This window comes from Halegenticoccus tardaugens, assembly GCF_004116405.1.
GTDB classification, from domain to species: Archaea; Halobacteriota; Halobacteria; order Halobacteriales; family Haloferacaceae; genus Halegenticoccus; species Halegenticoccus tardaugens.
Genome location: NZ_SDIC01000006.1, coordinates 1 through 57,671 on the forward strand (window position 1 = coordinate 1; position 57,671 = coordinate 57,671).

Annotated in this window: 43 protein-coding genes and 2 tRNA genes (1 of these 45 running past the window's edge); 30 read left to right on the forward strand and 15 right to left on the reverse strand. The window is 68.1% G+C overall.

All coding sequences use genetic code 11. The features are described 5' to 3' along the window. Positions 1-547 precede the first annotated feature (547 nt). A complete protein-coding gene (locus C3L37_RS15955) occupies positions 548-1,108 on the forward strand; it encodes a TATA-box-binding protein (protein WP_129115599.1) in 561 nt (186 codons plus the stop codon). Between the two features lie 201 nt (positions 1,109-1,309). Continuing rightward, positions 1,310-2,095, forward strand: coding sequence for a helix-turn-helix transcriptional regulator (locus C3L37_RS15960; protein WP_129115600.1), 786 nt, complete (start codon positions 1,310-1,312; stop codon positions 2,093-2,095). 372 nt (positions 2,096-2,467) lie between these two features. Here the strand turns inward: C3L37_RS15960 and C3L37_RS15965 are convergent, their stop codons facing one another. Continuing rightward, a complete protein-coding gene (locus C3L37_RS15965) occupies positions 2,468-3,664 on the reverse strand; it encodes a Cdc6/Cdc18 family protein (RefSeq protein ID WP_129115866.1) in 1,197 nt (398 codons plus the stop codon). Between the two features lie 1,609 nt (positions 3,665-5,273). Between C3L37_RS15965 and C3L37_RS15970 the strand changes: the two genes are divergently transcribed. The 3 genes from C3L37_RS15970 to C3L37_RS15980 all read left to right on the forward strand — a co-directional run bounded on the left by C3L37_RS15970 (position 5,274) and on the right by C3L37_RS15980 (position 8,942). Further along, positions 5,274-5,870 carry a hypothetical protein gene (locus C3L37_RS15970; RefSeq protein ID WP_228546285.1) on the forward strand — a complete coding sequence of 199 codons (597 nt, stop codon included), beginning with the start codon at positions 5,274-5,276 and terminating at the stop codon, positions 5,868-5,870. Between the two features lie 377 nt (positions 5,871-6,247). After that, on the forward strand, positions 6,248-6,805 hold the full coding sequence (locus C3L37_RS15975) for a hypothetical protein (RefSeq protein ID WP_228546286.1): 558 nt from the start codon (positions 6,248-6,250) through the stop codon (positions 6,803-6,805). Between the two features lie 136 nt (positions 6,806-6,941). Beyond that, complete coding sequence (locus tag C3L37_RS15980; protein ID WP_129115601.1) at positions 6,942-8,942, forward strand: DEAD/DEAH box helicase family protein; 2,001 nt, start codon at positions 6,942-6,944, stop codon at positions 8,940-8,942. 143 nt (positions 8,943-9,085) lie between these two features. Here the strand turns inward: C3L37_RS15980 and C3L37_RS15985 are convergent, their stop codons facing one another. Then, positions 9,086-10,156 (reverse strand): pyridoxal-phosphate-dependent aminotransferase family protein, encoded by a 1,071-nt coding sequence (locus C3L37_RS15985; RefSeq protein ID WP_129115602.1) that lies wholly within the window; start codon positions 10,154-10,156, stop codon positions 9,086-9,088. Between the two features lie 186 nt (positions 10,157-10,342). Here C3L37_RS15985 and C3L37_RS15990 point away from each other — a divergent pair, with 186 nt between their 5' ends. Beyond that, complete coding sequence (locus tag C3L37_RS15990; protein ID WP_129115603.1) at positions 10,343-11,401, forward strand: AIR synthase family protein; 1,059 nt, start codon at positions 10,343-10,345, stop codon at positions 11,399-11,401. 31 nt (positions 11,402-11,432) lie between these two features. Here C3L37_RS15990 and C3L37_RS15995 read toward each other — a convergent pair whose 3' ends face one another. Continuing rightward, a complete protein-coding gene (locus C3L37_RS15995) occupies positions 11,433-12,206 on the reverse strand; it encodes a hypothetical protein (protein ID WP_129115604.1) in 774 nt (257 codons plus the stop codon). Positions 12,207-12,335: 129 nt separating this feature from the next. Here C3L37_RS15995 and C3L37_RS16000 point away from each other — a divergent pair. From C3L37_RS16000 to C3L37_RS16035, 8 genes are all read left to right on the forward strand, one after another. Next, positions 12,336-12,409: transfer RNA gene (locus tag C3L37_RS16000), tRNA-Tyr, on the forward strand. A gap of 117 nt (positions 12,410-12,526) precedes the next feature. Beyond that, complete coding sequence (locus C3L37_RS16005) at positions 12,527-12,946, forward strand: acyl-CoA thioesterase (RefSeq protein ID WP_129115605.1); 420 nt, start codon at positions 12,527-12,529, stop codon at positions 12,944-12,946. Between the two features lie 86 nt (positions 12,947-13,032). Beyond that, positions 13,033-13,494 (forward strand): 6-pyruvoyl trahydropterin synthase family protein, encoded by a 462-nt coding sequence (locus C3L37_RS16010; RefSeq protein ID WP_129115606.1) that lies wholly within the window; start codon positions 13,033-13,035, stop codon positions 13,492-13,494. Positions 13,495-13,507: 13 nt separating this feature from the next. Beyond that, on the forward strand, positions 13,508-14,281 hold the full coding sequence (locus C3L37_RS16015) for a 7-carboxy-7-deazaguanine synthase QueE (protein WP_129115607.1): 774 nt from the start codon (positions 13,508-13,510) through the stop codon (positions 14,279-14,281). A gap of 82 nt (positions 14,282-14,363) precedes the next feature. Then, positions 14,364-15,113 carry a 7-cyano-7-deazaguanine synthase QueC gene (queC, locus tag C3L37_RS16020; RefSeq protein ID WP_129115608.1) on the forward strand — a complete coding sequence of 250 codons (750 nt, stop codon included), beginning with the start codon at positions 14,364-14,366 and terminating at the stop codon, positions 15,111-15,113. Then, positions 15,110-15,874, forward strand: coding sequence for a class I SAM-dependent methyltransferase (locus tag C3L37_RS16025; protein WP_129115609.1), 765 nt, complete (start codon positions 15,110-15,112; stop codon positions 15,872-15,874). The genes queC and C3L37_RS16025 overlap by 4 nt, the downstream gene beginning before the upstream one ends. 123 nt (positions 15,875-15,997) lie before the next feature. Then, entirely contained in the window at positions 15,998-16,552 is a 555-nt protein-coding gene (locus C3L37_RS16030) for an NAD(P)/FAD-dependent oxidoreductase (protein WP_129115610.1), read from the forward strand. Positions 16,553-16,618: 66 nt separating this feature from the next. Then, positions 16,619-17,554: a DMT family transporter gene (locus C3L37_RS16035; RefSeq protein ID WP_129115611.1), complete on the forward strand. Its 936-nt coding sequence runs from the start codon at positions 16,619-16,621 to the stop codon at positions 17,552-17,554. 50 nt (positions 17,555-17,604) lie between these two features. Here C3L37_RS16035 and C3L37_RS16040 read toward each other — a convergent pair whose 3' ends face one another. From C3L37_RS16040 to C3L37_RS16050, 3 genes are all read right to left on the reverse strand, one after another. After that, positions 17,605-18,018 carry a VOC family protein gene (locus C3L37_RS16040; RefSeq protein WP_129115612.1) on the reverse strand — a complete coding sequence of 138 codons (414 nt, stop codon included), beginning with the start codon at positions 18,016-18,018 and terminating at the stop codon, positions 17,605-17,607. 50 nt (positions 18,019-18,068) lie between these two features. Then, entirely contained in the window at positions 18,069-18,557 is a 489-nt protein-coding gene (locus tag C3L37_RS16045) for an SRPBCC family protein (protein WP_129115613.1), read from the reverse strand. An 86-nt stretch (positions 18,558-18,643) separates the two neighbouring features. Then, a complete protein-coding gene (locus C3L37_RS16050; RefSeq protein ID WP_129115614.1) occupies positions 18,644-23,179 on the reverse strand; it encodes a glycoside hydrolase family 15 protein in 4,536 nt (1,511 codons plus the stop codon). Between the two features lie 225 nt (positions 23,180-23,404). Between C3L37_RS16050 and malA the strand changes: the two genes are divergently transcribed. Both malA and gghA read left to right on the forward strand, forming a co-directional pair. Continuing rightward, positions 23,405-25,408, forward strand: a complete 2,004-nt coding sequence (gene malA, locus C3L37_RS16055; protein WP_129115615.1) for an alpha-amylase MalA — start codon at positions 23,405-23,407, stop codon at positions 25,406-25,408. Beyond that, complete coding sequence (gghA, locus tag C3L37_RS16060; RefSeq protein WP_129115616.1) at positions 25,405-27,837, forward strand: glucosylglycerol hydrolase; 2,433 nt, start codon at positions 25,405-25,407, stop codon at positions 27,835-27,837. The genes malA and gghA overlap by 4 nt, the downstream gene beginning before the upstream one ends. 122 nt (positions 27,838-27,959) lie before the next feature. Here the strand turns inward: gghA and C3L37_RS24435 are convergent, their stop codons facing one another. Together C3L37_RS24435 and C3L37_RS16065 are read right to left on the reverse strand one after the other, a co-directional pair. Continuing rightward, on the reverse strand, positions 27,960-28,115 hold the full coding sequence (locus tag C3L37_RS24435; protein WP_164974775.1) for a DUF7563 family protein: 156 nt from the start codon (positions 28,113-28,115) through the stop codon (positions 27,960-27,962). Between the two features lie 103 nt (positions 28,116-28,218). Next, positions 28,219-30,567, reverse strand: a complete 2,349-nt coding sequence (locus C3L37_RS16065; protein ID WP_129115617.1) for a DEAD/DEAH box helicase — start codon at positions 30,565-30,567, stop codon at positions 28,219-28,221. 31 nt (positions 30,568-30,598) lie between these two features. Here C3L37_RS16065 and C3L37_RS16070 point away from each other — a divergent pair, with 31 nt between their 5' ends. The 5 genes from C3L37_RS16070 to C3L37_RS16090 all read left to right on the forward strand — a co-directional run bounded on the left by C3L37_RS16070 (position 30,599) and on the right by C3L37_RS16090 (position 33,595). Then, positions 30,599-30,892: a hypothetical protein gene (locus C3L37_RS16070; RefSeq protein WP_228546287.1), complete on the forward strand. Its 294-nt coding sequence runs from the start codon at positions 30,599-30,601 to the stop codon at positions 30,890-30,892. A 104-nt stretch (positions 30,893-30,996) separates the two neighbouring features. Next, positions 30,997-31,623: a DNA protection during starvation protein gene (gene dps / locus C3L37_RS16075; RefSeq protein ID WP_129115618.1), complete on the forward strand. Its 627-nt coding sequence runs from the start codon at positions 30,997-30,999 to the stop codon at positions 31,621-31,623. Positions 31,624-31,723: 100 nt separating this feature from the next. After that, the gene (locus C3L37_RS16080; protein ID WP_228546288.1) at positions 31,724-32,083 is read left to right on the forward strand and encodes a 2Fe-2S iron-sulfur cluster-binding protein; all 360 of its coding nucleotides are present in this window, start codon (positions 31,724-31,726) and stop codon (positions 32,081-32,083) included. A gap of 3 nt (positions 32,084-32,086) precedes the next feature. Next, on the forward strand, positions 32,087-32,509 hold the full coding sequence (locus tag C3L37_RS16085; protein ID WP_129115620.1) for a GIY-YIG nuclease family protein: 423 nt from the start codon (positions 32,087-32,089) through the stop codon (positions 32,507-32,509). A 297-nt stretch (positions 32,510-32,806) separates the two neighbouring features. Continuing rightward, positions 32,807-33,595, forward strand: coding sequence for a helix-turn-helix transcriptional regulator (locus tag C3L37_RS16090; protein ID WP_129115621.1), 789 nt, complete (start codon positions 32,807-32,809; stop codon positions 33,593-33,595). A gap of 55 nt (positions 33,596-33,650) precedes the next feature. Here C3L37_RS16090 and C3L37_RS16095 read toward each other — a convergent pair whose 3' ends face one another. Then, complete coding sequence (locus tag C3L37_RS16095) at positions 33,651-36,935, reverse strand: FAD-binding and (Fe-S)-binding domain-containing protein (RefSeq protein WP_129115622.1); 3,285 nt, start codon at positions 36,933-36,935, stop codon at positions 33,651-33,653. A 95-nt stretch (positions 36,936-37,030) separates the two neighbouring features. Next, on the reverse strand, positions 37,031-38,740 hold the full coding sequence (locus C3L37_RS16100; protein WP_129115623.1) for an L-lactate permease: 1,710 nt from the start codon (positions 38,738-38,740) through the stop codon (positions 37,031-37,033). 427 nt (positions 38,741-39,167) lie between these two features. Between C3L37_RS16100 and C3L37_RS16105 the strand changes: the two genes are divergently transcribed. The 6 genes from C3L37_RS16105 (at position 39,168) to C3L37_RS24440 (ending at position 45,194) form a co-directional block, all read left to right on the forward strand. Beyond that, positions 39,168-39,740, forward strand: coding sequence for a helix-turn-helix domain-containing protein (locus C3L37_RS16105; RefSeq protein ID WP_129115624.1), 573 nt, complete (start codon positions 39,168-39,170; stop codon positions 39,738-39,740). A 111-nt stretch (positions 39,741-39,851) separates the two neighbouring features. Then, positions 39,852-41,657 (forward strand): Nramp family divalent metal transporter, encoded by a 1,806-nt coding sequence (locus C3L37_RS16110; protein ID WP_129115625.1) that lies wholly within the window; start codon positions 39,852-39,854, stop codon positions 41,655-41,657. Between the two features lie 105 nt (positions 41,658-41,762). Further along, positions 41,763-42,344, forward strand: coding sequence for a LutC/YkgG family protein (locus C3L37_RS16115; protein ID WP_129115626.1), 582 nt, complete (start codon positions 41,763-41,765; stop codon positions 42,342-42,344). Beyond that, positions 42,337-44,571, forward strand: a complete 2,235-nt coding sequence (locus C3L37_RS16120) for an LUD domain-containing protein (RefSeq protein WP_129115627.1) — start codon at positions 42,337-42,339, stop codon at positions 44,569-44,571. The genes C3L37_RS16115 and C3L37_RS16120 overlap by 8 nt, the downstream gene beginning before the upstream one ends. Before the next feature lie 57 nt (positions 44,572-44,628). Beyond that, positions 44,629-44,919: a PRC-barrel domain-containing protein gene (locus C3L37_RS16125; RefSeq protein WP_129115628.1), complete on the forward strand. Its 291-nt coding sequence runs from the start codon at positions 44,629-44,631 to the stop codon at positions 44,917-44,919. Between the two features lie 122 nt (positions 44,920-45,041). Continuing rightward, a complete protein-coding gene (locus C3L37_RS24440; protein ID WP_164974776.1) occupies positions 45,042-45,194 on the forward strand; it encodes a hypothetical protein in 153 nt (50 codons plus the stop codon). Between the two features lie 37 nt (positions 45,195-45,231). Here C3L37_RS24440 and C3L37_RS16130 read toward each other — a convergent pair whose 3' ends face one another. Continuing rightward, a complete protein-coding gene (locus C3L37_RS16130; RefSeq protein ID WP_129115629.1) occupies positions 45,232-46,686 on the reverse strand; it encodes a DHH family phosphoesterase in 1,455 nt (484 codons plus the stop codon). Positions 46,687-47,155: 469 nt separating this feature from the next. On the opposite strand from C3L37_RS16130, the gene C3L37_RS16135 reads away from it, so the two are divergent. Next, a tRNA-Lys gene (locus C3L37_RS16135) sits at positions 47,156-47,229 on the forward strand. 583 nt (positions 47,230-47,812) lie between these two features. On the opposite strand, the gene C3L37_RS16140 is transcribed toward C3L37_RS16135, so the two are convergent. Both C3L37_RS16140 and C3L37_RS16145 read right to left on the reverse strand, forming a co-directional pair. Continuing rightward, on the reverse strand, positions 47,813-49,000 hold the full coding sequence (locus tag C3L37_RS16140) for a pyridoxal-phosphate-dependent aminotransferase family protein (protein ID WP_129115630.1): 1,188 nt from the start codon (positions 48,998-49,000) through the stop codon (positions 47,813-47,815). Positions 49,001-49,086: 86 nt separating this feature from the next. Further along, complete coding sequence (locus C3L37_RS16145; protein ID WP_129115631.1) at positions 49,087-52,149, reverse strand: FAD-binding and (Fe-S)-binding domain-containing protein; 3,063 nt, start codon at positions 52,147-52,149, stop codon at positions 49,087-49,089. A gap of 201 nt (positions 52,150-52,350) precedes the next feature. On the opposite strand from C3L37_RS16145, the gene C3L37_RS16150 reads away from it, so the two are divergent. Further along, positions 52,351-53,781: an alpha/beta hydrolase gene (locus C3L37_RS16150; RefSeq protein ID WP_129115632.1), complete on the forward strand. Its 1,431-nt coding sequence runs from the start codon at positions 52,351-52,353 to the stop codon at positions 53,779-53,781. A 63-nt stretch (positions 53,782-53,844) separates the two neighbouring features. Here C3L37_RS16150 and thrS read toward each other — a convergent pair whose 3' ends face one another. After that, positions 53,845-55,773 carry a threonine--tRNA ligase gene (thrS, locus tag C3L37_RS16155; protein WP_129115633.1) on the reverse strand — a complete coding sequence of 643 codons (1,929 nt, stop codon included), beginning with the start codon at positions 55,771-55,773 and terminating at the stop codon, positions 53,845-53,847. A gap of 205 nt (positions 55,774-55,978) precedes the next feature. On the opposite strand from thrS, the gene malQ reads away from it, so the two are divergent. After that, a complete protein-coding gene (gene malQ, locus C3L37_RS16160; RefSeq protein ID WP_129115634.1) occupies positions 55,979-57,472 on the forward strand; it encodes a 4-alpha-glucanotransferase in 1,494 nt (497 codons plus the stop codon). 89 nt (positions 57,473-57,561) lie between these two features. Here malQ and C3L37_RS16165 read toward each other — a convergent pair whose 3' ends face one another. After that, positions 57,562-57,671 carry the 3' end of a hypothetical protein gene (locus C3L37_RS16165; RefSeq protein ID WP_129115635.1) on the reverse strand. 412 nt of this gene lie beyond the right edge of the window, so 110 of the gene's 522 nt are visible here — the last part of the coding sequence; its start codon lies off the right edge, out of view; it ends in the stop codon at positions 57,562-57,564.

Here is a 57,671-nt window from a genome sequence, read left to right on the forward strand (position 1 = left end):
GTGGAATCCTCATATCTTCGGACTTCTTCGTAGGCCGTTCGGGGTCTTAAACCCGTCGAAGCCCGGCGGAGTGATCCGCCGGGCGCGCGGCCCGAGTCCGAGCGTGGACCGCGTCGAACGGCCCACAGTCACGCTGTGTCTTACGCATTACTATCGAGTGCTCGGGAGTACTTAACGGCACTGATATCGTGCTAACGTCTAAAAATCATTGAGAATTTCGACATACGTATTGGGAACCTCTATCACGACGAAAGATAAATTGAAGAATTCAATTTCAATTCTCGGTGACACCTGTTTGGGTACGGGTCGCTCGGGTGTTCGCACGGAACGAAAAGGACGTGGAGTGTCTGGTCGGATGGAGTATTCGGTCGGATGGGGTGTTTGGCCTGACATCGAAATCTGCGAGCGGTGCCGACCGAGTGTCCGTCCGAGCCGCCGCGATCGGAACCGCGCCGGTGGTAGATGACTCGATCCACGCGGTCGCCCGGCCACGTCACTTTATACCGTGTCGGTTTATAAGCCAAGGGTGAGGAGTCCAGAGCATACAATGACGTCGCCGGTAGACTCTATCGAGATCCAAAACGTGGTCGCATCGACCGGAATCGGTCAGGAGCTGGACCTGGAAGCCCTCGCGGACGATCTTCCGGGGGCCGATTTCAACCCGGACAATTTCCCCGGACTGGTGTACCGAACGCAGAGCCCGAAGGCGGCGGCGCTCATCTTTCGATCCGGCAAGATCGTCTGCACGGGGGCGAAGAGCATCGACGACGTCCACGAGGCGCTCGGGATCATCTTCGGCAAACTTCGAAGCTTGAGCATCCCCGTCGAGGACGACCCCGAGATCACGGTGCAGAACATCGTTTCCAGCGCTGACCTCGGCCACAACCTCAACCTCAACGCCTTGGCGATCGGGCTGGGTCTGGAAGACGTCGAGTACGAACCGGAGCAGTTCCCCGGTCTCGTTTACCGGATGGACGACCCCGAGGTCGTGATCCTGTTGTTCGGCTCCGGAAAGATCGTCATCACCGGCGGCAAGCGAACCGACGACGCGACCATGGCGGTCGAACGGATCGTCGAGCGCATCGACAATCTCGGACTACTCGGATAGAATCGGCGGTCGTGAGCGATTCGAACGAGTCAACCGATCTTGCCCGCCGGTTTTGCGGCTCCTCGGTGTTCGTCGACGGCAGGCCGACAGTTCATCGGTAGTTCGTCGACGGTCGTTAGGTTCACAGGGGGCACCGCGGGTCCCAGACGGGGTCCGTGCGAGTCCAAAACGGTGATGTACCGGCGTTTGAAATCGGATGCAATGAGCGCGCGAGAGGATATCGCATTCCTCGTCGGATCGAGTATTCGGGAGGAGATACTCCGCGAACTGAGCGAGTCGAACATGCGACCGACGGAACTCGCAGCGGAGTGTTCGTGTGCCAGAGAAACCGCCCAGCGAACGCTCGCCGGATTCGTCGACCGCGGCTGGGTCACAAAGGAGGACGGTCGCTACCGTATCACACCCGCCGGCGACCTCGTCCTCGAACAGTACGAGCGACTGGCGTCGACCGTGACCGGCGCGCACCGTCTTCGGCCGTTTCTCGCCAACGCCGGCCTGGTCGCACAGAGGCTGCTTCCGGACGCTCTCGGCTGCTTTACCGTCACAACCGCGACCAGCGACAACCCGCACGCGCCGATCGACCGCTACCTCTCCGTGCTCGGCGACGAGCCGGTATCGTCGTTTCGCGGTATCACGCCGATCGTGAGTCGAGTGTTCAACGAGGCTACCGAGGCGGTCATCGGTCCGGAAACGGAGATGGAACTCGTCATCGACGAATCGGTGTTGGACGCATCCAGGACGGATTACCCGGACGCTCTCCGACGAGCGTTCGAACTCGACCAGTTCGATCTCTTTTTGGCGTCCGAAACCATCGACTTCGGCTTGGCGCTCGTCGACGGACACGCGTACGTCGGCGCATACGACGAGGATGGAAACCTCGTCGCCAGCATCGACGGCACCGACGAGACGCTACGGGAGCTCGCGAGCGACCTGTACGTTGAGTACCGGTCCCGTTCGAACTTGCTCGAACCGGACCGGACGGAGTGACCCGAAGAACGGCGCACACGACGCTACTTCGGTCTGTCCCGGTCCGCCTCGCGTTGTCCCGGTCCGACTCGCGTTGTCCCGGTCCGACTCGCGTCTTCGATTCGTTCCAGTTCGTCTCGCGTCTTCGGTCCGCTCCGATTCGCCTCGCGTCTTCGGTCCGTTCCGGTTCGTCTCGTGTCTTCGGTCCGCTCCAATTTGCCTCGTGTGATCGGTCCAATCACGTGTTAGCTAACTCGTCACACGTGATCGTTTCGATCACGTCAGACAGTGAAAAAATATAAGTCAACTCTACGTATCGGATCAGTTGCAGCACGGCGGAAACGAACGTTTCGGTCCCATCTGCTTCGGCCCTCTCTTTCCGTCAGTCGGTTGTCACGGGCTCTCCGTGAGAACTTCTTTGACGACTTCTGGATCTTCGAGCAGTTGGTGTTTCGTGTAACTACCTTCGGCGCTTCCGCCGCTGTGTTTCGACTGTTCGATGATGTCGAGGAAGGCGTGTTCTTTGAGCAGGTCGCGGACGCGGCGGAGCGAGAGGCTGTCGGAGCCCTCCTGTCGGCAGATACTTTCGTAGATCTCGTACACGCGGCTCGTCCGAAATCCGTCCTTTCGGCGGTTCGAGAGCGAGAGAAGGGCGAGCGCTTGAAGGACGTACCGCGAGTGGGGGGTCGAACCGCGGATGAGTTCGCGAAAGCGATCGGTCTCCGCGCGCTCGCGCGCCTGCGTGACGAACACTTCCTTCACTTTGGGCGCCCCCTTCGACTGAGCGATCTCGCCGGCGTACCGGAGGATGTCGATCGCCTTGCGGGCGTCGCCGTGTTCCCGCGCCGCGAGGGCGGCCGCCCGCGGGATGGTAGACGGATCGAGGACGTCGTCGCGAAACGCGTCGCTTCGGGCCTCCATGATGTCTCGAAGCTGATTGGCGTCGTACGGAGGAAAGACGAATTCGCGCTCGCAGAGGCTGCTTTTGACGCGCTCGTCCATCCGATCTTTGTACTGGATCTTGTTGCTGATCCCGATGACGCCGAGTTTGCACCCCGAGATCTTTCCCGCCTCGCCGGCGCGCGAGAGCTGCATCAGAATGTCGTCGTCGTCGAGTTTGTCGATCTCGTCGAGGAGGATGAGGACGACGTCGTAGCGGGCGTCGAGGATCCGCCAGAGCCGTTTGTAGTAAGTCGAGGTGCTGAGGCCCTTGTCGGGGACTTTAATCCCGGTCTCGTCGGCGTCGTTGACGCCGTCTGCGATCGTCTGGACCGCCTGTGTTTCGGTCGTGTCCTGCGCGCAATCGACGTAGGCGAACGTCGCGTTGACTCCCTCTTCGCCCGCGGTCTCGACGAGACGCTGGGAGACGTATTTCGCGCAGAGAGATTTTCCAGTTCCCGTCTTCCCGTATATAAGTACGTTGCTCGGACTCTGACCGAAGATCGCGGGGTTGACGGCGTTCGCGAGCGCCGAGATCTCGTCGTCGCGGCCGACGATTCGTCCCTCCCCGGGAAGGTGGCTGATTTCGAGAAGCTCCTTGTTCGCGAAGATCGGATCGTCACGAGTGAAAAGATCGTCCCCTGTGTCCAACATACCATGGGACACCACGTTTCCGGTGAAATGGTTTGTCTTTTCGTGTGGACAGACACACCGGGTTTCCGGTGAAAGGGGGAGAAGGTGGGAGAAAGTCCAGGAGAAACGGAGGTTTCGTTTCACCGGAAATGCGGTGTCTTCCCGCACGACACACAACGTACGATGCACAACGTACGACGTACGACGTGCGACGCGCGACGCACAACGCACACCACACAACGCAAGACGCGCGACGGTTCGCGTTTCGTGGACGGCCTTCCCGTCGGTAGTGGGCAAATGAGCTTCCCGTCGATAGCGGGCAAATGCAAGGTGACATCAGCGGGTGACGTCAGCGGCTGACGTCACGGGTGAGAGACACTGAAGCGCGACTTTCGCGAAAACGCCCGAGAAAGCGTTTCCGGTGGACCCGTCAGCGAAGCCCACATTCGTATTTTCGCGAAGTACTTGTTGAGATATTCTCCGTGACTCTATTTAATAGCTCTGAAAATTCATCGGGCGTTTCGCTCACACCTCCTGTAGAATCTTGGTTACGTTCCTCCCGTGTCCTGATGACACCCTTCTCGTGTCTTGATCGCGTCCACCTAGCGTCTCGGTCGCATCCACCTAGCGTCTCGATCATCCACCTGGCGTCTTGATCTCTACCCAAACGAGTTTCCGTCATCACCGTCGACATTTCCACCGGAAACGCGGTGTGACCCCGTAGTGTTCGATATTCGCCCGTCGTTCTCCCGCTCCGTCCCACGTTTCTCATTTCACCGGAAACACGGTGTGTCTACGCCCCACACGCGCGCTGATCAAAAATCGGTTTTCCGCGGCAGATCCTTCGCAATCCGCGCCGACGGTTCATTCTCATCCACGTCACGTTCACGTCAACGTGCGCCCCTTCGTCCGCGCCTCCTATTTCACCGGAAACGTGGTGTCTCTTGCGTCGTCGTCAAATCGTCAAAAACCGCGTTCGATGGCGGATTCGACGCTGTTCTCGTGGTATCGCCGTCGGTAGCTTCGCCTGCGGTGTGCCCCATATCCGTCGCGGACAGCGTCTGCCAGCGCGTCGGCTTTCACCGGAAATTCGGTGTACGACCACGGTCCGGTATCGTCCCTCTGCCCTCCTGTCCGCCTACCCCTTTTGTCCGCCTATACTCCTGCTCTCCCGTCCTCTTGCCCTCGTTCATCCTCTCTCGGGCTCTCCGTGTCGGTCTCACCGTCACCCTTCGTTCAGCGGTTTCGGTTCACCGGAAATACGGTGCGTTCCACACTCTCCCTCCTCTATTCTCTTCGTACTCTCCCTATCCCTTTCCACTCCCTTTTCACTCCCTTTTCATCTCTTTCCACTCTCTTTTTACCCCTTTCCACTCTCTTTTTACCCCTTTCCACTCTCTTTTCACCCCTTTACTCACCTTACGCACCCTCTATCTTCCTCTCGATCTCTCTTCGGCACCGATCTGGTACCGACCGAGAGCCAGCAGCGCCTTTCACCGGAAATCCGGTGTGTGTTTCAAAACCCTCCCGATTTCGCGACGTCGCTCGATCCCGCGCGGTTGATCTCGTCGCTTCGCTACTCTCACCGCCGCAAACGGCATAATCCCCGAGATCGTACGCTCGTCCAGTGGCAGCAAAACACGGGAAGCAGTCCGAGGAAGGATCGTCCGCCCCTTCGCGCCGAACCCCGTGTGATCCGCCGGTTCGCGAACCGGGCGCGTACGCGCTGACCGACCATTTTCGGCAGCGCCTCCGACAGCAGGGGAGGTACGTCTCGCTTCCCGTCGTCAGCGAGACGATCGTTCGCGGCCAACTTCGGTGGAACAGCACCGCAGGCTGGCGGTTCTCCCTCGTCGACGACGGGATTCGGTTCACGGTCGTCGTCGGCGACACGGAAACCCCCTCACCGGTCGTCGTCACCGGCTGGACGGAAGTCGAATCGTGGTCGGCGGCGATGGGATCTCCGCGCTGGACGGCGAACGACGTTCACACGATCCAGCTGCGGGCCGACCTGAGCGCGAACCGCAACGAGCGGATTCCGTCGCTCATCAGACCGCGCGACGTCGATCGCCCGTTCGAAGTGGGCGGTCACCGGATCGCGACCGACGCGGGCGCAGGATACGTCGAGTGCGTCGACTGCGGTCGGCGATTTCGGTCGAAAGCCGCGCTCTGCGGTCGACGGTGCTACGGCGCGGTGTCACCGACGGAGCCGGTCAGCGATTGAACGGCAGAACGGCCGACCGGACTGGACTTTTCGGCTGAGTCCGATCGTCCTCGTGTCTGACCATCCTCGTGTCTGACCGCCCTCGTATCCGACTGTCTCGTGTCCGACCGTCCTCGTCGCCAATGTCGCACCTTTGATCGGTACGCTGTCAATTCATCCTGGAAATTCCAAAATAATCCACGTAGGAACTGTCTCGTTTGATAATACAATATATCGAAGGCTGAACTATAACTCGGTCCGGCGCGTACTCCAGTACACGCTCGGATGCCCGCGCCGCGAGCGACCAAGCTCGTCTCGAACAAGCGTCCCACAACCGCAGCGAATCACCCCCACAGAGGCGAACCCGCCGTGAAAGGAGACACGACAGGAGATCATCCATGAGAACGCCAGCTTTCGGTCGCGCCTGGACACGCATTCGTCGAAGCGCCGTCGAGATGGCGTCGCACGTTAGCACCGCCCTCCGAACGAGCTTCGACCGCCTGACGACCCCGTTTCGAACCCGACCGACGGCCCGGGCGTGGAATCGAGCGTGGCTCGTGCGCGGAGAAGTACGCTGGCAACGGGGATCGGAATCGGTCGAATGCTTCCGGTTCGCCGATGGGTACGTCGCGACCGTCGCGTACGCCGACCGCGACGTCACGTGGCAGTTGACCGCGGGGCCGTCGACGCTCGCCGGTGCGCTCTTCACCGCCGGGCTGTACATGCAACACGGCGTCACGCCGCAGATCGATCCCGACGGACGCATGTTCGTCGCGATCGGAGACGACGGACCGACGCAAGTGTTCGAAGAGACCGCGTCGATTCCGGTCGAATACGTCTACATCGACGCCTTCCGGACGATCGAAGAACTCCCTGACTGCGTCGACGTAGACGAACTCGACCCCGCCTACCGGAGGCTTTCGCAGGATCGTCCCCGCGAACTCCCGCCGGGCTGACGGCTCTCGACCCACCGTTTTCGGCGTCGATCACCCTCGACCGCGTCCCGCTGGCACGACGCTCGATCCACTCGTCGCGTTATATTTTGTTCGCCGCGTCGCAAGCCGTTTCCCACCCCCGGCACTACTACGACCGATGACTGACGATGGAAGGCGACCCCCGGACGATCGTACCGCAGACGATCATGTCGCGGACGGCTCCGACGAGGAAAACGCAGCGACTTCCGGTGAAGCGGGCTCCGGGACACCCTCGACGGCGCTCACGCTTGACTCGTTTTACGACGCCGTCGAGGCGGAGGGGCGGCCCGTCCTGACGGCACAGCAGGTCGCCCGGAGACTCGGCAGATCGCACGCCGTGGCGACGGAAGCGCTCGAACGGTTCGCTCGTGAGGGGTCCGTCGAGCGCGTCGACGTCGAAACGGATCCCGTGGTCTGGTACCCGAAGGAGTGGAACGAGATCGCAGACCGAGAGCGGGTGATCCTCTTTTCCGAACGCCGAGAGATCGTCGTCGACCGACCGACGCAGTACACCCGGGCACAGCTGTCGCAGTTCGCCCACCTCGTCGACTCCAGCGGAACGCCGGGCGCTGGCACGCGGACGAACGGCGCGGGTGGCTACCTCTACAGGATCCGTCGAGAGGACATCTGGGCGTCGCCGTTCGACGACCTCGGCGGACTTCTCGCCAGCGTACGCGCCGTCCTCCCCCGGCGATCGCCCCACCTCGAAGCGTGGATCGAAGACCAGTGGAAGCGCGCGAACCAGTTCGTCCTCTACACGCACGACGACGGCTACACCGTTTTGAAGGCCGCGAGCGAGAGCCTCATGGGGAACGTCGCCCGGCAGAAACTCGGCCCAGAACACCTCCACGCGCCGATCTCCGACGCCGAAAGCTGGGCGGTCGACGGCTCCGAGGCCGCGATCAAACGCGTCCTCTACGGGGCGGGCTACCCCGTCCGTGACGAGCGCGACCTCGACGCCGGCGACCCGCTCGACGTCGACCTCCGGGTCGAACTCCGCGACTACCAGCGCGACTGGGTGGAACGGTTTCTGGAACGAAAGTCGGGCGTCCTCGTCGGGCCGCCCGGCGCGGGAAAGACCGTCGCCGGCCTCGGCGTGCTCGCCGCCGTCGGCGGCGAGACGTTGATCCTCGTTCCGAGCCGCCAACTCGCCGGCCAGTGGCGGGAGGAGCTCCTCGCGAACACCACCCTCGAACCCGACCAGGTCGGCGAGTACCACGGCGGTCAAAAGGAGATTCGGCCGGTCACCGTCGCAACCTACCAGACCGCCGGGATGGACCGCCACCGGTCGCTGTTCGACTCCCGTCGCTGGGGCCTCGTCGTCCTCGACGAGGCGCACCACATCCCCGCCCCTGTGTTCCGCCGCGCGGCCGACCTGCAGTCGAAACACCGCCTCGGCCTGTCGGCGACGCCGGTCCGAGAATCGGACGACGAGGAGGACATCTTCACCCTCATCGGTCCGCCGATCGGCACGGACTGGTCCAAGCTGTTCGAGGCGGGGTTCGTCCAGGAACCCGAGGTCGAGATCCAGTACGTCCCGTGGCGGGACGAGACGGCCAGAAACGAATTCCTGAGCGCCGACGGACGCGAACGCCACCGACTCGCCGCCGAAAACCCCGCGAAGGCCGACGAGGCGCGCGGCATCCTCGCCGACCACCCCGACGCGAAGGCACTCGTCTTCGTCGAGTACCTCGACCAGGGCCGCGCGCTGTCCGAGGCGCTCGGAATCCCGTTCATCAGCGGCGAGATGCGACACGCCCGCAGGGGGCGGCTGTTCGAGGAATTTCGGCGGGGGGATCGGCGGACGCTGATCGTCTCGCGCGTCGGCGACGAGGGGATCGACCTGCCGAACGCGGAACTCGCCGTCGTCGCCTCCGGGCTCGGGGGCTCGCGTCGGCAGGGTTCCCAGCGGGCCGGCCGGACGATGCGCCCGTCCGGAAGCGCGCTCGTGTACGTCCTCGCGACCTACGGCACCATTGAGGAGGACTTCGCCCAGCGACAGATGCGCCACCTCGCGGAGAAGGGCGTGCGGGTGAGGGAGCGGACCGCGGACGAGGAGCAGATCACGGACGACGATCCACCGGCGATCGATGACGAGAACACAGACGAAGGAGCGTAGCGCAGGGCGGTCGTTCCCGTCTCATCTCCTCTCTTCGTTCCCGTCTCACCTCCTCTCTTCGCTCCCGATCTCGTCTCGTCTCATCTCTCGTCTCGTCTCATCTCTCGTCTCGTCTCATCTCGTCCCCTCTCTTCGCTCCCGACTCACGCCGCGTCGAGAACCGCGCCGAGCGCGTCCATCGTCCGCTCGACCCTCTCCACGTCGGCGTTGAAGCCCATGTGACCCACTCGGAGGATGTCGTCCGCGAGCTCGCCGAGGCCTGTCGCGACGACCACGTCGTGGTCCTCGTCGAGCCGCCGCTGCAGTTCGGTCGCCCGCCCCGGCACGTGAAACGCCGTGACCGTCGGTGAACTCCGCTCGCGGTCGGGGTAGAGCACGAGGCCGAGCGCCCGGCCGCGCTCGCGACACCGCTCCGCGGCCGCTTCGTGGCGCGCGTAGGCCGCGTCCAGCCCCTCCTCGAGCAGCAGATCGAGCGCGGCGTCGAGCGCGGCGACGTTCGCCGAGAGGTGCGTGTAGGGGAACCCGTCGCTCACGTCCCGCCACGGCAGGAGATTCGTGTACAACGTCTCGGGGTCGCGCGCCTCGACGGCGTCCCACACCGCGTCGCTGACGGAGACCGTCGAGAGTCCCGGCGGCGCGCTGAAACACTTCTGGGACGCCCCGAGACAGACGTCGACGTGCGCCGTCGGAACCGGCGCGCCGCCGAGCGACGACACGGCGTCGATGATCGTGAGCACGCCCCGATCCTGGAGCAGTTCGAGCACATCTCCGATCTCGTTCAACGTTCCGGTCGGCGTCTCGCAGTGGACCATCGTGGCCGCCTCGAATTCGCTCCCGTCCGCGTCGGCCTCGTCGAGCGCCTCCTCGACGCGCTCGACGTCGAGCGGATCGGCGTACTCGGATCCGACGAGCGTCGCCTCGCCGCCGTAGCTCTCGACGAAGTCGGCGAAGCCGTCGCCGTACAGCCCGTTCGAGAGGCAGAGCACGCGGTCGCCCGGTTCGACGATCGAGGCGACGGCCGCCTCCAGTCCGAGGATGCCCTCGCCGCCGAGGACGACGAGGTCGTCGTCCGTACCGTACACCGTCGCGAGCTTCCGGGTCACGTCCTCGTACCGCTCCGCGAACGCCTCCTCGACGTCCGGGTTCGGCATCGCCTCGCTCATCGCCTCTCTGACCCGCCGCGGGACCGCGGTCGGCCCGGGTGTCATTAGCATACTCGGACCTAGCGCACCGGGGATCTACTTAGTAGCGATTGCGTCCGGGCGGCGGCCCCGGCGGTCGCAGGCGTGGACGGGCGCGAACGGGCGCGGACGAGTGCGGACGAGTGCAGAACGAGCGCGGACGAGCGCGGACAGACACGGACGGGAAGGCAGAAGACCGGGGGCACGCATACCTCGGTCATGACCGGCAAACTCAGTCCGGCGGACCTCGATCGGTACGTCTTCTCCCGGACGGGCGCGCCCACCGACGACCTGCTCGTCGGCCCCGCCTACGGCGAGGACGCCGCCGCCGTGCGCGTCGGCGACGAGACGGTCGTCGTGAGCACCGATCCGATCTCGCTCGCCGCGGAGCGCATCGGCACGCTCGGCGTCGCCATCGTCTCGAACGACGTGGCGGCCTCCGGGGGCGTCCCCGAGTGGCTCGTGAGCACGATCGTCCTGCCCGAACGCGACCTCGACCTCCTCGACACGATCACCGCGCAGCTTCACGAGGAGGCGACCCGGCTCGGAATCACGATCGTCGGCGGGCACACCGAAGCCGTGGGGGCGCTCTCACGGCCGCTCCTCTCTCTGACCTGTCTGGGTCCGACGGACCGCTACGTGTCCACGTCCGGAGCGGAGCCGGGCGACGGCGTCGTTCTCACCAAGGGGGCGGGCGTCGAGGGAACGGCGGTTCTCGCGACCGACTTTCGCGGCGACCTCGAATCGAAGGGCGTCGATCCGGAGACGATCGACGCCGCGGCCGGCTTCTTCGACGACGTCAGCGTCCTGCCGGAGGCGCTGACGCTCGGCGGAGTCGCGACGGCGATGCACGATCCGACCGAGGGCGGCGTTCTCGGGGCGCTCGTCGAACTCGCTCGCGCCTCCGACGTTTCGATCGCCGTCGAGCGCGACTCGATTCCGATCCGCGCGGAGACGCGGACGCTCTGCGACGCGATGGGGGTCGACCCCCTCCGGATCCTCGGGTCGGGGGCGCTCCTCGCCGCCGTCCCGGAAGGCGACACCGCCGCCGCCCTCTCGGCGCTCGACGCGGCCGACGTCGAGGCGACGGTCGTCGGCCGCGTCCTCGACGCGGCCGAATCCCCGTCGGACGAGCCGATGTCCGAGCCCGAATCGACGGAGTCGGATTCGACGGACCCGGGCGCGGCGGAATCCGGCGGAACGAAACCCGGGGTGACGATCGACGGCGAGCACTACACCGATCCCGTGCGAGACGACATGTACGACCTCTGGGAGTAATCGTACAGCCTCTGGGAGCGATCCGCTCGTCTCACCGGTCGCCGAGGTCGTCCGGCTCCTCCCACCGCGCGTCGGGGTCGACCGGCGAGAGGGCGTGGTCGATCTCGGCCTCCGAGTACTCGATCTCGTCGAGCACCATGCTCAATCGCTGCCACCGCGCGCTGTGTTCCGGTTCGCCCTCGGGACCGACGCGCGCGCCGTGACGCTTGAAGAACTTCTTCCCCCTCCCGAGGCGGCTCCCCTCGCCCGTGTGCCCGTCGAAGATCACGTCGTACCGACCGCCGGGTTCGAGGTCGCCGACGGGGAAATCGTGCGCCGGCGGCTCGCCACGTTCGCGGGCCTCGGCTCGAATCTCGGCGACCGTCCCGAAGTACTCGTCGGCGTTGGCGGCCTCGCGCGAAGCCGCCGCCCGAGCGACCGTCAGCGCGGCCTGCACGGCGCACAGCCGACCTTTCCACGAGTCCATCGACCACCGCTCGGTCGCCAGCTCCTCGTAGCGTTCCACGAGCAGCGCGGCGTCCTGTCCCGCCCGGAGGTCCTCGACGACGTAGAGGTTCAGCCGATCCCAGAGGTTCCAGCCGAACCCCGAACGGGCGAGTTCCCACGCGGCCCACGCGGCGACCTCCTCGTCGCCGCGCCGGACGGCCTTCTGGAGCAGGCTCGACACCGCGTAGCGGTTGTACCCCCCGTCCGTCTCGTCGTCGCCCTTCTCCTCGCCGAAGTCGTTGGCTCCGGTCGCGTCCGGCGGCACGTCGCGTTTCACCGTTCCGTCGCTGCCGAACGTGGCCTGTCTGTCGTCCCCCATACCCCGGCCGACGATCGGCGCGCACAACGGCCTTTCGGATGGGTCCGAAGTTTTCGAGCGCGGTTTCCCCGGCGTCGGCGACGACGAATGGGAATTCTTAAGTCTCGATCGCGGTGTAGTGTTCCCCGACCGCTCTTAGCTCAGCCTGGCAGAGCAGCCGACTGTAGATCGGCTTGTCCCCCGTTCAAATCGGGGAGAGTGGATTCGTTTACAAATCCGGCCGACCCGTTTTGAGCAGAAAAGTCGCAGCCCGCACAGCGTCGACGACGCGAACGGCCCGAACCGGTGGCGTTTAGCGCTCGCGGCGTCTCGATCGGACGATGCCCGACTACCGGTACGAGGTTCCGATCCGGGTCCGCTTTCGCGACCTCGACCCGATGGGACACGTGAACAACGCGGTGTACGCGAGCTACTGCGAGCAGGCCCGAATCTCCTACTTCTCGGACGTGCTGGATCTCGACCCCGCGACGCCCGGCATGGTGCTCGCCCACCTCGAACTCGACTACGAGCGCGCCGTCACCTTCGACGAGGACCTCGCGGTCTCGGTCCGCGTCCCCCGCCTCGGCACGTCGAGCTTTCCGACGGAGCACGAGGTCCGCGTCGGCGACGAACTCGCCGCGACCGCCGAGACGACGCAGGTGGTCGTCGACGACGAGGGCGCGCCCCGGCCCATCCCGGACGAGTGGCGCGAGCGCATCGCCGACTTCGAAGAGTTCGAGGTCGCCACCGGCGGCGAGTGATCTCTCCACTCTCCGCGCCGACGACCGGTGGCTTCCGCACCCTCCGACGGGCGGAGTTTTATACCCGCGGCCAATAATCTCCGGGTATGACTCGGGGAATATTCGAGGACGGACGCGACGCTCCGCTCGCGGACGCGGGCGAGCGGGTCCTGCACATCGGCCGAGACAGGCCGATCCGCATCAGCGCGGGGCACCGCCTGCTCCACCACGACGGCAAGTGCAGCCGTCCGCACGGCCACAACTACGAGGTGTCGGTCCGCGTCGTCGGCGAACTCACGGCGGAGGGGTGGGTCGTCGACAAGGGGACCGTGACCGACGTGATAGCGGAGTGGGACCACATGTTCCTCCTCGAGCGCGGCGACCCCCTCGTCGAGGCGTTCGAGGCGGCCGGCGACGCCGACGCGACGGTCGTCCTCGACGCCCCGCCGACCGCCGAGGTGATGAGCGTCGTGCTGGAGCGGAAGCTCCTCGACGCGCTCTCGGGGAACGTCACCGACGTGTCCGTCGAGGTCAGCGAGACCAGCGAACTCTGCGGCGGCGGGGTGTGAGGGACGGCCGACGATGCCCGTCACGTCGACCGTCGACCGACCCGACGGCGCGCCGGAGGGCGACGCGCTCCCGATCAACGAGCTGTTCGTCTCCCTGCAGGGGGAGGGAACGCTCGCGGGCGTGCCGAGCGTGTTCGTCCGGACGAGCGGCTGCAACCTGCGCTGTTGGTTCTGCGACTCCTATCACACCTCGTGGGAGCCGACGCACGCGTGGATGAGCGTCGACGACGTCGTCGACGAGGTTCGGGGGTACGACGCGGACCACGTCGTCCTCACCGGCGGCGAACCGCTCGTCCACGACGCCTCCGAGACGCTGCTCCGCCGGCTCGCCGACCTCGGGTACCACACCACGGTCGAGACGAACGGCACGATCCTCCCCGAGTCGGACGTTCCGATCTCCCTCGCGAGCGTCAGCCCGAAGCTCGCGAGCAGCACGCCGACGGCCGAACTGGACCCCAAGGGCGACGGCGAGTGGGCGGAGCGACACGAGTCGCGTCGGGTCGACCTCGACGCGCTCGCGACGCTCGTCGAACGCTACGACCGCCAGCTGAAGTTCGTCGTCACCGGCCCCGAGGACATGTCCGAAATCGAGGCGCTCGTCGCCGACGTTCGGAAGGCGGCCCACGCCCCGCTCCCCGACGAGGACGTGCTCTTGATGCCCGAGGGGCAGACGCGCGAGGCGCTGGCCGAGACCCGCACCGTCGTCGCCGACCTCGCGATCGAACACGGCTACCGCTACACCCCCAGACTGCACGTGGACCTGTGGAACGACGCCCCGGAAACCTGATGACTCCCGACCAACCGACCTGATGACTTCCGACCAACCGATTTGACGACTCCCGACCAACCGAAGACCGACACCAGACGCCATGACCGAACACACCGACGAACCCCCCGCAGAACCCTCCGCAGAATCGACCGACAAACGCGCCGTCGTCCTCCTCTCCGGCGGCATGGACAGCGCGACGGCCGCCTACGAGGCGAACGCGCGCGGCTACGACCTCTCCTGTCTGCACACCTCCTACGGCCAGAAGACGGAGACGAAGGAGTACGAGTGCGCCCGAACGCTGGCCGACGAACTCGGCGCCGAGGACTTCCTCCACATCGAGACCGACCACCTGAAGCGGATCGGCGCGTCGAGCCTCACCGACGCGGAGTTGGACGTCGCCGACGCGGACCTGGACGGCTCGGAGGTCCCTACCTCGTACGTCCCCTTCCGCAACGCGAACCTGCTCGCGATGGCCGTCTCCTACGCCGAGGCGAGCGGGTGCGACGCCGTCTTCGTCGGCGCGCACAGCGAGGATTACGCCGGCTACCCGGACTGCCGCCCCGAGTTCTTCGAGGCGTTCGCGGCGCTGGTCGACGTCGGCACGAAACCCGAAACCGACGTCGCGATCGAGGTGCCGTTCGTCGAGAACTCGAAGACCGACATCGTCGCGCGCGGCGTCGAACTCGGCGTCCCGTTCGAGCACACGTGGAGCTGTTACCGCGCGACTGAGCCGGCCTGCGGCACCTGCGACTCCTGCGCGTACCGCCTCCAGGCGTTCCAGACCGTCGGCGTCGAGGACCCGATCGACTACGGAACGCGACCGCGGTACGCGGAGCGAACTGAAAAATGAAAGACCACGACGCGCGCAAGCGCGCGACCGCCGACTCCTTCGGTCGGGCCGCCGACGCGTACTTCGAGAGCGCCGTCCACCGCGCGGGTGACGATCTCGACGTCCTCGCGTCGTGGTGCGCCGGGGCGGACCGGGCGCTCGACGTCGCCACCGGCGCGGGCCACACGGCGGGCGCGGTCGCGGCGGCCGGCGCGCCGACCGTCGTCGCGGCGGACCTCTCCCCGGAGATGGTCGGGACGGCCGTCTCCGCGTACGACGCGTCGGGCGTCGTCGCCGACGCCGAGCGACTTCCCTTCCCAGACGAAGCGTTCGACGCGGTGACGTGCCGACTCGGGGCGCACCACTTTCCCGACCCGGCGGCGTTCGTCGCCGAGGTCGCTCGGGTGCTCGACCCCGGCGGCGTCTTCGCCTTCGAGGACAACGTCGTCCCCGACGACGACGAACTCGCGGCGTTTCTGAACGGCGTCGAACGCCTCCGGGATCCGACGCACGAACGGCTCTCCCCCGAATCGTGGTGGCGCGAGCGACTGGACGAGGTCGGCCTCGCCGTGCGCGACTCGTCGGTCGCGAACCTCCCGCTCGAATACGGTCCGTGGGTCGAGCGGACGGACGTGCCGCCCGAGCGTCGCCGGGAACTCGAATCGCGCTTCCGGGGCGCACCGGACCGAGCGATCGATCGCTACGACGTCGAGTTCGACGACGACGGCGTCCGCTCGTTCGCCATCCCGAAGCTGTTGCTCCGGGCGACGGCGACGCGGTGAAGCGACCGAGTCGCCGCTCACTCGTCGGGGTCGGCGACGATGCCGAACGTCGAGGACGTGGCCGAGTGGCTCGACGCGCCCGACCGACGAGCCCTTATATCGTGGCGCGCCGTCTGGTGTGTCATGGCACACGTCGCGATCGTCGGCGGCGGACCCGCCGGCCTGAGTACGGCGCTCTTCGCCGCCAAGAACGGCCTCGAAACGACCGTCTTCGACACGGACGAGACGGCGATGCACTACGCGCACCTGTTCAACTACCCCGCCGTCGAGTCGATCGGCGGCGACGAGTTCGTCGAGCGGGCGCGAGCGCAGATCGAAGAGTACGGCGCGGAGCGCCGCGAGGAGGAGGTGACGGCGATCGAAACGAACGGCTCGGGGTTCGTCGTGAAGACGGACGACGGCGGGATCGCCGCGGACTACGTCGTCCTCGCGTCGGGCCAGTCGCGCGGGCTCGCCGACGGCCTCGGCTGCGATCGGAACGACGACGGGACGGTGCGCGTCGACGTGAACATGCGAACCGGCGTCGACGGCGTCTACGCCGCCGGGTGGGTCGCCCGCAAGGACAAGGTGCAGGCCGCCATCTCGGTCGGCGACGGCGCGGCCGCGGCGCTCGATATCCTCTCGGCGGAGAAGGGTAAACCGTTCCACGACTTCGACACCCCCGAGAGCGTCGAGTAGGCGCGCGCCCGATCCCCTCTCTGCCGCCTCCACAATCGGTTTCCCCCTCCCGACGCTCTCTCGCCTGTGAGACCCGCGCACGGAGATCGCCTCCCGACGCTTGCCGCCCTCGCCTTCGCCGTGCTGGCGCTGAGCACCAGCGCGATCCTCGTCAGGTGGAGCGACGCGCCGAGCCTCGTGAAGGCGCTCTACCGGGTGGTCTTCACCACCGCGCTGCTCGCGCCCGTCGCGGTCGCCCGCCACCGTGAGGACTTCCGTCGACTCGGCCGACGGGACGTCGCCGTCGCGGCCGTCGCTGGAGCGGCCCTCGCGGTCCACTTCGCCTCGTGGTTCGAGAGCCTCGACTGGACGACCGTCACCGCGAGCGTCACGCTCGTCCAGTCCCAGCCGCTCTTCGTCGCCGTCGGCGCGTGGGCGCTCCTCGACGAGCGCGTCACCCGGCGGACCGTCCTCGGAATCCTCGTCGCCGTCGTCGGCATGGCCGCGATGTCGTTCGGGGACCTCCTCTCCGGCGGCGCGATCGCGGGCGATCGACCGCTCTACGGAAACGGGCTCGCGGTCGTCGGCGCGGTGATGGCCGCCGCCTACGTCCTCGTCGGCCGGTCGCTCAGACAGCGGATCGCCCTCCTCCCGTACGTCACGGTCGTCTACGGCGTCTGCGCGCTCGTCCTCCTCGCGCTCGCGATCCGCCGGGGCGACGCGCTCGTCGGCTACCCGCCCCGCGAGTGGCTGCTCTTCTTCGCGATGGCCGTCGGTCCCGGCGTCTTCGGTCACACGGTGGTCAACTGGGCGCTCGCGCACCTCGAATCGAGCGTCGTGAGCGTCTCGCTGCTCGGCGAACCGGTCGGCAGCACGATCCTCGCGCTCTTCCTGCTCGGGGAGGTGCCGACGCCCGCGACCGTCGTCGGCGGGGCGATCGTCCTCGCGGGCATCTACGTCACCGCCTCGGCCCGCCGCGAGGACGGGCCCGCCGGCGACCTCGACGCGCTCGGCGAGGCGTGACGCGATCCGCGCAGCCCGAAGCCCCCGCCTCGGTGGCCCTCGAATCCGTCTCAGTGGAGCTTGAGTTCGACCCGCCGGCCGTCGGGATCGCGGACGTAGGCGGCCCAGTCGCGGCCGTACGCCCCGTAGCGCTCGTGCGGCTCCCCGTCCTCGACCTCGACGCCGGCCTCGCGGAGGTCCGAGAGCAGCCTTTCGATCTCCTCCTCGGTCTCCATCTCGCTCGACCGCAGGAGCAGACAGACGTGCTCGCCGGCGACGTCGATCGACGCCTCGTCCGTCGGCACGAGGTGGAGGTGCCGACCGCCGGCGACCACGGCGACGTACGGCACCTCGCCGTTCTCGTAGCGCTCGCGGTCGCGGACCTCCATCCCGAGCAGGTCGCGGTAGAACGAGAGCGCGCGGTCGATATCCGTCACGCGGATCGTGACGTGGTCGAGGTCGACGACGTCGATGTCGGGGCTCATGTCGCGCGATTCGGCTCCGCGAGATATAACGGTAGTCGATTCGGGTCGACTCACACCGCGTCTTCGAGCAGCTCCTTCGTCCTCCGGTGCCGATAGCGGAACATCGGCTCGAAGCCGACGCGGGCGAACGGGCCCAGCGCCGCGCCGACGTCGCCGCCGGGGAGTTCGTACTCGACGGTGTCGTCGACGATCGTCCCGTCGCCGTCGGCGGCGAACTCGTGGGTGTGAACCCACCGCCGGAAGGGTCCACCGACCATGTCGTCCCTGAAGACCGCCCGTTCCGCGTTCCGCTCGCGCTCGACGATGCGCGACACCCAGCTTTGCTTCGGTCCGACGCCGAACGGTCGAAGCGACATCTCGACCCGCGAGCCGACGTCGAGCACGTCGGGGTTCTCCTCGCCGTCGGCACCGCGAACCCGCTCGACCGAAAGCCCCATCCAGCCGGGCGTCAGCGCCTCCAGTCCCGTGATCCGCGAGTGAAAGTCCCAGACCGATTCGAGCGGCGCTGCGACGCGCGTCCGACGGTGGTACGTGGGCATACCGGTCGGTAGGGGCGTCGAACGCAAAAGACCACGGACTCGCCCTCCTGGCTACGTCTGCGAACGGCGACGGATCGGGACCGCCGTCAGAGCGTGAACCGCTCGACCGTGGTCCCGGCGACGGTCAGGTCCTCGCCCGTGGCCGCGACGACGACGATCTGGTTCTCGCCGTGACCGATGTCGAGCATCGTCTCGAACCGTCCGTCTTCCGGTTCGAGGAACGCCGTCTCGGCCGGCGTCCGCACGGCGACGACCGCGCCGTCGGTCTCGCCGGAGACTTCCAGCCTGTCGCCCTCGAACCGGGTGTCGACGCGCACCGACGGTCCCGCCGGTCGGTCGGTGTCGAGGTACCGCTCGCGGACGAACGCCGGCGTCTCGACCGGTTCGCCGGCGTCGACGCCGTGCGCGAGGCGGACGAACTGCGCCATGCTCCACGCGAGCGGCGTCGCCGCCCCGGTCCCCTCGCCGAACTCCCAGTTGAACTCGGTCTCGTGTTCGCGATCCCACACCTGCTCCGCGAGCATCCGACCGCTGTTGGCGAACCCCTCCATCGTCCGCAGGAGGTTCTCCGGCGCGAGCGGCCCCTCCTCGGTGCCAGCGAGGAGCTCGTACTCGCCGCGCTCGCCCGTGAAGATGGGCCACAGCCGACCCCGCCCCTTCGCTTCGATGGACCACGGCGCGCCCTCCTCGTCGAGGTCGCGCTCCCCGTAGCCGTCGCCGTTGTATCGGTACCACGCGGGGCCGTGCGGCGTGTCGACGCGGATCGTCTCGTCGGCCTCGGCGACCGAGTTCCTGATCGCTTCGTCGTCCCACGGTTTGATCCCGAGGCGCACGAGTTCGAGGAAGCCCCCGTCGATGATCTCGCGCTCGTCGAGCGTCGGGCCGTTGTTGGCGAGCGTCCGCAGGTGGCCGGCCTCGGGGTCGCCGTCCCGCGTGACCCGGACGTAGTACGGCGTGCGAGTGTGGAGGTCGGTACCCGTCTCCGTCGCGGTCCACGCCTCGACGTTCGCCGCCCAGTCGTCCGCGAGCGCGAGCCAGACGAGCGCGTCCGCCTCGTGGCCCTCGTCGAGGGCGATGGCGGCCGCGCAGACCAACCCCGCGACCTCCGCCGCGATGGACGAGGGCGAGTACCCCGCCTCTTCTTCCCACCGTTCCTGCGCGGTCGGCGGGCCGTTGCGCGAGACGTAGTCCGCGGAGCGCTTCACGTTCTCGTAGCCGTACGGTACCTCCTCGAAGTCGACGCCGCGCTCCCGGAGGGAGTAGGCCATCACCTGCGGGAAGGAGATGTTGTCCATCTGCTCGCCGCCCCAGCGCGTCCGGCCGTTGAGGTAGGTGTTCTGCGGGATGAACCCACGCTCGTCCTGTTGGTACTCGTAGATGTAGGCGAGCGCGTCCGTCGCCGTCTTCAGGTCGCCGACCGCCTCGAACACCGTGAACACCTGGTAGAGGTCGCGCGCCCAGACGAAGTTGTAGCCGTACCCCTTCGACTCCTCGGCCGCGACCGCCTCGCCCCACGGCACCGAGGGGCTGGCGATCCCCGCCCCGAGGAACGTCTTGTCCTCGACGGCCCGCAACCCCATCAGCGACGCCTTGTACTGGTTTTCGAGCGCCGGATCGCTCCGCACGCTCTCGGGTAGCGGCTTGTCCAAGAGGAAGTCCGCCCAGGAGTCGACGTACGCCTCGCGGACGGTCTCGTAGCCACGCGTGAGCGCCCCGACCGCCTCGCCGAGCGCCGCCGCCGTGTCCGCCTGCTCGGCGAAGCCGAGCGCGAGCGTCTCGTCGAGCGTCGAACCGGTCCCGATTCGGCCGACGAGCACGACGTTCTCGTTGTCGATCCGCTCCCACGACTCGGGTAACTCCCCGTCGGTGAACAGCCCGCTCAGGTGCTCCGAGCCGGCGACGCCCACGGTCGCCCACTCGAACCTGTTCGCGGCGGTGAGCGCGACGGCGACGCTGTACTCCTCGCCGTTTTCGTCGATGAGGAGCGGTTCGCTCGCCCGTCCGGTGTCGTACGCGCTGGAATCGCGAGCGACGAGGTGGTAGCCGCCGGAGCGCCCGAGCCTGAGCCCTCGGTCCTCGGTTCCGGTGTTCGTCAGCGCGGCGTCGGCGATCGCGTACACCTCGTACTCCTTTCCGTCCTCCGCGTCGAATCGCATCTCGGAGAGGAGCGCGTCGTGCGTCGGGTCGGTCGCGTACTCGACGGTGAGCGTCCAGCGGTGACCGCGACCGTCGCCCCCCTCGGAGATCGTGTGCCGGAACGCGAGCGCGTCGTCCTCGACGATCTCCGCCCGGCGTTCGACGGTGTCGGCCGCGTCGTCGATCCGCGTCTCGTTGTGGGTCCGCGCCGTGTACGTCGACTCGGGGTCCGCGTCGACGACGAGGAAATCGAGCGTCCGGAGGTTCATCAGGTCGACGCGCGGGAACCTGACCTCGGTCAGCGCGCCCTCCGTGAGCGTGAACCACACCCGCGAGGGATCGGGGTCGCCGTGGTCGGCGACGGTGCCGACGCCGTACTTCTCGCCGGTCGTCCACCGCGGCCGGTCGCCGGGTCCGGACGGGGCCGGCTTCGCCGCCGGAAGCGCGTCGCGCTCGCGCAGGAAGGCGGTCGTGTGCAGCCTGAGCGCGTGCGACCAGCCGAGCGGCGTCGCGCTGTCCGGCGTCCCGTCGTCGAACACCTGCTCTGTCAGGTAGCCCGCCTCGGTGCAGAGCGGTCCGCCGGGTTCGAGAAGCTCGTACAGGTCGGCCGCCCGATCGAGGAACGTCTCGCCGTCCCGGCCGTACCCTTCGAGGAGATCCCCGAGTTTGGCGGCGGCGCTCGCGCCCCACGCGGTCGAGACCGACCAGATCTTCTCCCCGTCCTGTTCGGCGCTGCGCCACCGGTCGGCCTCGAATCGGACGAGTCCGGCGACGGCCCCCTCCGCGGGGTCGCGGTACAGCCCGTCGAGGGTGGCCGACACGTGCGAGTCGAGGCGGTCGAGATCCGTCTCGCTCAGGTCCTCGATCGCCTCGTACTCCTCGAACGCGGAGACGAGCGCGAGCGTGCTCGAATCGAGTCGGGGGTCCGGTTCCCCCCGATCGAGCCGCAGGGCGTAGTGTCCGCTCGACTCGTCCCAGAGCGCGTCCAGTCCGTCGTGAACCTCGCGGGCGCGTCGGGCGGCGCGCTCGCGGAGGTCGTCGCCGAGCGGCGCGCGGGCGACGGCGGCGTACGCTCCGAGGAACGTCGCCGCCGTGTGGGTAAAGCGCCCGCTCATGTTCTCCCAGGCGTTCTGACAGCGTATCGGCAGTCCGTCGTCGCCCAGCGTGGCGTCCAGTCCGTCGACGGCGTCTCGGACGGTTCCGCGGATCTCCCCCGCCACGTCGTGCGGCAGTTCGGTCCCGCGCCGACGGAGCAGGGTCGCGAGGAACGCGGCCACGCTCGCGGTCTGGTCGGCCTGGTACTCGTCGCCCTCCGCACCCTCCACGCGGCCGTGCGCCCACCCGGGCGCGACGGTGCCGTCGACGGCCCACACGCGGTGGGGCCACGTGCCGTCGGGGCGCTGCGTTTCGCAGTAAAAGCGGGCGCTCGTCTCCAGCCGCTCGCCGAGACCGAGATCGAGGAGGTCGTCGACGTCGAGCAGGTACTTCGATATCTCGGCGTCGTCGCGGAACCACGCGTAGCCGTAGCCGCCCGAGTGCGCGTAGAACGGGTCGAACTCGGGCGCGGCGATCCGAGCGCCCGTCGGCGCGGTCAGAAGCGAGAGCACCCGGAGGTCTTCCCGAACGACGTTCGACCGGGGGGCGTTCTCCGGAACCGTCACCTCGGCCCGCGCGCGGCCGGCCTCGCGGAGATCCTCCGCGGTGGCGTGGTGCGTCGCGCAGTGGCGGAGGTCGGCGAGCGCCTCCTCGCGGGTCATCTCCGCGTGGTTCGAAAGCTGCGTGACGAGCGTCGTCCGCGCTGCCCGGCCCTCCCGTTCGAGCGGTGCGCTCACCACGATGTCGCCGCTGAGGTGCGTGTCCTCGTAGCTTTCGAGGACCGCCTCGCGGGGGAACTCGAACCCCTCGTCGGAGAGGATCTCGTCGAAGCGCTCGGGAATCTGCCCGCGCACGTCGTCGAGACCGGTCGACGCGGTGACGTAATCGTGTTCCGTCCGGTGGAACACCTCGACTGCCTTCGTCCCGTCCGGGCCGGCTCCCTCGTGGATGAGGCGACCGACGCGCGTTTCCCTCCCCTCCGGGGCGAGCGTGACGAAGGCGGTCAGGTGTGCGTCGGCCGGGATCGCCCCGCGGAGCTCGACGTGCGTGAGGTGGGCGCGCCCGAGCGTCAGGTCGTACTGGTGGACGGTGAACGCGCCGGCGTCGTACTCCGTCTCGACGACGTTCGTCTCGCGGTAGTAGTGCTGGCGCACCGGGTGTAGCTCGTCGAACCAGTAGGTCCGCTCTGGCGTCTCGATGCCGAAACGGGAGCGATCGATGCCGTACAGCCCCGACAACGCCGAGGAGTAATCGCGCAGAAAGCCGCCTGGATCGACGTAGACGAGCCGGTCGCCGTGGCCCGAGAATGCGCCCGCCGCGGTGGGACACTCCTCCGGGAAGTGTTCGCCGCGGTTTCGCTTGTAGTCGTTCAGGGCGGTTCGGAGTCGCATGGAGTGAAAGCCGTCGCCGACGGCATAAGTATTGCCGGAATCCGCAAGATGCGGATCGATCACCGAAACCGACGACTCGACCCCCGTCGACGGAGTATATCCGGTTTCCCTCCGAATTAATAAAAAATCGTTTACGACGATTTCTTCCGGACGAACCGGACCGTTCGGCGGCACAATAATTCACCGAGGGACAAAAACAAAGTATCGGAGCGCGCAGAGGGAGGTATGCACCACCCCGGTCCGCCGAGGTTCGTCGCGGTGGGCGACGCCGTCGAACTCGCCCCGCGCGATCCCGACCCAGACGCGACGTACAGCTGGCGAATCAAGAGCGCGCCGGTGACGAGCACGGCCTCGCTCGGCACCGACGCCGTCGAACACTTCGTCCCGGACGAGCCGGGTCGGTACGCGGTCGAACTCGACGCGCCGGACGGGATCCATCGGCTCACCGTCCGCGCGTTCCCCGGCGACCTCCGGCCCGCCGACGTCGCGGGCGGCGCGAGCGGAACGAGCGGGCTCGCGAGCGGCTCGGCCGCCCGCCCCCTGCGGAGCGGCGGCGTGAGCGGTTCCGGGAGCGGCGCGCGCGGCGAGGGCGGCGGGGGCGGCGGCCGGCCGCGAATCCAGCTCCGCGGCGAGCGCGAGGGCGACGAGATCGTCGTCCGCGCGGACCCCCGACCCAACCCGAAGAGCGACCGACCCCGCGAGGACCTCGACGTGGAGTTCGTCCTCGACGACCGCGACGGCCTCTCCCCCAGCGACGTGAACGCGGACGGCCGGGAGCTTCGCGTCCCCGTCGCGGCGCTGCCGGATCGCGCGCGCGTCCACGCCGTCGCTGTCGGCGAGTCGTACAGCGTCCCCGACGCCGTGTCGATCGAGCGCGACGGGGCGGCCGTCGAGGTCGTTCGGCTCAACGACCCGCCGGAGTGGTCGAAGGGGGTCACGCTCTACGAGATCTACGTCCGCGGGTTCGCCTCCGACGACGCGGAGTCCGCGAACGCGTTCGAGGCGTTCGAAAAGCGCCTCGACTACCTCGCAGACCTCGGCGTCGACTGCCTCTGGCTGACGCCGGTGCTACAGAACGACGACGCCCCCCACGGGTACAACATCACGGACTTCTTCTCGATCGCGGCGGACCTCGGCACCGAGGAGGACTACGCGGCGTTCGTCGACGCCGCCCACGAGCGCGGGATGAAGGTGCTCTTCGACCTCGTGCTCAACCACTCGGCGCGCCAGCACCCCTTCTTCGAGGACGCTTACCGCGACCCCGACTCCGAGTACTACGACTGGTACGAGTGGCAGGAGAACGGGGAGCCGGGGACGTACTTCGACTGGGAGAAGATCGCGAACTTCGACTTCGACAACCTCCGGGTCCGCCGCCACCTGCTCGACGCGATCGACAAGTGGTCGGCGTACGTCGACGGCTTCCGCTGCGACATGGCGTGGGCCGTCCCGGCGCCGTTCTGGCGCGAACTCCGCGACCGCGTGAAAGCCCGCGACCGCGACTTCCTGCTCCTCGACGAGACCATTCCGTACATCGCGGACTTCCACGACGGGATGTTCGACATGCATTTCGACACGACGCTGTACTTCACGCTCCGGCAGGTCGGTAACGGTCACGAACCGGCCGACGCGATCATCGACGCGGTCGAACAGCGCACGGCGGTCGGCTTCCCCGACCACGCGTCGTTCATGCTCTACCAGGAGAACCACGACGAGACGCGCTACCTCGTCGAGTGCGGCGAGGCGGCGGCGTTCGCCGCCGCGGGTGCGCTCTTCACCCTCCCCGGCGTCCCGATGCTGTACGCCGGACAGGAGCTGGGCCAGCTCGGTCGACGCGACGCGCTCGCGTGGGAACACGCCAACGACGACCTGCGCCGGCACTACGAGGCGCTCGTCGAGGCGCGAAACGCCACCCCGGCGCTCGGGTTCGGGGGCGAATTCCGACGCGTGGACTACGAGAGCGATTCGGATCGCGTCGTCGCGTTCGAGCGGCGGGTCGCGGACGACGCGGCGGCGGGCGACGGGACCGCGGACGGCGCGCGGGACGACGGCTCGGCGTCCGTCGGAGCGTCGGCCGAGGCGTACGTCGTCGCGCTGAACTTCGGCACCGAACCCGCGGCCGTCTCCGTCGGCCCCGAGGTCGACTCGACGGACCTCGTGAGCGACGAGTCGGTCGCCGACGACGGGACGCTGGTCGTCGAGGACGTGGCGGTGCTACCTGTTCGCCGATGACCGCCGAACGGGGGCGCTGCCGGCTGCTCGACGGTCCGACCGCGGACCTCCTCGCGTGGCACGACGAGGTGTTCGCGCGCCACGACGACGAGTTCGAGGCCGCGAAGGAACTCGTCACGCGCCTCGGGGCGCGCTGCGTCGACGGCCGCGCGCGCGTCGGATTCTGGACGCCCGAACTGCTCGACGCGGAGGTCACGCCCGAGAACGTCCGCCTCGAAGTCCTGACCCCCGCGGAGGAGGTCGACCTCGCGGACGACGTTTTCGCGACCGAGTCGGGGGACGGCCCGTCGGACGCGACGCTTTCCTTCCGCCGCGAGTTCGTTCCGCTTCGTCGACGTGGCGAGTATCACTGGGGCGTGATCGAGGGAATGCGTCCGGGGACTCGCGACCGACTCGGATCGCTGTACCAGCTCGTTTACGAGAGCGACGGCGAGCGACGGGCGATCGTCGATCCGCTCGCCGCCTCCGTCCCGTTCGGCGCGTTCGCGCCGGCCGAGTTCTACGACGTCGATCGGCTGGATCGCGACCGCCCCGACCGCGAGTACTTCGAGGCGCTCGGCACCGACGAGGAGCGCGTTTCGACCACCGGCGACGGTGGAATCCCGCGGATCGACCCCGCCGTAAGCGTGCTCGAAATCCACCCCGGGACGGCGACACCCTCCGGGACGCTCGCGGGCCTGACGCGCCGGTACGAGGAGATCGGACGGAAGCTGCGGGCGGACGAGGCGTTGACGCCCGCAGAGCGCAACTTCGCCGGGTACGACGGGATCCAGGTGATGCCGGTCGAACCGATCACCGAACGCGAGGATCACCCGGGACACTGGTGCCCGGTGGACGCAGCGTCCGACGCCGCCGAAATCGAGGTCGCCGTCTCCCGCCCCGACGCGATAAACTGGGGGTACGACATCGTGATCTCCGCCTTCTCGGCGACGAATCCGGCGATCCTCGAGACGGGACGGCCGGACGAACTCGTCGACTTCATCGCGGCGTGTCACTCCCTTCCGGAGCCGATCAAGGTCGTTTTCGACATTGCGCTGGGTCACGCCGACGACGGCGCGCTCGAACTGCTCGCCGACCAGTTCTTCGAGGGGCCGGGGATGTACGGCCAGCATCTGAACTACCGTCACCCGACCGTGTGGGCGATCCTCCTGGAGATGCAGCGCCGGAAGATGGACTTCGGCGCGGACGGGATCCGCGTCGACGGCGCGCAGGACTTCACGTACTGGGACGAAGAGCGGGAGGAGAACGTCCACGACGACGCGTTCCTCGCCGAGATGGACGCGGTGGTGCAGACGGTCGGCGGCCGGACGTACCGCCCGTGGATGATCTACGAGGACGGCCGGCCGTGGCCGCGCGGGGACTGGGAACTCGCCTCGACGTACCGGTCGCTCATCGAGCAGCACCCCCACTCGTTCCAGTGGTCGCCGATCACGTTCGCGCACAACACGCCCGCCCTGCTCACGTTCTGGGCGACGAAGTGGTGGCGCGTCCGCGAGATCGCGGACTTCGGCGGTCACTGGCTGACCGGCGTCGCGAACCACGACACGATCCGACGGGGGACGCAGATCGACGCGACGGCCGAGTTCAACCAGTCGCCCGTCAACCCCTACCTCGGCGAGACGCTTCCGGACGCGCTCGACGAGGCGTACGACAACGCCGCCGCGGACGCGCTGTTCTACTGCGCCATGCCGGGCGTGCCGATGGACTTCGTCCACGCGAACATGCGCGCTCCCTGGGGGTTCGTCCGCGACACGGACGCGATCTGGAACGTGAAGGTCGTCTCCGAGGAGTCGAACTTCGTCGACTGGCAGATCCGCCCCGCGGACTTCGACGACCCGACCCACTTCCGTCGGCTGAAGAACTCGGGCTTTCGCGATCGCGACGATCTCCGGTCGTTCGTGCGCGCGCTCGCCGCGGCGGTGGACGCGACGGACTACGACCTCGACGCGATGGCCGCGATGCTCTCGGCGTTCGACTCGCCGCTCGGCTCCGACCTCGACGCGTCGGATCTGGAGGCGTTCGCCGACGCCTGGATGGCCGACGTCCACGACTTCGCCAACCTCGGTCACTGGACCGACGAACAGGACGACGAGCGGACCGCCTTCTCCCTCGCGGCGCGACGATTCCGACACGACCGGCCGTGGCTCCGCGACGACCTCGATGGCCGCGACTTCCTCACCTACCGCCACCCGGCGAACGGCACCGTCCTGTACTACGGCTTCCGCGAATCTCCCGCGGGCGACGAGCACGTACTCTTCGCGGCCAACATGGAGGGGGTTCCCGTCGCCGTGACGCCGGCGTCGCTCGATGCTCCCGATCTCCCTGCGGACGGCTGGACGGTGGCGCTCGCGTCTCCCGGCATCGACGACGGTTCCTCGGCGCGCGTGCTCGACAACGGCGAGGCGGTCGTCTGGACGCGCGAACCGTGACCCCTCCGGCCGTCGTCTCGCCCCGTCGACCGCGGCGAACGCGGTCGTGAGCGCGCGCTCGCCGCAAATCTCCCGAAAGAGAGCGGCAGCTGACACCTCAATCGGACATCCGTCACCCCTCCTCAGAGACGCTTCGATCGTGCTTCGCGGACCGACGCGCCGTCGCGAACTTTGTCTTCGCAGGCGGGGCACACGCGAACGTCGGTGTAGCCGTCCGGCGCGAACACCCGGACGTACCTCTCCGTCACGAACGCCCCGCAGTTCTGACATTCCGGCATGCTAACCGTATCGTGGCTGTCATGGGACCTATATTTTTGGGCCGGCGACGATTTTCGGCGCGCTCGGCCCGCCGCTCGCGTCCGATTTCGTCCCCGACGTGGTTCACTCTGAGAGCGCGTCGAGGAGCGTCACGGCCGGCCCTTTCGCCAGCGGTTCGTTCGCGTTTCCGCAGTGCGGCGACTGGACGCAGGCCGGACAGCCGTCGGCGCACTCGCAGTCGTCGATGAGCCGCGCCGTCCGCGCCAAGAGCGTCTCCACGATCTCGTAGCCGCCGCGGGCGAGGCCGACGCCGCCGGGGTAGCCGTCGTAGATGAAGATCGTGCTCCGGCCGGTGTGGGGGTGCACCGGCGTCGAGAGGCCGCCGACGTCGGCGCGGTCGCAGAGCAACGACAACGGGAAGAGCGAGATCATCCCGTGCTCGGCGGCGTGGATGCCCCCGTCGAACCGCCGGTCGTTCGGTGTCGCTCCCTCCCTTCCGCCTGCCTCCTCGCGCATCGTCGCCTCCACGTCCGGCGGGACCGCGAAGTACAGCGCCTTCGTCCGCAACGTCGTCTCCGGGAGATCGAGCGTCTCGCGGCCGATCGCCTCGCCGCGCCGCGGATCGCGGCGCTCGAATCCGGTCACACGCGTCGTGACGGTCACGTCGGCGAAGCGGACGGCGGCGTCCGGTCGCGCGCGCAGCGGCTTCTCGTCGAGGTCCGCCTCGACGGCGATCTCCTTGTCGCTCAACATTCGCGTGTAGTAGTCGGCCCACGTGGGCTGGAGTTCGGCCACGTCGCGGTCGAGATCCAGCTCGACGACCTCGTAGGACTGGCCCTGATGGTGGTAGATCGCGCCGGGGTGCGCGTCCCGGAGACCGTCGGCGAACGAGAGGGAGGCGATCACGTCGCTCGATCGGCGGTCGAGCAGGTCGATCTCTCGGTCGCCGATCGTCCGCAGGCTCATCCCGTGCTGGGGGCTCCCCCCGCCGTCGTAGGTCCATCGGACGCCCTTCGCGGTGTCCCGTCGTGCCAGTCGCCCCTCGGCTTCGAGCGCCGCGACGATCCCCGGAAAACGATCGCCGAAGTGTCGCTCGTCGTCGGTCGACAGCCAGTTCTCGTTCGCCGCCGAAGCGACGTGATCGGGGAGCAGGTGATCGTTTTCGGGGTCCGAGACGGCGCGCTCGGCGTCGCCGCGGAAGAGGTCCTCGGGGTTCCCCATCAGGTACTGGTCGAGTTGATCCTCGCCGCCGACGAGGACGACGAGCGCCGGGTCGTCGCCCCGTCCCGCCCGCCCGGCGCGCTGGAAGGTCGACATGCGCGTCCCGGGGTAGCCGTCGAGGATCACCGCGTCGAGGCCGCCCACGTCGACGCCGAGTTCGAGCGCGCTCGTGCTCCAGACGCCGCGAACGTCGCCCGACCGAAGCCCCGCTTCGATCTCGCGCCGCCGGTCGTGTCCCAGGGCGGCCTGGTACGCCCGAATCCGTCCGGCGAGGTCGCGGTCGCCGCGCTCGCGCAGGTCGTTCGCGCTCTCCGTCGCGTACCGCTCCGCGGTCTGTCTGGCGCGGGTGAACGCGAGCGTCCGGTGCCCGCGCGCGACGAGGTCGACGAAGAGGCGCTCGGACTCGACGTGGCTCGACCTGCGACGGCCGCTTCCGGCTCGCCCCTCCGTCCGGTACTCCGGCGGGTTCCACATGAGCCAGTGGCGCGGCCCGGCCCCGCTCGCGTCCGCGTCGACGAGCGCGAACGACGACGCCGGCCGACCCGTGATCCGGGCGGCGTGCTCGACCGGGTTGCCGATCGTCGCCGAGCAGCAGACGAACTGCGGGTCCGATCCGAACCGCTCGCACGCGCGAGCGAGCCGTCGGAGCGTCAGCGCGACGTGGCTTCCGAACACGCCCCGGTAGTCGTGCACCTCGTCGATCACGACCGTCTCGAGGCCGGAAAAGAACCACTCCCAGAGCCGGCGGGCGTACGGCAACAGCGCGTAGTGGAGCATGTCCGGGTTCGAGAGCACGACCGTCGGTCGGCGGTCGCGCACCTCCCGTTTCTCGCGCTTCGACAACCGGCCGGTGTACTGCGCGACGGAGACGCGGCTGCCGAAGCCGAGCGCGCGAGCCAGCCCCGAGAGCGCCTCCTCCTGATCGGCGATGAGGGCGTTCTGCGGCGCGAGGTACAGCGTCCGGCCCCCGTGATCCATCGCGCGCTCGAAGGCGGGGACGGTGTACGCGAGGCTCTTGCCGCTCGCCGTCGGCGTCGCGAGCACGACGTTCCGCCCGTCGCGGACGGCGCGAACCGCGTCCGACTGGTGGCGGTAGAGCCGCTCGACCCCCCGATCGGCCAGCGCGCTCGCCAGCCGCGGTTCGAGGTCGAGGTCGGCGAATTCGGGGTCGCGCCCCGGCGTCCGCCGGTGGTCGCGGATCTGCCCCTCGTAGTAGGGACGATCCCGAAGCCACCCGATGAGGTCGTCCACGTCCGCACTCCGGTCCGACCGCGCCTAACGATTGTGGTCGGCGGGGGCCGCTTCGTTCGCGCTCGTCTTCGTCGACCCGGCGGCGGACGCCGTCCGCACCGGTCGGGAGGCGGCGCGGGAACTGTGCGACCGCGCCGGGATGCCCGTCCTCGTGGGGGACGTCGTGGGCGACAACTACGAATCGCCGGCCGACGCGGTTCGAACCGCGACCGGCGTCGATCGAAACCCCGATCCGTACCACGGCGTCCACTCGCTGACCCCCGATGCGAGGGAGCCTGCCGACCGCCTTTTGGAGAAAGCCACCAGCTGGCAGCGAATGACGTAGATATCTTCTCCGATCGTAAAAACGTAAATCTATATTAGAAATATCAATTCACACTAAGACAGAATAAATAAGTCGGAGACGAACGTTGTTTCGGGTGGAGTCCCATGTCCGAGCAGAAGCCCCACGCATCCGGTGGCGTCGAACCGGGAGATACGACAAAGCGCGTCGGGATGGAGATCATCCGCGAGCGCGGCGGCGATCCCGAGGCGATCCGCGAGAAGCTGATCGACGCGATCGCGGCCGAGTTCTCGACGTACTACTACTACACGAACCTGCGAATGCACCTCGCGGGGAACGAAGACTACAAAGAGATCACGGAGGACGCCCGGCTCGAAGACCGCGCACACTTCGAGCTCGTCGCCCCGCGCGTCTACGAACTCGACGGCAAGATCCCCGTCGACATCGGCGAGTTCATGTACCGCGCGTCCTGCCCGCACGCCGAACTGCCGGAAGATCCCACGGCGGAGAACATCCTCGAAGTGCTGCTCGAAGCCGAGCGCTGTGCGATCCGCACCTGGTCGGCGGTCGTCGACATGACCCGCGACTGCGACCCGCGGACGTTCGACATGGCCCAGCGCATCCTCCAGGAGGAGATCGACCACGAGGCCTGGTTCGTCGAACTCCTGTCGATGGAGCGCGACGGCGAGGTCAACCCCGCCGGCCACTTCGTCCGCGGCGAACCCGGCGACGCGCCGCTGTCCACCAACAACCGCTTCAACGAGAGCGCCTGACCGACCTCGGTCGTTTTTCGATCTCGGTCGTTTTTTCGCCCTGATCGTTTTTTCGGCCGCGGTCGCGGCGCTTATGTCCCCGCCGTCCCACGGTTCGCACGTGTCCCACACCGTCGAAATCGTCGTTCCCGAGGACGCGGATCTCGACGAAGCCGGCGAGACGATCGAGATCGAGGTGTCGCCCGACGAGTTCGTCCTCGCCGCCGCGCGGGGCGAGGAAATCTGGCTCCCGGCCGACTGCCAACAGGGGTGGTGTACGACGTGCGCCGCCCGTCTCCTGCGGGGGGGCGTCGATCAGTCGGCGGCGAAACGGTACTACGAGGCGGACGAGGAGGAGAACCTGATCCTCACCTGCACCGCCAAACCGCGTTCCGACCTCCGGATCGAGGTCGGAAAACACGAAGAGATGCTCGACCACAGGGCCGAACACGACAAGCCGCCGGGCCGCGCGAAACGATAAACGATGGGGAAGAAGAAGGGCACGTACACGCTGATTTTCGAACTCCCGGCGCCACACGCTATACACGTCGGCGCGCTCGGCGACAGCGAGTTTCCGGCCGGCGGATACGCGTACACGGGGAGCGCGTTCGGCCCGGGTGGACTCGCCCGCGTCGACAGACACAGGCGCGTCGCCGCCGGCGAACGCGACGCGCGCCACTGGCACGTCGATTTCCTCGCCGGCCACCCCGACTCGTCGCTCCGGACCGCCGTCGAGACGCCCGGAGAGGACATCGAGTGCGCCGTCGCTCGGCGGCTCGGCTCCGGGCCGGTGGACGGCTTCGGGGCGTCGGACTGCGCCTGTCCGTCACACCTCGCGTACCGCGAGTCGATTCGCTCGCTCGTGGACGACGTCGAAACCGCTCACGAGGCAGAAGTGAGAAGGTAGACGGGGGATCTTCCCCGGGCGGCCCGACCGATCCGGGCAAGGTCGGCGAGGCCGCGTCAGCGTGGGGAAGCGACCCCCTCGTGGGCCGGACGGTCCGGGCAAGGGCCGTCCGATCCGCAGCGAATTGCCGGTTTGTCAGAGGCACCCCGGCGTTATTGATATACGCCTCTCATCTCTTTACGTCATTTATCGGGACATCGAACGGAGTCTGACGGACAGTATTTATACTTTTCGGCTTTTTATATTTAATGTGTTGCAACCGAAGCCTTATGTTTTCCCTCCGGGCTACACTATCCGATGACACGACCGGACCCCAGCGAAGTCATGGCCGTCGTCGCGCGCCGGGGGCGCGTGCTCCGTTCAGCCGGGTCGGACGGGGTCCGTAAGCGCGATCTGGTCGACGATCTCGACGTCTCGCGGTCGACGATAGACAGGGGGATCCGCGAACTCGAAGGAATCGGGCTCATAGAGCGAGTCGACGGGACGTACCGACGGACGCTGCCGGGTCGGCTCGCGCTCGAAGAGTACGACGCCTTCAGGTCGCGCATGGGCGGTCTCGTCGAAAGCTCGGAGGCGCTTTCGGAACTCCCATCCGACGTCGAGTTCGACGCCGCGGTCCTCGACGACGCGGAGATCGTTCACGCGCAGCGGCACTCGCCGCACGTGCCGGTCAGTCGTCTCGGCGACATCGTCTCCCGGGCGACGCACGTCAGGGCGATCGCGCCCGCCGTCATGCCGCAGCAGGTCGAGACCTACCGGGAGAGCATCGTGGAGCGCGAGCTGACCGCGGACGTCGTGCTGGCCGACGCGGTCGTCGGACGGCTCGTGTCGGCCCACCGCGACGCGCTGGAGGAGACGCTCGCGACCGGACGGCTCTCGTTGCGACGAGCGGACGAGACGATACCGTACAGCCTGCTCGTCGCCGACACGCCGGACGGATCGGAAGTCGGCGTTCTCGTCTACGGGGACGGCGGCGGCCGCGTGTTCATCGGCAACGGCGCCCCGGCGGCGGTCGGGTGGGCGCACGAGCTGATCGACGAGCACTGGGAGCGCGCGGCGCCCCTCCGGTCGCCGTCCGACGACTGAACGGCGCGATCGCCGTCCGACGACCGGACGGCGCGACGACCCGGGCGGTCGCGCCCTACGCCAGCGCCTCCGCGAGCTTCTCGACGGGGTGCGGTGGTTCGTCCGCGCCGTCGCGGTCGCCGAGTTGCGACCGGCAGGACGCGCCCGGCGCGACCACGGCGTCGCCGCCGCTTTCGTCCACTTGCTCGTAGAGGATGCTCGCGATGGCCTTGCTCATCGAGTAGTGCTCGGCCTCGTAGCCGAACGAGCCGGCCATCCCGCAGCAGGTGGAGTCGAGGGGGTCGACCTCGTAGCCGGCCCGGCGGAGGACGCCGACGGCGTGGTGGTCCTTCTTCGTCGCCTTCTGGTGGCAGTGACCGTGGTACGTGAGCCGCTCGGCCGGCGCGTCGAACGTCATCTCCTCGTCCAGCCGGAAGGCGTCGACGTACTCCATGACGCCGTAGGTGCCGTTCGCCACGGCCGTCACGTCGCTCACCTCGCGCGACCCCTCCGCCGCCGTCGGTCGCTCCGGGCGTTCGTCGGCCCGCCCCGCGTCGAGCCCCGCATTCGACGCCGCGTCCGACGCGGAGGGCTCCGCGGCCGGTCCGGCGAGCGCCGAGCCGGACGCGCCCTCTCCGTCCGTCCGCAGGAGGTCGAGGTAGTCCGACTGGAACATGACGGCGTCCGACGGTTCGACGACGACCACGTCCCACCCCTCGCGAACCTTCGGCGCGAGCGCCTCGACGTTTCGCTCGGCCTCGGCTCGCGCCTTGTCGACGAACCCCTTCGAGAGCGGGGGTCGACCGCTGCCCGCGACGTTCTCGGGGACGGCGACGTGGACGCCCGCCGCTTCGAGCGCCCGGACCGCGGCTTTGCCGGCCTCCGGGTGGTTGTAGTTCGTGTAGGTGTCGGGAAACAGGAGCGCCTTCCGCGCCGCCTCGGACTCCGACACCGACGCGCCGCCGCGCGCCTCGAACCACTCCTCGAAGCTCTCGCCGCGGAACGTCGGTAGCGTTCGCTCCCTCGCGATCCCCATCGTTCGTTCCATGATCGCCCGCGCGCCCGGAAGCCTCGCCGCCCAGTTCGAGACGGGGGCGAGGCGCGACCCGAGCGCGGACAGCGACTCGATGTTCGCGAAGAGGTGATCGCGCGGGCTCGCGCCGTGGCGCGCGTGGTACTCGTTTACGACCTCCGTCTTCAGCTTCGCCATGTCGACCTCGCTCGGGCAGTCCTTCGCGCAGCCCTTACAGCCGATACAGAGGTCGAGCACCTCGTGGACGAACTCGTCCGTGAACACCTCGTCCTCCGGGAGGTCGCCGCTCATCGCCTGTCGGAGCATGTTCGCCCGGCCGCGCGTGGCGAGGATCTCCTCGTTCTCCGCGCGGAACGTCGGACACATCACGCCGCCCGTGGTCGACTGCTTCCCCCGACACCCGCCGCACCCGTGGCAGAGTTCGGCCATCCCCCGGAAGCCGTTCTCGTTGCTCCAGTTCAGCGAGGGCTCGAACCCGGCGTCGAACTCGTAGGCCGGGTCGAACCGGAGGTTCTCCGTCATGCTGGCGTCGCCGCAGACGTTCCCGGGGTTGAGCAGCCAGTCGGAGTCGAACGCCGTCTTCAGGTCGCGGAAGACGTTCCAGAGACGGTCGCCGTAGAGCTTGCGGTTCCACTGGGTGCGCGCGCGGCCGTCGCCGTGCTCGCCCGAGACGCTACCGCCGTACTTCACGACGAGATCCGTCACCTCGTCCGCGATGGCCTCGAACGTCTCCAGCCCCTCGACCGTCTTCGTGTTCACGAGCGGGCGGATGTGCAGGACGCCCGGTCCGGCGTGGGCGTAGTAGCTCGCGAAGGTGCCGTGATCGTCGAGGATCCCCTGGAAGTCGGCGACGTACGCCGGGAGGTTCTCGGCTGGGATGGCCGTGTCCTCGATGTAGGCGATGTGCTTCGCGTCCGACGTCCGCGAGAGGAGGATCGGGAGCCCCGACTTGCGCATCTTCCAGAACTTCGCGCGCGTCTCGGCGTCGTGCGCCTCCATCGCACCCACCGCGTACGCCTCCTTCTCGGTGATCGACGCCGCGCCGTCGCTCGGCTCGGCCTCGGACGCGCCGCCGGGGACGCGGTCGGCGATGAGGTCTGCGACTCTCGCCTTGCCGTCGTCGTCGTCCTCGGCGTAGAACTCGACGAGCAGCACCGAGTCGGTTCCCTCCGGCAGCATGCCGACGACGTCCGAGAACTCCGCGGTGTCGCGCGCGAGGCTGAGAAGCACGTCGTCCATCACCTCGACCGCCGCGGGCCCGTGTTCGAGGATGGGCGCGACGTCCTCCATCGCGTCGATGACGCTCTCGTACGTCAGGAGCGCGACCGATTTCGTGTTCGGGATCGGTTCGAGCGAGACGGTCGCCTCGGTGACGATCGCGAGCGTCCCCTCGCTGCCGGCGAGCAGGCGCGCGAGGTTCACCGTCTCCGGTTCGCCGTCGGAGCCGGTCCCCTCCTCGCGGTCGGAGTCGATTCCCTCCTCGTCGTCCGAGGAGACCCTCGACCCGTCCGCCTCGTCGACGAGCACGTCGAGGTTGTACCCGGAGACGTTCCGCTTGAGGTCGGGGTACCGCCGTCGAACCTCGTCGGCCTCCTCGTCGATGATCCGGACGACCTGCGCGTAGATCCGGGGCAGGAGATCGCTCTCCGGACCGTCCGGTCCCCACGCGCCGGCGTCGGGGTCCGCTTTCTCGCGCAGCTCCGCGACCGCGATTTCGCCGAATCGAGTCACGGTGCCGTCCGCGAGCACCGCCTCGACCTCCTCGACGTAGTAGTCCGTCTTGCCGTACTTCAAGGAGTGCGCGCCGGTGCTGTTGTTGCCGATCGCGCCGCCGACGGCGCTCTTGTCGCCCCACGCCGGATCGGGCGCGAACTTCAACCCGTGCCGTTCGAGTTTCTCGTTGACGTCGCCGAGGATCGCGCCGGCCTGCGCGGTCGCCAGCCGCTCTTCGACGCGCACGCCGAGCAACTCGCTCATGTGTCGGGTGAAGTCGAGGACGACCGCCTCGTTGACCGTCTGTCCCGCGAGGCTCGTCCCGCCCCCTCGGGGGAGGACGGGAATCCCCCGCGTCGCGCAGTACTCCATCACCGCCGCGACGTCCGCCGTCGAGGTCGGGAAGACGACGCCGATGGGCGTCATCTCGTAGGCGGACGCGTCCGTCGCGTACAGCTGTCGCGTGTACGTGTCGAACCTGACGTCGCCGTCGACGAGCGATTCGAGATCGGTCACCAGTCCCGACCGCGCCACGTCGTCGCTCGCGTAGTCGTAGTTCGCTCTCCCGTCCTGCGCCGGATCGCCCGGCTTCGAGTCGGCCGCGTTGGATGCCATCTTGCCTCAGAGTTCGCCCGATGCGACATAAACGTCCGGACGGTGACGCGGTCCGGTTTCGCGATTTCGTCGGCGATTCGACCGCCGCTCACGGCTCAGAACACGCCCGGGAACAGCACGTAGCTGAAGAGGAGCGTGAGCAGCCCCGTGAACGTCGCGTAGTACACGAGCGGGATGAGTTCCAGCCGGATCACCCGCCCCTCCTCGCCCACGAGGCCGACGACCGCGAGCGCGGCGACGACGTTGTGGACGGCGATGAGGTTGCCGATCGCGCCGCCGACGGCCTGCGAGCCGAGCATGATCGTCCGCGGCGTGCCGATGCTGTCGGCGACGCCGTACTGGAACGTCCCGAAGAGGACGTCGCTCACCGTGTTGGAGCCGGCGAGGAACGCGCCGAACGCGCCGACCCACGGCGCGATGAACGGGTACGCCCCGCCCGCGAGGTCGGCCATGCCGTCCGAGAGGACGATGAGCATGCTGTCCCCGCCGGTCGCGTCGCCCGACTGGAGCATGATCTGCACCGTCGCGACGGCGAACAGCAGCGCGATCACCGCGGGCGTGACCTTCACGATCGTCTCGGTCCAGGCGTTCGTCACCTCCCGCGGGCTCATCCGGTGCAGACCGATCGTGAGCAGGTGGACGAAGACGAAGACCGCACCCGGCAGGTAGAGGAGCTGAATGTCGTCGTCGAGGCCGGTGCCGAGTATGTCGTCGAACGCGATGACGAGGGTAGACTGCAGAATATCCACGAGCGGATCCCAGACTCGCGTCAGGACGAGCAGTACCGCGAGCAGCGCGTACGGAAGCCACGCCATCCAGAGGGACATCCGCTGGTGACCGCCGTCGGCCGCGACGGCGCCGGACCGATCCGACGATTCGCCGGGCTCGATGTCGCCGACCCAGTGGTCCGGCCAGCGCGACTCGGGCGCGAAGTCCCAGTCCTCGTCGGGGTGGAAGAAGCCGGCCTTCAGCACGCCGACCGTGACGAAGAGGCCGATCATCGAGCCGATGAGGCCGGGGAACTCGGGGCCGAGGAAGTACGCCGTGAGGAGGTACGGCACCGCGAAGCTGAACCACGCGAACAGCGTGAGCGGCAGCACTTCGAGCGCCGGCCTGATCGATTTCTCCTCGCCGAAAAAGCGCGTCATCATCGCGACGCCGATGAAGGGGAGGAGCACGCCGACGATGGCGTGCATGCTCGCCGCGAAGACGCCGATCTCCGCGACCCACGCGGCGATGCTCCCGAAGCCGTTTCCGAGCACCGCCTCCCTGATGCTTCCCACGGTCTCGAACACGTCGATCATCCCGATGATGAGGGGCGTGCCGACCGCGCCGAAGGTGATCGCCATCAGGTTGCCCGTGAGGGCGATCACGACCGCCGCCAGCGGCGGGAAGCCGAGTCCGACGAGCAGCGGTCCGACGATGGCCGCGGGCGTGCCGAACCCGGCGGCACCTTCGATGAACGACCCCATCAGGAACACGAGCAGGACGACCTGCACCCGGCGGTCCTCGCTGACCCCGGCGAAGCCGTGATTGATCACGTCGAACGCCCCGGTCTCTTTCAGCGTGTAGAGGAGGAGGATCGCCCCGAAGACGATCCAGAGGATGTTCGACGCCAGAATGACGCCGACGGCCGTCGACGCGGCGATCCACGTCGCGTCCATCCCCCAGTAGACGCCGGCCCCGATGGCGACCAGCCACGCCACCGGCATCGCCCGCGTCGCGGGCCAGTACAGCCCGACCATGAGCACCGCGATGACGACGAGCGGGAGCAACGCGACGAGCACGTCGACCGCGCTAGCCATCGCACGCCTCCGTCGCGCGCTTCGCACCCGGTCTTCCGTCCGCGAGCGATCGCTCACCCCCGATCACCGTCCGCCGCCCTGTTCCAGCTACATGCCTGATTCGGCGTGACATGATTCGTCATCGGTAATCCCGTGTAAAAATAGTTATCGATCGTTCTAATCTGTGAATGACCCCGAGCCGCGACGCGACCGAGTTACGTCCGCCTTAGCGGAGTGGTTCACTTGAGTGTACTGGCTAATACTGAAGAGAGGGACGCCGAAAGGCTCGAATTCGGGAATCGCGCTCCGGACGTCGCGACGCGGCCGCATCCGCCATCGGGGATCGTCTTCGGTGTGATTCACTCGTGTGTACTGGTTCGGCCAGTCCCCGACCGGCGCGATGTCCACGTGTGTATAGGCTTATGCTGTCGTGTGTATTGGACGTCGTATGGGCGACCCGACCGTCGACCGGCGTCGAAACGAGCACGGACAGTACGCGGATCGGATCCCGCTCGATCGCGTGCTGGCGGTGTTCGAGGCGCGCGAGGACCGCGCGCGGCCGCTGACCGCGACCGACGTGATGGAGACGCTCGACTGCTCCCGGCGCACCGCGCACAACAAACTCAACGAGTTAGTGGAGCGCGGAGCGCTCGAAACGCGGAAGGTGGGCGCGCGAAGCCGCGTCTGGTGGGTTCCGCTACCCGAGGAATCCACCCCGGGGCTGCCCGAGTCGGACGACCGCCCGGTCGCCGTCTCGGCGGCCATCCGGAACGCGGACCTTCCGGGGAGCGGTCCGACGCTCGAAGCTCGTCGGGAGGCGTTGTCCGCCGCCTACGACTACCTCACCGAGTACCCCGAGGCGAAGAAGGCGGACTTCCTGCGGGACGTGTACCACGACCACTCCGCGGGCTACGAATCCGCCGAGGGCTGGTGGAACGCCATCCAGCCGGCGCTCAAACAGCTCCCGGGCGTCGATCCGCCGAAGGAACGAGGCCACATCTGGCACTTCCTCGGCGGGTAGGTAGTAGGTGGTTTTATACGTGAATACGCGCCAAGCACACCCATTCGAGCCGCCGATGAACCTACTCCAGCGTGGAACGCGCGGTAGACGCCGCCCGCTCGCCGCGGACCGATGAGCCGCCCGAGCGGTCCCGCGAGCGGCGAGACCGAACCGAGCGGGGACGACCGCGGCGGAGAACGTGACCGCACTGACGAGGACGTGAGCGAATCGATCTACGCCTCCGAAATCGAGGGAAGGCAGTACCGCGGGACGTGGTACTTACCCCTCCCGTACGATCGGCTGGCGCGAGCCCCGGAGACGGACGAGTACCCCGACCGCGGTTCCGGCGGCGCGTTCCGGATCGCGGAACTCCCTCGCGTCCCGCGCGTGCGACACGTCGTCGGACCGAGCGCGATCATGCTCGGCGCGTCGCTCGGGAGCGGCGAGACGCTCTTTTGGCCGGTTCTCGTCGCGCAGCACGGGTGGGGTCTCTACTGGGCGTTCGCGGTCGGCGTGCTGACGCAGTTTTTCATCAACACGGAACTCCAGCGGTGGACCGTCGCGACGGGCGAGAGCGTCTTCCGGTCGTTCGGGCGCGTCCACGCCCTCTGGCCGTGGGTGTTCCTCGCGGCCGGGTTCGTCAGTCTCGGTTGGCCGGGATGGGCGGCGGGTGCAGCGCAGGTCGGCACGACGGCGCTCGGACTCGGCGGCACGACCGTCGGCGCGCTCGGCGTCGAACTCGCGAGTTGGAAAGTACTGGCCGTCGCGCTCATGCTCGTCATCTGGCTCTCGTACCACCTCTCGGCGGTGATGTACAACGCGGTCGAGGCGTTTCAGGTGGGGCTGCTCTTCGTCGCCATCGGCGCGGCGCTTCTCCTCGCCGTCTTCACCGGCTCTCTCGGCGAGTTGGGGAACGTCCCCGCCGGCGCGCTGGACGCGAAGGCGTTCCCGCCCGGAATGGACATCGCGGTCTTCCTCGGCGGGCTCGCCTTCGCCGGAGCGGGCGGCTATCTCAACCTCTCACAGAGCCTGTGGGTTCGCGAGAAGGGGTACGGGATGGGGAACTACCAGGGGCGGGTGAAGAACCCGCTCATCGGCGAGGATCCCGAACCGATCGAGCGCGACGGCTTCATCTTCCGCCCGACGCGGTTGAACCTCCGTCGCTGGCGCGGCTGGTGGCGGGTCATCCAGCTCGAACACCTCCTGACGTTCGTCGTCGGTCTCCTCATCGGTGCCACCGTCCTGATGAGCGTCTCGGTCCACCACGCCCCCGGAACGACGGCCAACGCCATCGACATGTGGCTCGTCCAGATCGCGCCGCAGTTCGGCGGCCTCGCCCGCCTCCTCATTTTCGTCGTACTGTTCGTCGCGCTCTTCACCACGGAGTACGCCATCGTCGAATCGTTCGTCAGGAACAGCGCCGACGCGCTGTTCGAGTCGTACGGTCGCAACGCGGGGTGGAACCTCTCTCGGATCTTCTGGCTCCTCCTCACGGGCTTTACCCTCTGGGGAATTTTCATCATCCTCTTTTTCAGCGCGTCGCTGGCCCGAGGGGGACCCTTCTTCTTTCTCGTCGTCGGCGCGGCGATGTCAGGCGCGATGATGTGGCCCTACACCGCACTCACGCTCGTCGTCAACACGACCAGGCTCCCGGAACACCTCCAGCCGGGATGGACGCGCGTCGCGGCGATGTGGTGGGCGTCGGGCTTTTATGGCTACTTCACCGTCCTCCTCGTCGGCGACACGCTCGCGACGCTGTTCGGTTCGTCCGCGCTCTCGACGTCTGCCGGCGTCCTCGGGAGCGGTCCCGGCGGACTCGCCCTCTGGGGGGTCTTCGTCGTCGCGCAGGCGTACGCGATCCTCCGTTCGATCGTCGGCAAACGCGCCGCGGCCGACACCGTCGCCGACGCCGCGGAGACGAAGCAACCGCTCTCGTAACGCGCCGTGCGCCGGCTCGCGCCGATCTCCGGAGCGTGTCCCCTCCCTGTCGACGAAATTGGACGAATCCCGAAACGACATAGGGAGGCGCTCCCATGGGCGACCATGGCATCCGAGACCGTCGCTGACTTCGAGGCGTCGCTCGGGCGGCTGGACGTGGGCTGGACGCGGACCGATCCGGGCGGGTTCGACGACGCCCTCCGGGAGGTCCTCGTCGAACCGGCGGTCGGAACCCCGCTGCCGTTCGAGGACGTCGCGCTCGACGCCGCTCCGATCACCCTGAATCCGACGCCCGAACAGCTCAGAGGGGCGAAGACCGGCGTCACCGCCGCCGCGTTCGCGATCGCGGACTACGGGTCGCTCGTCCTGGAATCGACGCCCGAGGGCGGCGAGCAGGTCAGCCTCTTTCCGGACACGCACGTCGCCGTGGTGCGAGAATCGGACGTCGTCGCCGACATGGACGCCGCGTTCGAGCGGTTGGGACCGCGCCTCCGCGAGGGACGATCCCCCGGCGCGAACCGGAGCGCCGTCCTCGCGACCGGTCCGAGCGCCACCGCGGACATGGGCGCGCTCGTCCGCGGGGCGCACGGCCCGAAGGACGTGCACGTCCTGCTCCTCGGCGACGGGGGGATCGACGACGGAGAACGCGGCGACGACGCCGCGGACGGCGGGGTGGGAGATGAGTAAGTCGCGCGGCGCGAAGGCGGCCGAGATCCGACGGTTGATGCGGACCGAGGGCGACGCGGTCGCAAGCGGCACCCGCGGGTTCAACCTCGGGCGGTACGAGTCGGTCGCGGAACTGGAGGACTACGAGGAACTGAAGGATCGGGCGCGGGCGATCAAGGAGGACGCCATCGACCGGCTCCCCGACCTCCTCGACGAACTCCGCGAGACCGTCGAGGAGAACGGCGGTACGCTCTACGTCGCCGACGACGCGGACGACGCGAACCGGTACGTCCGCCGGGTGGCGGAGGAGAAGGACGCGGAACGGCTCGTAAAGAGCAAGTCGATGACGACGGAGGAGATCGAGGTCAACGAGGCGCTCGAAGCCGCGGGCGTCGAGGTCGTCGAGACCGACCTCGGCGAGTGGGTGCTGCAGGTCGCAGAGGAGTCGCCGTCGCACATCGTCGCCCCCGCCATCCACAAGTCGCGCGAGGAGATCGCGCGGCTGTTCAACGAGGCGTTCGAGCCGGACGAACCGCCCGAAACGGCCGAGGAGCTGACGATGTTCGCCCGCGAGAAGCTCGGCGAACTCATCGCCGGCGCCGACGTGGGGATGACCGGGGCCAACTTCATCACCGCCGACACGGGGACGATCGCGCTCGTGACGAGCGAGGGCAACGCCCGGAAGTCGGCCGTCGTCCCGGACACGCACGTCGCCGTCGCGGGCGTCGAGAAGATCGTCCCCTCGGTCGAGGACCTCCAGCCGTTCGTCGAACTCATCGGTCGCTCGGGCACCGGACAGGACATCACCTCCTACGTGTCGCTCCTGACGCCGCCGGTCGAGTCGCCGACGGTGGACTTCGACGACCCTGAGACGCCGATGGCGGACGCGGGCGTCGAGCGGGACTTCCACCTCGTCCTCGTCGACAACGGCCGCCTCGCGATGCGCGAGGACGAACACCTCCGCGAGACGCTCTACTGCATCCGCTGCGGCGCGTGCTCGAACTCGTGCGGCAACTTCCAGAGCGTCGGCGGGCACGCCTTCGGCGGCGAGACCTACTCCGGCGGGATCGCGACGGGCTGGGAGGCGGGCATCGAGGGGCTCGACACCGCCGCCGAGTTCAACGACCTTTGCACCGGCTGCACCCGCTGCGTGAACGCCTGCCCGGTGAAGATCGACATCCCGTGGATCAACACGGTCGTCCGCGATCGGATCAATCGCGGCGCGGACCCGAGCGCGTTCGACCCGCTCGTCGAGGGGCTCACGCCCGACGAGGAGCCCGCCGGCGTCGACCTCGGCAAACGATTTTTCGGCAACTTCTCGACCGTCGCCAAACTGGGAAGCGCGACCGCGCCGCTTTCGAACTGGATCGCGGACACGACCCTCGCGCGCGCGCTCATGGAGCGGACGATCGGCGTCGACCGCCGGCGCGACCTCCCGAAATTCCGACGCGAGACGCTGCGCGGGTGGTTCGACGCCCGCGGCGGCTCGCGCGTGTCGCCCGCCGACGCGACCCGCGAGGCCGTCGTCTACCCGGACCTCTACACGAACCACGTGCAGGTGAGCCGCGGCAAGGCCGCCGTCCGGGCGCTGGAGGCGCTCGGCGTCCACGTCCGGATCCCCGACGTGGCCTCCAGCGGCCGCGCGCCGCTCTCGCAGGGGATGGTGGCGACCGCCGAGCGCCACGCCCACGAGGTGTACGGCGCGCTCGTGGAACACGTGGACGCCGGCCGGGACGTCGTGGTCATCGAACCGAGCGACCTCGCGATGTTCGAGCGCGAGTACGAGACGTTCCTCCCCGCGAAGTCGCACGCGCGTCTCGCGAACGCCAGCTACGAGGTGCTGGAGTACGTCTACGGGCTGCTGGAGAACGGCGCGGACGCGTCGGCGCTCCGGTCGGCGGACGACGCCGACGGGTCGGCCGTCGCCTACCACAGCCACTGCCAGCAGCGCACCCTCGGCCTCGAAGCGCACACGGTCGCCGTGCTCGAAACGCTGGGGTACGACGTGCTCACCTCGGAAACCGAGTGCTGCGGCATGGCCGGCAGCTTCGGGTACAAGCGGGAGTACTACGAGTTGAGCGTCGACGTGGGCGAGCCGCTCCGCGAGCAGTTTTCGAGCCCCGCGGCGCGCGGCCGGACGGTCCTCGCCAGCGGCACCTCCTGTCTGGAGCAGCTGGACGCCCTGCTCTCCCGGCCGACGCGTCACCCCGTCGAACACGTCGCCCCGCGGGGGGAAAAATACCAGTAATCTGCCACCGATCGGCGGCTGCGAACGCTTAAGACCCGCCACTTCGACAGGGTGGATATGGACGAGACGCCCCAGGAGATCACGACGCTCGTAGGCCGCGAGGTCTACTCGAACAACGGTGTGTTCGTCGGCGAGGTCGAGGACGTGCGGCTCGACCTCGACCAGGAGGTCGTCACCGGTCTCGCGCTCTCGCAACTGAACGACGAGCTGTTCCGCAATCGGGTCGAACGCGGGCAGGGCGTGTTGATCCCCTACCGCTGGGTCCGCGCGGTCGGCGACGTCATTCTCATAAACGACGTGGTTGAGCGGCTCAAACAGCCCGAAGAGAACGAAGAAATCACGGCGTAGCCGAGCGGATCGGCCCGGACGGCGGTCCGACGCCGCTCGCGAACCGTCGGTGAATTCCCGCCCTCGGACTCTCCGGCACGCGCGCCGAAACCGTTTTGCTATAGAGCTAACGATAGTCTCGCATGGGTGACTCACGCCCGCTCGCCGAACCCGCGACCGACTTCAGCGCCGAATACGTTCTCGTCCGTCGGCGAGACCTCGCCGTCGTCGCCGTGGAGGCCGCCATCGTCGGCGCGTTCGCCGGCTACACGGCCGCGAGGCTCGTCGAACCGTAGTGGCGGTTGGCGGTCAGGTTCGCGGGGCCGACCCCGGTTAGCTCCCGTTGCCGCTCTCGCTGCCGTCGACGCCCATCGCCTGAAACAGTTTCCTGCGGACCGCCTCCTCCGTGAGCGCGAGCAGGGTGTCTCGGTTGTCCTCGCTGGTCTCGATGCCGGTGAAGATGCCGAGCGGGATCTCGACGCTCCCCTGCGTCGAGTGGCCGCCCGCGGTGCCGATGCTCTCGAAGGCGTCCTGCAGGATGTTGCCGATGTTGATGCGGATGTCCTTCGAGCGGGCGGCGAGGTAGATGTTGTCGTCGGCGATGCCGAACACGGCCGTCGTGGTGATTCCCTCCAGGTTGAGCAGGTGGTTCGCCGCCTGCCCGAGCGCCTCGCGGTCGCGGATGAACCCCGCGTTCGAGACGAGGTGGCTGCCCTGCACCTCGCGGCTCTGGATGGCCTCCGCGAGCACGTCCAGCGTCTCGGGGCTCATGCTCGGCGATTCCACCTGTTCGAGCGTGTCGTGGTTCGCGAACGGGTAGAGGTACGCCGCCGCGGTGAGGTCCGCCGGAGTCGTGTCGCGCTTGAAGTCCAGCGTCTCGGCGCGGATGCCGTACAGGAGCGCCGTGGCGACGGTCTCGCTCGGGCTGAGATCGAACTCCTGGATGTACTTCGTGAGGATGGTCGAGGTCGACGAGACGTTGGGACGGACGTCCATAAAGCGCGCGTCGATGTTCTCGTCCGGTTCGAAGTGGTCGATGAAGATGTCGACGCCGGCGTCGATGTCGATCGACCCGGATTTCATGTGGTCGACCAGCGCGACCGCGCCGTAGCGCGAGAGGGGCGGCACCTCGTCGCGTTCGAGCAGTTCGATCCCGAGGAGGTTGACGAACGCGCGGTTCTCCTGGTGGCCGATGTCGCCGTCGTAGAGGATGTCCGCGTCGACGTCGTACTCCCGAGCGATCGCCTGCAGCGCGACGGCGCTGGCGATCGAGTCGGGGTCGGGGTTGTCGTGCGTCAAGATCGCGAGCGTTCCGTCGGTCTCGTCGAGGATGTCCGCGAGCTGGCGGGCTTTGTACTCCAGCTCACCGGATTCGAGGGTCCGGAGCGCGGAATCGGCGATGACCGTCGAGGGGTTGATCACCACGTCCGCGCCGAGGCCCCGCAGTTCGTCCTCCGAGACGGGATCGGACGCGCGCACCACGACGAACTGGTCGCCGCCGCGGTCGCGGATCGCAGAGACCGCGGCCTTGTTCGCCTCGACGTCCGAGGCGAGGATGAGAATCACGTCCCGCCCGTCGACGACCTCGGCGACGTCCGGATCGCTGATGTCCTGCCGCCGCGCGTTCAGGTCCTGATCGCGCAGCGTCTCGACGCGGTTTTCGTCCTTGTCGAGAATGAGGACGTTCTTGCCTTCGTCGGCGAGCTCCTCGGCGACGACGTGTCCGACGCTCCCGCAGCCGAGAATCGCATACGCCGACATCGAGGAGATAGTGACCCCGGTACTCATCAGTAGTAGAACTAGCCGCGGACGCCACTTAACACCCACTCTTTAGGATGGATTTGAACGCTCTCGTTCTCGAACCCAAGACTGACCGGGGCGAGGACACATTCCGCCCGCGGTACTTTCCAGCGTAGCGCTCTCGGCGGGTTTTTTCGCCGTGTTTCAAACGTTCTCACAGTGTTTTCTGGGTGAGAAATACGCCGCAGGATTTACTACCCCCCGATGTGTGAGTAGAACTACCCGCTGCCCTGGGTGACAGGCGGTCCCACGCATCCGACTGCCCTCCTGTGCGGCGGGTATGGGTCTCAGACAGCCGCTGCGCGAACGGTCTCCGAATCGACCGGATCCGTCGCGCGCGGATTTTCTCCTTTCGGAAACGATCTCGACGATCTCCAGCGGATCGCGACCGCGTCCCGGCGTCTCGGTTGGGTCAAAGGGAAACGCCTTTTAGTGAACCGTATCAATGTCTCTTCGAGGGCCGGTAGCTCAGTTAGGCAGAGCGTCTGACTCTTAATCAGACGGTCGGGGGTTCAAATCCCTCCCGGCCCGTTACTTCGTCTCCGAGCGAAAGCGAGGAGCGAAATCGTCATTCGGGAGGATTTGAATCAGATCACGAGCGACCGGAGGGAGCGAAGGGGGCGTGGTTCAAATCCCTCCCGGCCCGTTTTCCTGCGAACGAAGCGAGCAGTGAAAACGCGATGGAGGGATTTGAGGTAGACCGAGGTTCTGCGCGGAGCGCAGGTTCTCGGGCGTGGTTCAAATCCCTCCCGGCCCGCTTTTGCGCCGATCGAGGAGAAGCGAGGCGACTCTGCGGTCTCGTCTCGCGGTCGCGCGAACGCGCCGCTCTCCGGCGTGCGCGACCGAACCGAAAACGACGACAACGCGCGTTGCCGTCACGGTTCGATTCTCAGAGGCACCCTGGGGAGCTCATGAAGAAGCAAGACCGTCGCGGTCGTCCTCCTTCCCCCAGGTCGATTAAGCGTTGCCCGCCTACCTATGTAAATCCTTCTATCCCAAACCTGGAATCGTTTGGAAAGAAAATCGGTTCAGTCCAAAATACACAGGAATGAACCCGATTCATCCTTTCTTCGTAGATCCGAAACAGTGCGAAATTGGTGAGGGTCGTCGGCGCTCAGTCGGCCAGACGCTCGGTCATCGCCGGGAGCGCGGCGTCGGCGTCGACGTCCGCCCCCTGCGCGCCGAGGGCGTCGCCGAGCGACGACAAAAGGTACGTCACGTTCTTCGGACGCGCCGAGTGACCCATGCAGCCGATGCGGAAGATCTCCCCGGCGAGGTCCCCGAGGCCCCCGGCGATCTCGAGGTCGTACTCGTCGAGCAGGTACCCGATGATCGCGCCGTCGTCCGCGCCGTCGGGAACGCGAACCGCGTTCAGGCTCGGCAGCCAGTACTCGTCGGGCGCGTTCATCTCCAGTCCCATCGCCTCGACGCCCGCCTTGAGCGCCCCGGCGACGCGGCGGTGGCGGTCCCAGCGCGCTTCGATCCCCTCCTCCGCGATCAGCCGGAGCGCCTCGCGCAGCGCGTAGACGTTCGTGATCGGCGCGGTGTGGTGGTACGCCCGATCGTCGCCCCAGTAACCTTCGAGCAGCGAGAGGTCGAGGTACCACGACCGGACTCGCTCCTCCCGCGAGAGCACCTTGTCCATCGCGCGGTCGTTGAGGGTGAGCGGACTCGCGCCCGGCGGACACGACAGGCACTTTTGCGGTCCCGAGTACGCCACGTCGACGCCCCACTCGTCGACGCGGAGTTCGACGCCGCCGAGCGAGGTGACCGCGTCGGCGATCACGTAGGCGTCGTGCTCGTGGGCGATGCGGGTCAGCTCGGGCACGTTCGGCTGGCGGACGCCCGTGCTCGTCTCGGCGTGGACGAACCCGAACACGTCCGGCTGGTGCTCGTCGAACGCCGCCTCGACGTCCGCCGGATCGAGCGGCTCGCCCCACGGCGCGTCGACGTGGACGACCTCGCCGCCGGCCCGCTCCGCCATGCTCTGCATCCGGCCGCCGAAGTACCCGTTCGTCGGGACGAGCATCGTGTCGCCCGGCTCGACGAGGTTGCCGATCGCCGCCTCCATCGACGCCGATCCGGTGCCGCTGATCGGGATCGTCCACCGGTTGTCGGTTCGGAAGGCGTAGCGCAGAAGCTCCTGCACCTCGTTCATTATCTCGACGAACGAGGGGTCGAGGTGGCCGACGAGCGGCGTGCTCATCGCCCGGAGCACGCGCGGGTGCACGTCGCTCGGACCCGGTCCCATCAGCGTCCGATCCGGCGGTGTCAGTTCGTCGACGACTGGGGCGTCGGACATGCGCTCTCCTTTCCCTCACGGAACGAAAAAAGCACGGATACGAGTCACGGCGTGCAGTCGTCGCCGCGCTCGCGGCGACTCGCGCGCTACTTCGCGAGCGCCGCCTCGACCAGTTCGATCGGGTGCGACGGCCGCTCGCCGCCGGGGCGGTCGCCGAGCTGCGACCGGCAGGACGCGCCCGGCGCGACCACGACGTCGCCGGGACTCTCGTCCACTTGCTCGAACAGCAGCCGCCCGATCGCCTGCGAGAGATCGTAGTGTTCGGCCTCGTAGCCGAACGAGCCGGCCATTCCGCAGCAGCCGCTGTCGAGGTGGTCGACCTCGTAGCCGACCCGCCGGAGGACGCGCGCGGCGTGGTGGTCCTTGTTCGTCGCCTTCTGGTTGCAGTGGCCGTGGTACGTGAGCGACGCCGAGACGTCCGCCGGCTCGAAGTGCTCGTCGAGGCCGGCGACGTCGAGGTACTCCAGCACGCCGTAGGCCTCGGCACCCACCGCGAGCGCGTCGTCGCCGCCGACGAGGTCAGCGTACTCGTCCTGAAACATGACGGCGTCGGAGGGCTCGACGAAGACGACAGACCAGCCGTCGTCGACGTACGGCTTCAGGAGGCGCACGTTGCGTTCGGCTCGCTCGCTCGCGCGGTCGAGAAGCCCCATCGAGTACGCGGCCCGTCCGCTCGGAGCGACGTTCGACGGAACGGTGACGTACACGCCGGCGGCTTCGAGCGCGCGCACCGCGGCCTTCCCGGCGTCCGGGTAGATGTAGTTCGTGTACGTGTCGGGGAACAACAGCACCCGACGGTCCGCGCCGTCGCGCGGGACCCGCGCGCCGCCCCGCCCCTGAAACCAGTCTTTCAGCGTCTCCCGCTCGAACGTCGGCAACTCCCGCGCGGACGCGATTCCGAGCGTCCGTTCCATCGCCGTCCGCGCGCCCGGCACCGCGTCCGCGACGTTCGAGAGGGGGGCCAGTTTGCTGCCGACGGCGGCCCACCGGTCGATGTCCGCGAACAGCCGCTCCCTGAGGCTCGCGCCCTCGCGCTCGTGGTACTCGTGTTTCACCTCCGCCTTGAGCTTCGCGAGGTCGACCCCCGTCGGGCAGTCGTTCATGCAGCCCTTGCAGCCGACGCAGAGGTCGAGCACCTCCGTCTGAAACCGCTCCGAGTACAGCTCCTCCTCCGAGAGCTCGCCGCTTATCGCCGCCCTGAGCATGTTCGCCCGCCCCCGGGTCGTCTCGGCCTCGTCCTTCGAGGCGCGGTAGGTGGGACACATCGTGTCCGACCCGGTCTGCCGACACGTCCCGCAGCCGTTGCAGAGTTCGACGAGGTGCGAGAAGCCGCCCTCCTCGGAGAAGTCGAGCGCCGTCGCCGGCTCGACCGACGAGTACGCGGCGCCGTACCGGAGGTGCTCGCGCATGTCAGTGGGGTCGTCGTCGCGGTAGACGACCTTCCCCGGGTTGAAGAGCCAGTCCGGATCGAACGCCGTCTTCAGCTCCTTGAACGCCTCCCACAGCGTCGGTCCGTACATCTTCGGGTTGAACTCCGTCCGCGCGAGGCCGTCGCCGTGCTCGCCCGAGAACGAGCCGTGGTGTTCGAGGACGAGGTCGGTCACGGCGTCCGAGATCGAGCGCATCGTCTGGATGCCGTCGTCCTCCTTGAGGGTCAAGATCGGCCGGATGTGGAGCGTCCCGGACCCGGCGTGCGCGAAGTACGCCGCGGACGTGCCGTGGTCGTCGAGGATCCGTTCGAAAGAGCGGACGTATTCTGCGAGTTCGGTCGGCGGCACGGTCGCGTCCTCGATGAACGGGTACGGCTTCGGGTCGCCTTCGAGCGACATGAGAAGCGGGATCGCCGCCTTCCGCAGCTTCCAGAGCTTCCCCTGCTCCTCGTCGGTGTACGCCTCCACCACCTCGAACGCGTCCCCGTCGTCGACGAAGTGGGCGGTGGTCTCCCCGATCGCCGCAGCGAAGTCGTCGTGGAGCTCCGAGTCGAACTCCAGCATGAGCGCCGCGGCGGCGTCGTCCGGGATCGGCTCGGCGTACTGCGCGAACTCGCCGGAATCGCGCGCCAGCCTGAACACCTCGTCGTCCATCAGTTCGACGGCGCTCACGTCGAAGGTGAGCGCCTCGGGCACCGCCTCCATGGCCTCGACCAGGTCGCGGAAGCAGTAGAGCGCGAGCGCGGTCGACTCGGGCTTCGTCACGAGCGACACCGTCGCCTCGACGACGACGCCGAGCGTCCCCTCCGCGCCGACGAACAGCTTCGAGAGGTTGATCACCCGGTCGCCGCCGTCTCTCTCCTCGGCGCCGTCCCCGCGGGTCTCGTCCGTTGGACCGTTCCCGCGGACCTCGTTCGCCGGACGGTCCTCGCGGATGACCTTGTGCAGGTTGTACCCGGAGACGTTCCGCTTCAGCGTCGGGTAGCGCGACTCGATCTCCGCCTCGTTCTCCTCGACGAGCCGGCGGACGGTCCGGTACAGGTCGGCCTCCAGGTCGTCCTTTCCGACGATCTCGTCCCACTCGGGGCCGTCGAGGACGACGTCTCGGGTGTGGATCACCGAGCCGTCGGCGAGAACGACCCGGAGCTCTTCCGTGTACGCGTCGGTGATGCCGTATCGAACCGAGTGCGCGCCGGTACTGTTGTTGCCGATCCCGCCGCCGACCGTCGCGCGGTTCGAGGAGGCCGGGTCGGGGGCGAACTTCAACCCGTGCGGTTCGAGCGCGGCGTCGAGGTGGTCCTGCACGACCCCGGGTTGAACGGTCGCCCGTCGCGCGTCGGGGTCGACCCCGATGATCTCGTCCATGTACTTCGAGAAGTCGAGGACGACGCAGCCCGGACCGACGGCCTGTCCGGCGAGCGACGACCCCGCCCCGCGCGGCAGGACCGGCACGCCGTGTTCCCCGGCGATTCGAACCGCCGACCGCACGTCTTCGATCCCCCGCGGAATCACGACGCCGGCCGGCCGCGCCCGGTAGATGCTGCCGTCGGTCGCGTAGAGGATCTGGCTGTACTCGTCGAATCGAACCTCCCCCCGCACCGCCGACCGGAGATCGGCGGCGAGCGCGGCGTACTCGTCGACGTCCGGAACGTCGTACGACTGCGCCGCGCGGAAGGTCTCGAAATCGCTGAAGTCTGTCCGTGGCTCGTCGGCCGCCATCGACGTGACGTACGATCGTTCGTGATAAATACTCTGTGCAGGTTTCGCGCGGCGAGAATGTCGGCGGAACCGGCCGGTCGCGCGAACCCCGGCCGGTGCGACCGTCACCCGAGCGCGCCGAACGTTCGGACGCGTCTCGACCCGTCCCGCGGCTCCGCGCGCCGCCCAAGGATCAATACGGCGTCCGCCGTACCAGCTTCCATGCCCGATTCGGTAGACTCCCCGCAGATCCACCGACTGCTCGCGTCACCCGCCGGTGCCGCGCTGGAACGACCGTGGTTCGAACCGCTCTTGCAGCGGTCGTTCGTCAACCGGTTCGCGATCGGCCACGCCCGCGCCGCGGCGGACGTGTCGCTGGGATCGGGGCCGGCCGCGTTTCTCGACGCCGTGGACGCACCGCCCGCGCCGCACCTGCACGCGCGCATCGAACGGGCGCTGGCGGAGTACGCCCGCCTCCGCGACGCGTACGACGAGGCGACCGCGCGATGGGGCGAAGCGTTCTGGGGCGACGCCGAAACGACGCCCGACGAGCGCGTCGACCTCGAACGCGAGCGCCGACGGGCCGCCGCCCGGCGGAACGCGCCGGTCTGGCTGTTTCGGTTCCTCGCGTCCGACCACCTGCTTCCGCCCGCGGCCTTCGACCTCCCCGACCCGGACGCGACGATCCGCCGCTGGATCCCCCACGCGGAGCGCCCCGATCGGTTCTACAGCGCCCACGCCGAGATCCGGCCGGTCGAACGGTCGCGGGAGGTTCGCGGCCCCGGAACGGTCGAGTACCTCGTCCGCTTCCCGTCGCCGTCGCCGTACGTCGGCGGCCGGGCTTCCGCCCGCGTGTACGAACCCGCCGACGGCGACCGAAGCGCGCTGCCGACGCTCGTGTACGCCCACGGGCTGGGGATGGCGAGCGACCAGCAGGCCTACTGGCCGGAGGAGGAGTACGTCGCCCGCGCGCTCGCGCCCGGGGGCTACCGGGTCGTCCTCCCCGAAGCACCGTGGCACGGCCGTCGGGAGACCGCCGGCTCCTACAGCGGCGAGCCGTTCCTCGCCCGGGCACCCGTCGCCACCTTCGAGCTCTTCGAGGCGTGGGCGCTGGAGACGGGTGTTCTCACCGACTGGGCGCGCTCGACGGGCGCGCCGGCGGTCGGCGTGGGCGGGATCAGCCTCGGCGGCATCACCGCGCTCCACGTGGCGGGTCACTGCGGGACGTGGCCGGCGTCGATGCGCCCGGACCTCGTCTTCCCCGCGGCGATGACGGGGGCGGTCGACGAACTGCTCGTCGAGGGCGACCTGTCCGCGCGGATGGGCCTCGCGGACGCGCTCTCCGCCGCGGGGTGGACGGCGGCGCGACTCCGACGGCTCGCCCCGCTGCTGAATCCGCCGGCCGAACCCGACGTCGACCCGGACCGAATCGTCGCGTTCCGCGGGCTCGCTGACGGAGTCGCTCCCGCGGCGTCGGCGCGCGACCTCCTCGATTCGTGGGACGTCCCGGAGGGGAACCGACACGAGTGGTCCGTCGGCCACTTCGGCGTCCTCGTGCGGCTCGCGAGGGACGCGACGTTCAGGAACGTGGTCCGCGACCGCCTCGACGCCGCCGCGTCCTCGTCGACCGAAATCGTCTCGGACGCGGCGTAGCGGGCGCGGTAGGCGGAGAAGACGATCGGGAGGAGAACGCGCCGTCGGCCGACGGCGCGGGCGCTACTCGTCCAGAAAGTCCGGGTCGACCCGCTTTTCGCCGCGCTCGGCTTCGAGGTGGGCGCGGAACTCCTCGATCGCCACGTCCCCCCGCTCGCGCTCCTCGCGGTCGCGGACGGAGACGGTGCCGGCCTCCTCCTCGTCCCCGCCGACGATGAGCATGTACGGGACGCGGTCCTCGTGGGCCTGCTGGATCTTCCTGCCGACCGTCCACGAACGGTCCTCGATCCCGACGCGAAAGTCGCCGAGGCGCGATTTGACCCGCTCCGCGTACCCGATGTTGTCGTCGCTGACGGGGAGGATGCGCACCTGCTCCGGCGCGAGCCACAGCGGGAACTTGCCGTTGAAGTGCTCTATCATGACGCCCATGAACCGCTCGAACGAGCCGAGCAGCGCGCGGTGGACCATGACCGGGCGGTGCTCCTCGTTGTCCTCGCCGACGTACGTCAGATCGAGCCGCTCGGGGATGTTGAAGTCGAGCTGGACCGTGCCGATGGTCCACTCGCGGCCGATCGCGTCGATGGCGTCGACGGCCACCTTCGGGCCGTAGAACGCCGCCTCCCCGTCTTCGACGTCGTACTCCAGCCCTTCGGCGTCGAGGGCGTCCTTCAGCGACCGCGTCGCCTGCGCCCAGATTTCGTCGCTGCCGACCGCGTTCTCGCCCTTCGTCTCGAGCTTGTACTCGATGTCGAGGTCGAAGTTGCGGTAGATCTCCCGGATGCTCCGCAGCGTGTCCACGACCTCCTCTTGGATCTGGTCGGGCCGGATGAACGCGTGACCGTCGTCCTGCGTGAACCCGCGCACGCGGAGCAGGCCGGACAGCTCGCCGGACTGCTCGTTTCGGTAGACGGTGCCGAACTCCGAAAAGCGGATCGGCAGGTCGCGGTAGGAGTGCTGCTCGTGGGCGTAGATGTACGCGTGGTTCGCGCAGTTCATCGGCTTCAGGCCGTACTCGGTGTCGTCCTGCTCCCAGTTGAACATCTCGCCCTCGGCGGTGAAGTTGTCGTAGTGACCCGTCGGCTTCCACAGCGCCGCCTTGTTGAGCTCCGGCGTCCAGACTTCCTCGTAGCCGAGGTCGTCGTTCTTCTCGCGGACGTACTCCTCCAGTTCGCGGCGGATCCGCATCCCGTTCGGGTGGAAGTGGACGCAGCCCGGCGAGTGCTCCGGCACGGAAAAGAGGTCGAGTTCGCGGCCGAGCTTTCGGTGGTCGCGCTCCTTCGCCTCCTCGCGCCGCTTCAGGTACGCCTCGAGCTCTTCCTCGGATTCGAACGCGGTGCCGTACACCCGCGTCAGCGTCTCGTTCTCCTCGTCGCCGCGCCAGTACGCCGACGAGATGGAAAGGAGCGTCGCCGCGCCGATCTCGCCCGTCGATCCGACGTGCGGACCCTTACAGAGGTCCTCGAACTCGGCCTGTCGGTAGAACGACACCTCCTCCTCGTCGGCGGCCTCGTTTTCGAGGATGTCCTGCTTGTAGGGGTTGTCCTCGTACGCCTCGAACGCCTCCTCGCGGGTTCGCGTGAAACGCTCGATCTCGTAGTCCGCTTCGATGATCTCCGCCATCTCCGCCTCGATGGCGTCGAGGTCATCGCTGTCGAGGTCGACGCCGGTGACGTCGTAGTAGAACCCCTCGTCCGTCCACGGCCCGATCGTGAGCTTCGCGTCGGGGTACAGCCGCTGGAGCGCCTGCGCGAACACGTGCGCCGCGGAGTGACGAAGCACGTCGAGGTACTCGTCGCTCCCGTCGGTGACGATGACGAGGCTGACGTCGTCGTCGAGTTCCGTCGCCTTGTCGACGAGGTCGCCGTCGACGACGCCCGCGACCGTGTCCGTTCCGAGTCCCGGTCCGATCTCGTAGGCGACGTCCTCGACCGTGGACCCCGCCGGAACGGACAGCTCCGACCCGTCCGGGAGGGTCACAACGATATCGCTCATGTGAGAGCGCAATCGGAGGACGGGGATAAGTGTTGTTGAGACGCGCTAGCGGAGGGTGACGACTCGCACCTCACGGCGTTCGCCGTTCGGTCGTTCCACCCTCGCGGCGTTCGCCGCTCGGTCGTACTCACCCTCGCGGCGTAGGTCGACCCTCCGACTCCGCGGACCAAACCCTTCAAACCGTCGGCAGTGATACACCACTACCATGCGCTTCGACCGCCAAAGCGGCGTCTTCCTGCACGTCACCTCCCTGCCCGGTCCCCACGGGATCGGCGATCTCGGCGAGGGTGCCTCCGCCTTCGTCGACTTCCTCGCCGACGCCGACCAATCGCTCTGGCAGTTCTGCCCGCTCGGACCGACCTCGCCCGCCCACGGCAACTCCCCCTACCAGTCGTACTCGGCGTTCGCCGGCAACCCGCTCCTGGTGAGCCTCGACCGCCTCGTCGAACGCGGGTGGCTCTCCGAGGACGACCTCGAACCGGTGCCCGACTTCGATCCCCACGAGACCGAGTACGAACGCGTCGCGGAGTACAAGCAACCGTTGCTCCGGACGGCCGCGGAGCGGTTCGAGGAGGCGGCGACGGACGAGGAGCGAAGGGCGTTCGACGCCTTCCGCGAGCGGGAGGCCGACTGGCTCGCCGACTACGCCCTCTTCATGGCGCTGAAGGGCGAGTTCGACGGCGCGCTCTGGACGGCGTGGCCGCACGAGGTCAAGACGCGCGACGCCGAGGCGCTCGCCGAGCACCGCGACGGACTTGCCGACGAGATCCGTTACCGGGAGTTCGCCCAGTTCGTCTTCGACGGGCAGTGGCGCGACCTCCGCGCGTACGCCCACGACGCCGGGGTCGGTCTCGTCGGCGACCTGCCGATCTACGTCGCGCTCGACAGCGCGGACGTCTGGGCCAACCCCCGATCCTTCCTCCTCGACGACGAGAGCGATCCCGTCGCCGTCGCGGGCGTGCCGCCCAACCCCGACGACGACGGCCAGCGCTGGGGGAACCCGCTCTACGACTGGGACTTCCTCCGCGAGAACGGCTACGACTGGTGGCTCGCGCGCCTCTCGCGGCTGTTCGACCTCGTGGACGTCACCCGGGTCGACCACTTCAAGGGCTTCGACGAGTACTGGGCCATCCCAGCCGACGCCGACGATCCCGCGGCGGGCGAGTGGCGCGACGCGCCGGGGTACGACTTCTTCGAGACGGTCGAGCGCGACCTCGGCGACCTCCCCTTCGTCGTCGAGGATCTGGGCTTCATCGACCAGTCGCTCGTGGATTTGCGCGAACGCTTCGACTTCCCCGGCATGAAGATCCCCCACTACGCCGACTGGTGCAGCGCGGGCGACCCGAACCAGCCGATGCACTACCCCGAGAACTCGGTCGGCTACTCCGCCACCCACGACACGAACACCACCGTGGGATACTATCGAAGCCTCCCCGACCACCAGCGCGACTGCCTGCACTACAACCTCGGCATCGACGGCGGCGACGACATCCACTGGTCGGTGATCGAGGCGGTGTGGAACTCCAACGCCGTCGTCGCGTTCGCGACGATGCAGGATCTCCTCGGCCTCGACGAGCACGCCCGGTTCAACGCGCCCGGCACCGCGGAGGGCAACTGGCGCTGGCGCTGCACCCGCGAGGGGTTCGACCCCGACGTGGCCGACCACCTCGCGATGCTCACCGACATCCACATCCGCTGATCCGGGAACGGAAGCGACCGTCGACCGACGGCGCCTCTCTCTCTCGTCGGCGGCGTCTGTTCGCTGTACCTGTCCGCCGGTCTCGGCGATCAGCCGGGCCGATCGAACGCGGCTTCGAACGCCGACTCGTCCCCGTACGTGTGTCGAACACGAACCGCCGTCACGGCCGAATCGAGGTCCGTCACGACGAGTCGGTAGC

Bases quoted from the DNA above. Each gene is read 5' to 3' on its own strand.
- C3L37_RS16030 (WP_129115610.1), top strand. From the start codon at position 15,998: ATGGCACACGTCGCGATCGTCGGCGGCGGACCCGCCGGCCTGAGTACG.
- C3L37_RS16110 (WP_129115625.1), top strand. From the start codon at position 39,852: ATGAGCCGCCCGAGCGGTCCCGCGAGCGGCGAGACCGAACCGAGCGGG.
- C3L37_RS16095 (WP_129115622.1), bottom strand. From the start codon at position 36,935: ATGGCATCCAACGCGGCCGACTCGAAGCCGGGCGATCCGGCGCAGGAC.
- C3L37_RS15980 (WP_129115601.1), top strand. From the start codon at position 6,942: ATGACTGACGATGGAAGGCGACCCCCGGACGATCGTACCGCAGACGAT.
- C3L37_RS15985 (WP_129115602.1), bottom strand. From the start codon at position 10,156: ATGCTAATGACACCCGGGCCGACCGCGGTCCCGCGGCGGGTCAGAGAG.
- C3L37_RS16085 (WP_129115620.1), top strand. From the start codon at position 32,087: ATGGGGAAGAAGAAGGGCACGTACACGCTGATTTTCGAACTCCCGGCG.
- C3L37_RS16050 (WP_129115614.1), bottom strand. From the start codon at position 23,179: ATGCGACTCCGAACCGCCCTGAACGACTACAAGCGAAACCGCGGCGAA.
- C3L37_RS16120 (WP_129115627.1), top strand. From the start codon at position 42,337: ATGAGTAAGTCGCGCGGCGCGAAGGCGGCCGAGATCCGACGGTTGATG.
- C3L37_RS16015 (WP_129115607.1), top strand. From the start codon at position 13,508: ATGCCCGTCACGTCGACCGTCGACCGACCCGACGGCGCGCCGGAGGGC.
- C3L37_RS16010 (WP_129115606.1), top strand. From the start codon at position 13,033: ATGACTCGGGGAATATTCGAGGACGGACGCGACGCTCCGCTCGCGGAC.
- C3L37_RS16130 (WP_129115629.1), bottom strand. From the start codon at position 46,686: ATGAGTACCGGGGTCACTATCTCCTCGATGTCGGCGTATGCGATTCTC.
- C3L37_RS15975 (WP_228546286.1), top strand. From the start codon at position 6,248: ATGAGAACGCCAGCTTTCGGTCGCGCCTGGACACGCATTCGTCGAAGC.
- C3L37_RS16145 (WP_129115631.1), bottom strand. From the start codon at position 52,149: ATGGCGGCCGACGAGCCACGGACAGACTTCAGCGATTTCGAGACCTTC.
- C3L37_RS24435 (WP_164974775.1), bottom strand. From the start codon at position 28,115: ATGCCGGAATGTCAGAACTGCGGGGCGTTCGTGACGGAGAGGTACGTC.
- C3L37_RS16140 (WP_129115630.1), bottom strand. From the start codon at position 49,000: ATGTCCGACGCCCCAGTCGTCGACGAACTGACACCGCCGGATCGGACG.
- C3L37_RS16040 (WP_129115612.1), bottom strand. From the start codon at position 18,018: ATGAGCCCCGACATCGACGTCGTCGACCTCGACCACGTCACGATCCGC.
- gghA (WP_129115616.1), top strand. From the start codon at position 25,405: ATGACCGCCGAACGGGGGCGCTGCCGGCTGCTCGACGGTCCGACCGCG.
- malQ (WP_129115634.1), top strand. From the start codon at position 55,979: ATGCGCTTCGACCGCCAAAGCGGCGTCTTCCTGCACGTCACCTCCCTG.
- C3L37_RS15990 (WP_129115603.1), top strand. From the start codon at position 10,343: ATGACCGGCAAACTCAGTCCGGCGGACCTCGATCGGTACGTCTTCTCC.
- C3L37_RS16045 (WP_129115613.1), bottom strand. From the start codon at position 18,557: ATGCCCACGTACCACCGTCGGACGCGCGTCGCAGCGCCGCTCGAATCG.
- C3L37_RS16150 (WP_129115632.1), top strand. From the start codon at position 52,351: ATGCCCGATTCGGTAGACTCCCCGCAGATCCACCGACTGCTCGCGTCA.
- C3L37_RS24440 (WP_164974776.1), top strand. From the start codon at position 45,042: ATGGGTGACTCACGCCCGCTCGCCGAACCCGCGACCGACTTCAGCGCC.
- thrS (WP_129115633.1), bottom strand. From the start codon at position 55,773: ATGAGCGATATCGTTGTGACCCTCCCGGACGGGTCGGAGCTGTCCGTT.
- C3L37_RS15995 (WP_129115604.1), bottom strand. From the start codon at position 12,206: ATGGGGGACGACAGACAGGCCACGTTCGGCAGCGACGGAACGGTGAAA.
- queC (WP_129115608.1), top strand. From the start codon at position 14,364: ATGACCGAACACACCGACGAACCCCCCGCAGAACCCTCCGCAGAATCG.
- C3L37_RS16105 (WP_129115624.1), top strand. From the start codon at position 39,168: ATGGGCGACCCGACCGTCGACCGGCGTCGAAACGAGCACGGACAGTAC.
- C3L37_RS16100 (WP_129115623.1), bottom strand. From the start codon at position 38,740: ATGGCTAGCGCGGTCGACGTGCTCGTCGCGTTGCTCCCGCTCGTCGTC.
- C3L37_RS16125 (WP_129115628.1), top strand. From the start codon at position 44,629: ATGGACGAGACGCCCCAGGAGATCACGACGCTCGTAGGCCGCGAGGTC.
- C3L37_RS16090 (WP_129115621.1), top strand. From the start codon at position 32,807: ATGACACGACCGGACCCCAGCGAAGTCATGGCCGTCGTCGCGCGCCGG.
- C3L37_RS15960 (WP_129115600.1), top strand. From the start codon at position 1,310: ATGAGCGCGCGAGAGGATATCGCATTCCTCGTCGGATCGAGTATTCGG.
- C3L37_RS16025 (WP_129115609.1), top strand. From the start codon at position 15,110: ATGAAAGACCACGACGCGCGCAAGCGCGCGACCGCCGACTCCTTCGGT.
- dps (WP_129115618.1), top strand. From the start codon at position 30,997: ATGTCCGAGCAGAAGCCCCACGCATCCGGTGGCGTCGAACCGGGAGAT.
- C3L37_RS16115 (WP_129115626.1), top strand. From the start codon at position 41,763: ATGGCATCCGAGACCGTCGCTGACTTCGAGGCGTCGCTCGGGCGGCTG.
- C3L37_RS15955 (WP_129115599.1), top strand. From the start codon at position 548: ATGACGTCGCCGGTAGACTCTATCGAGATCCAAAACGTGGTCGCATCG.
- malA (WP_129115615.1), top strand. From the start codon at position 23,405: ATGCACCACCCCGGTCCGCCGAGGTTCGTCGCGGTGGGCGACGCCGTC.
- C3L37_RS16005 (WP_129115605.1), top strand. From the start codon at position 12,527: ATGCCCGACTACCGGTACGAGGTTCCGATCCGGGTCCGCTTTCGCGAC.